General features: G+C 60.5%; 41 protein-coding genes (1 of these 41 only partly in view). 15 read left to right on the top strand and 26 right to left on the bottom strand.

Features of this window, described 5'->3' with window-relative positions; genetic code table 11:
* The 4 genes from ACM62R_RS09010 to ACM62R_RS08995 form a co-directional block, all read right to left on the bottom strand.
* Positions 1–1,909 (bottom strand): type VI secretion system Vgr family protein (locus tag ACM62R_RS09010; RefSeq protein ID WP_415183724.1); only part of this gene is annotated, 1,909 nt, incomplete at its 3' end.
* A gap of 92 nt (positions 1,910–2,001) precedes the next feature.
* Positions 2,002–4,443, bottom strand: a complete 2,442-nt coding sequence (locus tag ACM62R_RS09005) for an ImcF-related family protein (RefSeq protein WP_415183723.1) — start codon at positions 4,441–4,443, stop codon at positions 2,002–2,004.
* Position 4,444: 1 nt separating this feature from the next.
* On the bottom strand, positions 4,445–5,317 hold the full coding sequence (locus ACM62R_RS09000) for a M15 family metallopeptidase (RefSeq protein ID WP_415183722.1): 873 nt from the start codon (positions 5,315–5,317) through the stop codon (positions 4,445–4,447).
* A gap of 4 nt (positions 5,318–5,321) precedes the next feature.
* On the bottom strand, positions 5,322–6,074 hold the full coding sequence (locus tag ACM62R_RS08995; protein ID WP_415183721.1) for a PP2C family protein-serine/threonine phosphatase: 753 nt from the start codon (positions 6,072–6,074) through the stop codon (positions 5,322–5,324).
* Between the two features lie 157 nt (positions 6,075–6,231).
* Between ACM62R_RS08995 and ACM62R_RS08990 the strand changes: the two genes are divergently transcribed.
* From ACM62R_RS08990 to ACM62R_RS08970, 5 genes are all read left to right on the top strand, one after another.
* Positions 6,232–6,870 carry an OmpA family protein gene (locus ACM62R_RS08990; protein WP_415183720.1) on the top strand — a complete coding sequence of 213 codons (639 nt, stop codon included), beginning with the start codon at positions 6,232–6,234 and terminating at the stop codon, positions 6,868–6,870.
* A gap of 265 nt (positions 6,871–7,135) precedes the next feature.
* Positions 7,136–7,669: an iron transporter gene (locus ACM62R_RS08985; protein WP_415183719.1), complete on the top strand. Its 534-nt coding sequence runs from the start codon at positions 7,136–7,138 to the stop codon at positions 7,667–7,669.
* Positions 7,670–7,724: 55 nt separating this feature from the next.
* On the top strand, positions 7,725–8,072 hold the full coding sequence (locus ACM62R_RS08980) for a cupredoxin domain-containing protein (protein ID WP_415183718.1): 348 nt from the start codon (positions 7,725–7,727) through the stop codon (positions 8,070–8,072).
* Between the two features lie 13 nt (positions 8,073–8,085).
* Complete coding sequence (locus tag ACM62R_RS08975) at positions 8,086–8,913, top strand: FTR1 family iron permease (protein WP_415183717.1); 828 nt, start codon at positions 8,086–8,088, stop codon at positions 8,911–8,913.
* Positions 8,910–10,307, top strand: coding sequence for a 4Fe-4S binding protein (locus ACM62R_RS08970; protein ID WP_415183716.1), 1,398 nt, complete (start codon positions 8,910–8,912; stop codon positions 10,305–10,307). Before ACM62R_RS08975 ends, ACM62R_RS08970 begins: the two co-directional genes overlap by 4 nt.
* 1,195 nt (positions 10,308–11,502) lie before the next feature.
* Here the strand turns inward: ACM62R_RS08970 and ACM62R_RS08965 are convergent.
* The 11 genes from ACM62R_RS08965 to ACM62R_RS08915 all read right to left on the bottom strand — a co-directional run bounded on the left by ACM62R_RS08965 (position 11,503) and on the right by ACM62R_RS08915 (position 25,215).
* Positions 11,503–12,600: a flagellar basal body P-ring protein FlgI gene (locus ACM62R_RS08965; protein ID WP_415183715.1), complete on the bottom strand. Its 1,098-nt coding sequence runs from the start codon at positions 12,598–12,600 to the stop codon at positions 11,503–11,505.
* A complete protein-coding gene (locus tag ACM62R_RS08960) occupies positions 12,597–13,613 on the bottom strand; it encodes a flagellin (protein ID WP_415183714.1) in 1,017 nt (338 codons plus the stop codon). Before ACM62R_RS08960 ends, ACM62R_RS08965 begins: the two co-directional genes overlap by 4 nt.
* A 1-nt stretch (position 13,614) precedes the next feature.
* Positions 13,615–15,069, bottom strand: coding sequence for a flagellar hook-associated protein FlgK (gene flgK, locus ACM62R_RS08955; RefSeq protein ID WP_415183713.1), 1,455 nt, complete (start codon positions 15,067–15,069; stop codon positions 13,615–13,617).
* Positions 15,070–15,106: 37 nt separating this feature from the next.
* On the bottom strand, positions 15,107–16,414 hold the full coding sequence (locus ACM62R_RS08950) for a flagellar hook protein FlgE (protein ID WP_415183712.1): 1,308 nt from the start codon (positions 16,412–16,414) through the stop codon (positions 15,107–15,109).
* Positions 16,415–16,774: 360 nt separating this feature from the next.
* Positions 16,775–19,087 carry a Tex family protein gene (locus ACM62R_RS08945; RefSeq protein ID WP_415183711.1) on the bottom strand — a complete coding sequence of 771 codons (2,313 nt, stop codon included), beginning with the start codon at positions 19,085–19,087 and terminating at the stop codon, positions 16,775–16,777.
* 63 nt (positions 19,088–19,150) lie between these two features.
* Positions 19,151–20,149 (bottom strand): ABC transporter ATP-binding protein, encoded by a 999-nt coding sequence (locus ACM62R_RS08940; protein ID WP_415183710.1) that lies wholly within the window; start codon positions 20,147–20,149, stop codon positions 19,151–19,153.
* A 9-nt stretch (positions 20,150–20,158) separates the two neighbouring features.
* A complete protein-coding gene (locus ACM62R_RS08935; RefSeq protein WP_415183709.1) occupies positions 20,159–21,181 on the bottom strand; it encodes a Gfo/Idh/MocA family protein in 1,023 nt (340 codons plus the stop codon).
* Positions 21,178–22,017, bottom strand: a complete 840-nt coding sequence (locus tag ACM62R_RS08930) for a carbohydrate ABC transporter permease (RefSeq protein ID WP_415183708.1) — start codon at positions 22,015–22,017, stop codon at positions 21,178–21,180. The genes ACM62R_RS08935 and ACM62R_RS08930 overlap by 4 nt, the downstream gene beginning before the upstream one ends.
* Before the next feature lie 9 nt (positions 22,018–22,026).
* On the bottom strand, positions 22,027–22,944 hold the full coding sequence (locus ACM62R_RS08925; RefSeq protein ID WP_415183707.1) for a carbohydrate ABC transporter permease: 918 nt from the start codon (positions 22,942–22,944) through the stop codon (positions 22,027–22,029).
* An 85-nt stretch (positions 22,945–23,029) separates the two neighbouring features.
* Entirely contained in the window at positions 23,030–24,283 is a 1,254-nt protein-coding gene (locus ACM62R_RS08920; RefSeq protein ID WP_415183706.1) for an ABC transporter substrate-binding protein, read from the bottom strand.
* A 38-nt stretch (positions 24,284–24,321) separates the two neighbouring features.
* Positions 24,322–25,215 (bottom strand): N-acetylmuramic acid 6-phosphate etherase, encoded by an 894-nt coding sequence (locus ACM62R_RS08915; protein WP_415183705.1) that lies wholly within the window; start codon positions 25,213–25,215, stop codon positions 24,322–24,324.
* 159 nt (positions 25,216–25,374) lie between these two features.
* Between ACM62R_RS08915 and ACM62R_RS08910 the strand changes: the two genes are divergently transcribed.
* The 4 genes from ACM62R_RS08910 to ACM62R_RS08895 all read left to right on the top strand — a co-directional run bounded on the left by ACM62R_RS08910 (position 25,375) and on the right by ACM62R_RS08895 (position 29,876).
* Positions 25,375–26,214, top strand: coding sequence for a BadF/BadG/BcrA/BcrD ATPase family protein (locus tag ACM62R_RS08910; protein ID WP_415183704.1), 840 nt, complete (start codon positions 25,375–25,377; stop codon positions 26,212–26,214).
* On the top strand, positions 26,214–26,984 hold the full coding sequence (locus tag ACM62R_RS08905; protein ID WP_415183703.1) for a GntR family transcriptional regulator: 771 nt from the start codon (positions 26,214–26,216) through the stop codon (positions 26,982–26,984). The genes ACM62R_RS08910 and ACM62R_RS08905 overlap by 1 nt, the downstream gene beginning before the upstream one ends.
* A gap of 31 nt (positions 26,985–27,015) precedes the next feature.
* Entirely contained in the window at positions 27,016–28,185 is a 1,170-nt protein-coding gene (gene nagA / locus ACM62R_RS08900) for an N-acetylglucosamine-6-phosphate deacetylase (RefSeq protein ID WP_415183702.1), read from the top strand.
* A 218-nt stretch (positions 28,186–28,403) separates the two neighbouring features.
* Positions 28,404–29,876, top strand: coding sequence for an inorganic phosphate transporter (locus ACM62R_RS08895; RefSeq protein ID WP_415183701.1), 1,473 nt, complete (start codon positions 28,404–28,406; stop codon positions 29,874–29,876).
* A 6-nt stretch (positions 29,877–29,882) separates the two neighbouring features.
* On the opposite strand, the gene pncB is transcribed toward ACM62R_RS08895, so the two are convergent.
* Both pncB and pncA read right to left on the bottom strand, forming a co-directional pair.
* Positions 29,883–31,175: a nicotinate phosphoribosyltransferase gene (gene pncB, locus ACM62R_RS08890; RefSeq protein WP_415183700.1), complete on the bottom strand. Its 1,293-nt coding sequence runs from the start codon at positions 31,173–31,175 to the stop codon at positions 29,883–29,885.
* Positions 31,176–31,784, bottom strand: coding sequence for a bifunctional nicotinamidase/pyrazinamidase (gene pncA, locus ACM62R_RS08885; RefSeq protein ID WP_415183699.1), 609 nt, complete (start codon positions 31,782–31,784; stop codon positions 31,176–31,178). It abuts the gene before it with no gap.
* A 114-nt stretch (positions 31,785–31,898) separates the two neighbouring features.
* Here pncA and ACM62R_RS08880 point away from each other — a divergent pair, with 114 nt between their 5' ends.
* Entirely contained in the window at positions 31,899–32,825 is a 927-nt protein-coding gene (locus ACM62R_RS08880) for a rhodanese-related sulfurtransferase (RefSeq protein WP_415183698.1), read from the top strand.
* Here ACM62R_RS08880 and ACM62R_RS08875 read toward each other — a convergent pair.
* Positions 32,801–32,965, bottom strand: coding sequence for a hypothetical protein (locus ACM62R_RS08875; protein ID WP_415183697.1), 165 nt, complete (start codon positions 32,963–32,965; stop codon positions 32,801–32,803). The two genes, ACM62R_RS08880 and ACM62R_RS08875, sit on opposite strands and share 25 nt — an antisense overlap.
* Before the next feature lie 153 nt (positions 32,966–33,118).
* Here ACM62R_RS08875 and mbfA point away from each other — a divergent pair, with 153 nt between their 5' ends.
* From mbfA to ACM62R_RS08850, 5 genes are all read left to right on the top strand, one after another.
* Complete coding sequence (gene mbfA / locus ACM62R_RS08870; protein ID WP_415183696.1) at positions 33,119–34,096, top strand: iron exporter MbfA; 978 nt, start codon at positions 33,119–33,121, stop codon at positions 34,094–34,096.
* A 138-nt stretch (positions 34,097–34,234) separates the two neighbouring features.
* The gene (gene fghA / locus ACM62R_RS08865) at positions 34,235–35,065 is read left to right on the top strand and encodes an S-formylglutathione hydrolase (RefSeq protein WP_415183695.1); all 831 of its coding nucleotides are present in this window, start codon (positions 34,235–34,237) and stop codon (positions 35,063–35,065) included.
* Positions 35,065–35,523, top strand: a complete 459-nt coding sequence (locus ACM62R_RS08860; RefSeq protein WP_415183694.1) for a YaiI/YqxD family protein — start codon at positions 35,065–35,067, stop codon at positions 35,521–35,523. Before fghA ends, ACM62R_RS08860 begins: the two co-directional genes overlap by 1 nt.
* Positions 35,520–36,137 (top strand): HAD family hydrolase, encoded by a 618-nt coding sequence (locus ACM62R_RS08855; RefSeq protein WP_415183693.1) that lies wholly within the window; start codon positions 35,520–35,522, stop codon positions 36,135–36,137. The genes ACM62R_RS08860 and ACM62R_RS08855 overlap by 4 nt, the downstream gene beginning before the upstream one ends.
* Complete coding sequence (locus ACM62R_RS08850; RefSeq protein ID WP_415183692.1) at positions 36,134–37,048, top strand: ornithine cyclodeaminase family protein; 915 nt, start codon at positions 36,134–36,136, stop codon at positions 37,046–37,048. Before ACM62R_RS08855 ends, ACM62R_RS08850 begins: the two co-directional genes overlap by 4 nt.
* A 27-nt stretch (positions 37,049–37,075) precedes the next feature.
* On the opposite strand, the gene dxs is transcribed toward ACM62R_RS08850, so the two are convergent.
* The 8 genes from dxs to ACM62R_RS08810 form a co-directional block, all read right to left on the bottom strand.
* Positions 37,076–38,986 (bottom strand): 1-deoxy-D-xylulose-5-phosphate synthase, encoded by a 1,911-nt coding sequence (dxs, locus tag ACM62R_RS08845; RefSeq protein WP_415183691.1) that lies wholly within the window; start codon positions 38,984–38,986, stop codon positions 37,076–37,078.
* A 15-nt stretch (positions 38,987–39,001) separates the two neighbouring features.
* Positions 39,002–39,868, bottom strand: a complete 867-nt coding sequence (locus ACM62R_RS08840) for a polyprenyl synthetase family protein (protein ID WP_415183690.1) — start codon at positions 39,866–39,868, stop codon at positions 39,002–39,004.
* Positions 39,869–40,105, bottom strand: coding sequence for an exodeoxyribonuclease VII small subunit (locus ACM62R_RS08835; RefSeq protein ID WP_415183689.1), 237 nt, complete (start codon positions 40,103–40,105; stop codon positions 39,869–39,871).
* The gene (locus tag ACM62R_RS08830) at positions 40,102–41,031 is read right to left on the bottom strand and encodes a histone deacetylase family protein (RefSeq protein ID WP_415183688.1); all 930 of its coding nucleotides are present in this window, start codon (positions 41,029–41,031) and stop codon (positions 40,102–40,104) included. The genes ACM62R_RS08835 and ACM62R_RS08830 overlap by 4 nt, the downstream gene beginning before the upstream one ends.
* 352 nt (positions 41,032–41,383) lie before the next feature.
* The gene (locus tag ACM62R_RS08825; RefSeq protein WP_415183687.1) at positions 41,384–42,004 is read right to left on the bottom strand and encodes a queuosine precursor transporter; all 621 of its coding nucleotides are present in this window, start codon (positions 42,002–42,004) and stop codon (positions 41,384–41,386) included.
* An 85-nt stretch (positions 42,005–42,089) separates the two neighbouring features.
* Positions 42,090–42,986: an esterase-like activity of phytase family protein gene (locus ACM62R_RS08820; protein WP_415183686.1), complete on the bottom strand. Its 897-nt coding sequence runs from the start codon at positions 42,984–42,986 to the stop codon at positions 42,090–42,092.
* Positions 42,959–43,846, bottom strand: coding sequence for a penicillin-insensitive murein endopeptidase (gene mepA, locus ACM62R_RS08815; protein WP_415183685.1), 888 nt, complete (start codon positions 43,844–43,846; stop codon positions 42,959–42,961). Before mepA ends, ACM62R_RS08820 begins: the two co-directional genes overlap by 28 nt.
* A protein-coding gene (locus ACM62R_RS08810; RefSeq protein WP_415183684.1) for an MFS transporter crosses the window boundary here: on the bottom strand, positions 43,843–44,641 show its 3' portion. Its footprint extends 536 nt past the window's final position; only the last 799 of its 1,335 coding nucleotides appear in the window; its start codon lies off the right edge, out of view; it ends in the stop codon at positions 43,843–43,845. The genes mepA and ACM62R_RS08810 overlap by 4 nt, the downstream gene beginning before the upstream one ends.

Below are 44,641 nucleotides of genomic sequence, written 5' to 3'. Positions count from 1 at the left end.
GGATCAGGCCGATCTCGTTTGTCTGGGCTGCGCGAACGATGCGGTTTTCGGCGGCATTGACGGTATCAAAGCGAGCGGCAGCGACCGTAATTGTCTGATTGGCGCCAACCGATTGCGTGTGGTTTAGCCCGATATCTTCGGTTGAGTTTGCGCGAATGAGGATTGTTTCATCCGCGCCCACCGTCAGCTTGCGGTTGGCCCCGACGGTTTCGGTGTCATTTTGACCGATGGAGACGGTACGGTTAACGCCAACCCATGTCGTCTTGTTGTTGCCAACCGTTTCATCGCGGTCGACGCCAATATCCTGCTTTGCGTTATTGACCACGTTTTCGGCAAAATCGTTACCGATGTGCCGGGTTTCATTGTTCTTGATCAGCTCATTATGGTCTTTTTCGGCCTGAAAATAGACCTCTTCGGCGCCTTTGAGATCTTCAAACCGTAGTTCATTCCAGCCCCCCCCACCCAGCGAGCTTTCAGATTTCCAGCCCGATTGCGTGGCATTGGCGGGCAGGTCATAGGGGGGCATCTGTTCGGCATTGTAAACGCGGCCGGTGATGATGGGGCGGTCGGGGTCGCCTTCCAGAAAATCAACGATGACCTCATGCCCGATACGCGGAATCTGAATAAAGCCAAACCCCGCCCCCGCCCAGGCCGCGCTGACGCGAATCCAACAGGTCGTGTCACCCTGCCCCTCATCGGCGCGGTCCCAGAAGAAATGCACCTTAACGCGGGCGTATTCGTCGGTATAAATTTCTTCGCCGGCCGGCCCAACCACGCGGGCGGTCTGCGGCCCCTTCATCACCGGTTTGGGGGTGCTTCGAGCGGGGCGAAATTTGCCCAGGTTTGGCACCAACCGGTAATTTGCCAGGAATCCGTCATCGCGCGTTTGATCGGCAGAGGCGTTATATTGCCCGTCCCAGATGTCATAATCAACGGACAGGATCAGATAGCCCTGGTTTTCGGTGTCGCGCGGGTAATCGAAAAGGTCGAACACGTTGCCGGATCGTGGCATGCTGGCGGTAGAGCGTGCGTAGATAACATTTCTGAACGCCTGATCCTCGGTGCGCCTAAGTTCGGCCATGGTGTTGCCGGCGGACATGTCCATATAGTGGCCCGGATAGCTGTAGCGCGCTTGTGCGTCGCTGTCGTGGCCCATGGTTTTTCTGGATTTGGCAATCAGGTCGGCCGAGGGCGATTGAAAATTGTAATCGGTCAGCGTGTGTTCGCCTGATACGATAGTATCGGTTCGGCTAAGCCGGGTGATCACGCCGGGGCCGCCTGTGTTGGCGATGTCATGCGGCTCAAACCGGATACTTTCCATATCTGGCGCCGCTTTCAGTTTGCCGGAATCGTCGCTGATGATCAGGGTGTGCTTGTTGTCCTCATACTCAAAATAATAAAAGGCACCGTCGTGTTCCATCAGCCGCTGAATGAAATCCAGATCGGTTTCGCCGTATTGCACACAGTAGTCGCGCAGTTTGGTTGCAGGGCCGCTCAGATCAAAGCGAAAATCATAGATATTGTGTTCGGACAACACCGATGAGATGATTTCTTTCACCGACTGATCCTGGAAAATCCGGTTGTCGGTGGTTTTTGACAGCAGCCACAACTTGGGCCGCAGGATCAGCCGATAGATGAACATATCGGCATCGTCATCGCCCTCAAAGCGGAACTGATCGACCATGCCGTGAAAATAGCGGGGTGTCTCTTGCGCCTCATGGTCGGTTGTGACCGCGACGCTTACCATCTGGCCCAACAGATCGGTGCCCGCGATATTGGGGTCAAAGCTGCGCGCCTGCACGTTGAATTCAAAACATTTACTGACATGATCCGCCCCGGTAAGCCGCGAGAACAGCAAGGCATCCTCGTCAAGCGGAGTCGTCAAATGAGCGATGCGTCCTAAAGCCATTGTCTTCTCCTCGGGTCGGGGCGTGGGGTGTGAAATGCGTGGATAATACCCTATACAATACAGCGAAAATCGGTCGAGCGGGTGGAATTCCGCTAAAGGCCCGGCGGACAGGTCAGCCCTTTCATCGCGGGGCGCACAGAAACCGGGTTAAGCGCGCGGGTAAAATCCATTTCCAAAAACACACGGCCAGATTCGGTGCGCAGATCCAGCAGCAGCCGCTGCCCGCCGTCACGCTGACGCAAGCGTAAGCCGTCCATCAGCCGCATCAGCCCCCATGGCCCGCCATATGTTATGCGCGCCCCCTTTTCCGTGTCGCGAAAGCTGACATCGACGCCGATGGCCGGTTGTGGCCCGGGCCATGCAAATTGCGCGGGCGCGCCGGTTGCGCGCACCGGTTTTGCCACCCCGCCAATGGCAAACATGGTTTGCCCCCGCTCGGCCAAAGCCGCCAGTGTCAGATCGGCACCAAACTGTCCGTCAGCGCCAAAAAGGCCCTCGCCAACCTGCATCGCACGTTCCAGAAATACCGCGCTTTCGGGGGTGACACCGGCAAAGCGCGCCTCTGGTTTCCAGTGCCATGGGCTTTCGCCGGTTTCCAGATAGGGGGCAGCGGTCTGGCGCACGAAGGTGCCAATGGCGCCTTGCGGGCCCAGAAGGGCGGCCAGATCGGCGGGGGCGGCGTCGGGGCCATCGTTGAACGGATAATGCGCCAGCGTGTCGCGGCAAAGTGGAAACACCTGGCTTTGCCAGCCCCGTGTCAACGGGTTGGAGCTTTGCCCCTGTTCGGCCAATGCCGATTGCACCAACACATCCTCTGCGATCTGCACCACGATGCGTGGCGCATTTTTCAGCGCGTTGATAAAGCGGGCCGTATCCTGAACGCTCATCAGGCGCGCAGCGCCGCGGTTTGTGCCGATGTCCGTGGCCCCAAGTGCCACGTTGAGCTGTGAAAACAAGCGTGCGATTTCAGCCATGCGCCCTTGCTCGACATACTGGATCATGGCACCGAATTCGCGCGCGATGGTGATTTGCTGCGCGTGGCTGCGGCTACGGTCGCTACCGCCAACCTGGACCCAAACCTGCCGCAAAAGGCGTGTCAGCGGGTTTTCTGGCTGTGCCAATGCACCCGACACGACAATCGCAGTGTCGCGCTGCCCAAAGGGGCGTACGCGCAGGTCGGCCAGCCACGCTTTCCATGTGGTCAGCGTTTCCAGATGCAGCCGGTCCATCAACAGATCAGGGGAATTGTTTTTGGCGGGCAAGGTATGCCCAGTGATCGGCAGGGCAAGATCACGGGCGCGTTGCACGGCGCCGCCGACCGCGAAATCACGCGCCTCAATCCAGCCTGCAGCGGTGAACAACCCCGCAATTCCCTCGGTCATCGGGCGCCCGGAGCGGCGTAAAAGCACCGTATCCAGCCCCGCTATCGCCGTGGTTGGTATCCATTCGGGCAGCGCGCGCATCCGTGCGGCGCGCAACAGCTCAAGCCATGCGCGGTCGGGCTCGGCCACTTCGGCGGCAAAATCGCGTGCCTGATCCATCACCGCGCTGTCACGCACTGTGATGCCAGGAAAGGGACCGTCAAGCTGGGCGACATGCGGTGCCATCCCCACCAGCCCCGCTTGTGCGCCGTTATCCTCCAGCCAGCCGGTCAGATAGGCGGCGCCCCAGGTATCCGTGCCGGTCAGCACCGACCAGGCGCGCAACGCATCATAAAGGACCAGCCCATCGCCCTCGGTCGCCAATACCTCTTCGATACCCGCAGCGATGGCCGGGGGAGCATAAGTGTTGACCGCGCGGTGATAGGCCGTGTTTGCGTGGGTTTCCGCGTCACCAAAGGGCAGGCGCAGGGCGCGGCGCAGCGGGGCGCGACCCGCCGCCTTTGCGACCCGCGCAGCGGCCGCTTGCAGGGCGGTCAGCCGCGTGACCAACGCGGCCCCGCTTGGCGCATTTTCCAGCCCAATGCCGCGCACCTCGGCGTCGAATGCCGTGATGAGGTGTTCGTGGAACCGATGTTCAAGCCAACCGGCATACCCCGCAAGGCCCAGGACCAGCACCAAAAGATAGGCGGCGATACGCAAACCCCAATGGCCGTTGTCGATGCGGCGATGGGTGTCGCGTTGCGCCTCGGCACGGGCAAGGATATCGCTGAGGAATTGCGCCAGATCAGCATAGGCGCCCCCCTGGCGCGCAGCCGTTTCGCGAAAATCGCGAATCCGCGCGATGGGCATATCGTGGCCCTCAAAAAGCTGTCGTTGCGCCAGTACGGTCCAGCGTGTCAAAGACAGGTTTGCCACCGTGCGTGCCCGCATATCCAGCAACATCGCCAACGCATAGCGCGCCGGTTTTATCGCGTTGGGCGGCGCGCCTGCGCGTGTGGCCTCCTGTTCAAATGCGGCCAGCGCGGCCTCGGCGGTGTCTACTGCGGCGGCGGCGCCCGCGCGGGTCTGCCGCTCCAGATCTTCGACCAGATCCAGCACCGGGCGCGCGGCGGATTTGAACACCGAAGGGGGGGGCTGGTCGGGGCGCGCCACGCTACAACTTTCCTTCAGCCTGCCATTTGAGAAGCGTTTCCACGCCAACCTCGAAATGCATCGAATCCTCGCGGCTGTAGGTGGCGCCCCAATACCAGCCCTCTTCGTTGAACAGTTCCGCCAGCAGCAGCAACCCGAACTGCGTGCCACCATCGCCAAAGCCGTCAAGCCGGCCCTGCAGCTTCAAATCAATTGCGGTGCCCCACGAATGGTTTGACCAGGCCGAGTCTGACCCCCGGATAAGCCGCACACATAGCGCGCCCGCCGTGCCAAGCGCGCCGTAGATTTCCGGTTCGCTTTCGCCTAGTTTTGCGATGATCCGTTCAAGGCTGTCGAGGGCTGGTCTGATCATTGTCACCGTGATCGGGCCAATCTGGCGAGTCTCAAGCAGGGATTTCAGGTGTGGCTGGGTTACGCCGCTGCAATCGACGGTCTTGGTGTCGCGCGGCACGCCCAACAGTTCTAGCATGACACGGTTGCCGGGTTGGGTGATGCCCTTGTTGAAACGTGTCTTGGCCAGCTTCATCACCTCGGTCATTTCCTCGGTGCTACCGTGGCGTTCGTCCTGTTCCAGTTCTGGCGTGGGCAAGGTGACGTTCAGCCCGGCATCGCCCTGCGGCATCGGTGCGGCTGATGCTGTCAGTGCGACCTCTTCCGCCAGGTGTTTGATCTTCGCCTCGGCATCGCGCAGGCCTGTGTGCAATGTCTCCACCTCGGTGCGCAGGCGCGCGGTTTCGGCCTCGGCGCGCTCCAGCCGCAATTCGGCGCTGGCGTCGGCAGTTTGCAGCAATGCGCCTACCACCGCCACCGCGATGCCCGCCACCACAAGGCCGATGGCCACGATGATAGGTCCGATCAGCGCCCCTTCCCGCATCGCGTTACCTTTCGGATGCAAAGGCAACGACGACCGACACATTATCGGGCGCGCCCGCTTCCAATGCCGCGCGCACCAGCAGATTGCAGGTGCCCTCAGGGGTGGGCGATGCGCCCAGCAGGCCCGCAATTTCCTGATCGCCAAGACAGGTGGTCAACCCGTCACTGCACAGCAAAATCCGATCCCCTGCAATAAGCGGGGTGATGGTCGTGTCAATATCAAGCGTGTGTTCAACCCCTACGGCGCGGGTGACCACGTGGCGTTCGGGATGATTTTCACGCTCTGCATCGCCCAAAAGCCCCTGATCGACCATGTCTTGCACAACCGTATGGTCACGCGTCAGCAGGCGCAGCGCCGGGCCACGCAGCAGGTAAGCGCGGCAATCGCCAACCCAGGCAATCGTTGCCGTCGCATTCTGGACGAGGACCGCCACCACGGTGGATCCCATCTGGTTGCCGTGCTGGGTGCGCGCCAGAATCTCGGCGTTGGCGGCGTATAGCTGCGTGCGCAACGCCTGCGGCGCCAAGGTGTCATCCGCGATATGGCTCAGTTTGTCGATCACGATGTCAGAGGCCACGTCGCCGTGACCGTAGCCGCCCATTCCGTCCGCCACAGCCCAAAGCATGCCCGACGGGTCGGTAAGAATGGAATCCTCGTTTCGATCACGCACCAGCCCCCTATGGGTCAACCCGGCCCCATGGAACCGGGGCGCGGTGCCGGGCATCATCATCGGAACGCGGGTTATGGGCGTGGACAACGAAACAACCGCCTTTCAGCCGGATTTTCCTACACGGGCGCGCCCGGTGGTGGCAAAAAACTATACCCGAACACGTTGAACGGGCTGCCTTCAGGCTGTTTTGATGATACTCTAGGTCATGTTCGTCGCAAAATCTTTTTTGGCCGAGGTATCTGTCATGCGTTTCCTCTTGCCCGCCGCTCTTGCCGTTTTTGGTCTCTTTGCCGCCCCCGCCATCGCGCAAGAGGATCTTTCGGTGAATGAGCTGACCAAACTGTTCGAGCGCCAGAAAGCCGCGTTCAGCGAGGCAAATTCAAACAGCCTGGGTCAGGCGCGGGGGCTAAAGCTGATCACCGTTGAAAATGCCACTGTTTCTGGCGCTGAACCCGGCGCGACGGTAACGACCAAGGCCGATGCAGGCCCAATCGACCCCAATAAGCCGCTGGTCGCGACGCCGGTGGTTTTTGGGCAGCTTGACCCGGAATTGCAGGTAAACCTGCGCATCACATTCGGTTTTGATTCCGCCGCCCTTTCGGACTCGGAAAAGCCCAAATTAGACAAGATGTGCCAGGTGTTGCAGCAAAGCGATATCAATCTGGTGCGCATCGTTGGCCACACCGATACCGCAGGATCCGATGAATACAATCAGCATCTGTCAACCTTGCGCGCACAGGAAGTAGCGCGGCATCTGATCGATTCATGCGGCATTGCGCCGTCGCGGCTTCAGACTATCGGCATGGGAGAGCGCTTTCCGGCCAACCCCGAGAATGGCCGCGCCGATGAAAACCGGCGGGTAGAATTTCAGGCGCTGAGCTAAGGCCGACCCCCGCCAGGTCAGCCCAAGGGCGCGGTAGCAGGGTTGCGCCCGCCGCCCGGTTGTTGCGTGACCATTTTTGTCAAGCAAAATTGACAAGCCAACCCTCGATATATATCAGCAGATTTGAACGCCTTTGGGGGGTGCGGCCCAGGGTACTGGGTCACCCCGCCCAAAGGCAACAAAGTCCAGAGTTCCTTCATTCCGTATTTACCTACTAAAAAAGTATGGTATTTCCCATCGGGCAAGTCTTGAAAGGAAATCAATAATGATTCGAACGCTCTTTGGTGCGACCATCCTCTCTGCCGCCTGTTTTGCGGTGTCGGCCAGTGCGGCAGAATACCCGATCGGCGAGCCGCAAGAAGGCGGCGGGCTGGAGGTTGCCGCAGTCTATCTTCAACCGATCGTCATGGAACCAGCGGGCATGATGACGCCCGCGGCAGAGGCTGACATCCACCTGGAGGCTGATATCCACGCGCTTTCGGGCAACCCCAATGGTCTGGCCGAAGGGGAATGGGCGCCCTATCTGCAGATTGGCTTCAAGCTGGTGAAAAAGGGCAGCGACTGGACTGCCGAGGGGCATATGATGCCGATGGTTGCCAACGACGGGCCGCATTATGGCGACAACGTCAAGCTGGACGGCGCCGGCGAATACCAGCTGGAACTTATGGTCGCGCCGCCTGACGGCATGGCCTTTGGGCGCCACACCGACCCTGAAACCGGGGTAGCGGCCTGGTTTGAACCCTTCACCAAGAACTATGATTTTACCTATGCCGGAACCGGCAAAAAAGGCACCTATTGATAGCTGCGAACGGGGCGGCGGCCGTTTCGACCGCGCCCCAAGCTAAGGAAACTGCATGAAACTGCTGGCTAATATCGTGATTCTGGCGCTGAGCCTGTGTCTGGGCACGGCCCGTGCCACGCAGGCAGATGAGTTGCCGGTCATCGACGTGACGTTGAACGACGGCGTTATCACGCCGCAGCATTTTGAGGTGGAGGCCGGCAAACCGTTCAAGCTGGCGATCAAGAACATCGGAAGCACGGCGGCCGAGTTTGAAAGCCTGCGTCTATACAAGGAAAAGGTACTCGCACCGGGGGCGGAATCGTTTCTGGTCTTTCGCAAACTATCGCCGGGCACCTACCCGTTTTACGACGAATTTCACATGAATCTGACAAGTGCCAACGGCACTATCACCGCCAAGTAACCCGAGGCCCGCCATGTTGCTGCAGATACTTTTCATCGTATGGCGCGAAAGCGTCGAGGCCCTGCTGGTTATCGGTATTCTGGCCGCATGGATGGCGGCAAACGATACGGCCCGATCGGGGCGCAAGTATCTGTGGGGCGGGGTTTTGGCCGGTATTGCAGCGGCCTTTGCGCTGGCCGCCGCGCTGATGGTCTTTGCCAATGAACTGTCGGGCGAGGCGCAGGACTGGTTTCAAACGGCGCTGATGCTGGTCGCCGGAGTGCTGATCGTGCAGATGGTATTCTGGATGCATGCCCATGGCCGCACCCTGAAACACGAACTTCAAAACGGTCTGGCAGACGCCGCGCGGCGGCGGCACTGGTGGGGGGTGTTCGCCCTTGCGCTGATCGCGGTTGCGCGTGAAGGCAGCGAAACGGTGGTGTTTCTTTACGGCATTCTGTCGGCAGGGGCTGATGCGGCGGGGGGGCTGATGGCGGTTACAGGCGCTATCGTTGCCGGTTTCGCGCTGGCACTGGCCACCTATGGTGCGCTGCAACTGGGGCGGCGCTGGCTGTCGTGGCGGCTGTTTTTCCGGGTGACCGAGGTGTTGCTGTTGCTGTTGGCCTGTCAGATGTTTACCAGCGGCGCGGAAAAGCTGATCGGGTTGGGCGTGTTGCCCTTTACCGATCCGCTTTGGGATACAAGCTGGCTGCTGAATGATATGAGCCGCTGGGGCGGGCTGGTTGCCGGCCTTACCGGCTATCGCGCGCTGCCGGGGGTGGTGACGTTGGCCGTCTGGCTACTTTATTGGGCAACAGTGTTCGGGGTCGGGTCATGGCAGGCACGGGAACGCGTTGCATGACGGCGATCGACTATACGCATCAGCCACCACAGGCGCGCCTGGCCCGCTTTGGCACCTGGCTGCGTGACCATCGCGGCGCTGTCATGGCGGTGCAATGGGGTGTTGTCTTCGTCTATGCGGTGCTGTTGATCGTGCCCACGGTGCTGCCGTTGCCGCCTGTCGGCGCACATATCTGGAACAACCTGACGCTACTGGCACAGTTTCTGTTCTGGGGGGTGTGGTGGCCGGGGGTGCTGATCTCGATGATGGTGTTTGGGCGCATGTGGTGCGGCATATTCTGCCCCGAGGGGGCGCTGTCGGAATTTGCGGCCAGCCATGGGCGTGGCAGGGCAACGCCGCGCTGGATTCGTTGGAAAGGGTGGCCGTTCACCGCCTTTGTGCTGACTACGGTTTATGGCCAGTTGATCAGCGTCTACCAATACCCGCTGCCGGTCCTGCTGATCCTTGGCGGTTCGACCGCAGGGGCCATGGCTATTGGCTGGCTGTATGGCCGCAACAAGCGGGTCTGGTGCCGCTATCTTTGCCCGGTGAACGGCGTGTTCGGGCTGCTGGCAAAGCTGGCGCCGATGCATTACGCGGTTGATCAGAAGCAGTGGAACGCAGCCTACCACAGCGCAGACTCGATGCGGCCCTTTACCTGTGCCCCACTGGTTGCAGTCCGCACGATGAAGGGGGCCAGCGCGTGCCACATGTGTGGCCGTTGCGCGGGCTTTCGGGATGCGGTGGAACTGAAGACCCGCCGCCCCGACCATGAAATTGTAAATGTGGCGGCGCAGGAAGCAACCCATTGGGACAGTCTTTTGATCATTACCGGCCTGATGGGCGTCGCCATCGGCGCCTTTCAGTGGTCATCAAGCCCATGGTTCATCACCCTCAAACAGGCGCTGGCAACATGGCTGATCCGTCACGGCACGATCTGGCCGTTAGAGCATAGCCTTCCCTGGTTTTTGCTGACCAACTACCCCGGCCGCAACGACGTTTTGTCGATTCTGGATGGCGCGGTGCTGTTGACCTACATCGCCACCACAGCCGCCGTAATAACGGCAGCGGTTGGGCTGCCGCTTGTTCTTGCGGTGCGGATTGCGGGCAAATGGGAATGGCAGCGTTTTCACCACCTCAGCCATGGGCTGATTCCGCTGGCCGCGATTGGCGTGATCCTTGGGCTTTCATCAATGACGGTGACACAGCTAAGGGCGGACGGCTTTGCGCTTGGCTGGATTGGGCCAACGCGGTTTTGGGCGCTTACGGGGGCGGTTATTGCCTCGGCATGGCTGATGGCGCGCATCGTGGGGCGCTATTGCAATGGGTTGCGGCAGGTCGCCGCCACGACGGTGGCCTTTGCAGCGCTCGCCGCCCCGATTTGCGCCTGGTGGCTGCTGTTTTGGCATTGGTGAGCCCGGCAGGACGGTAATCTGCGCGATAATGCGCTCGTCCTACCGGTGATGTTCAACATCGTACCCCCTTTCGGCGGTTCGGATTTTTCTGACTTCCGAACGCCCCGCCCATTTTGGTTAGCGAGGTTGGGGGTGGTGCCAGATCACTTGCCGCCGGTGACAGAGTGGCTCGGTTTGTGCGAATAGCTTTCGAGTATTTCGCAAGCGGAGTGTCGTGCAGATTATGCGACCACCGATACCGGCGTCAGGGTCTTCTACCCGCCTGTTTGGTTCGGCCAATGCTTTATAGTCGGTAGCCTGCCACCCGCAGGATACCCGCAAAGCCCGTCAGAAAGCCCCTCGTAGGGTTGCCGTGCCGCGCCACCTTCTCAAAGCAGATCGGTCCAGATTTACGCCACCCTGGTGATAGGTCTGGTATGGGCGTTAAAGCGGCGGGTGGTCGGCATATTTGGTGACAGCGACATGCTTTGCCGGCCCGGGCAGTGCCCAGCAATGGCCCGAGAGGGGGCGAGTGTGCTCTTGGTTGGTGGGCCGCCTTCGATCTGCCACTTTGTCGTTTTGGCCCTTGTGTTACCTACATCGCAACACCGACAAGCATGGCGCAGGCGCGCAGTGGCGTTGACCGGGAAGCGGACGCAAATGATATCTAGGTGTTCACAGCAGTCTTTGCTGATTTTTATCATATCGGCATCCGCCGTGGAACGGGCTTTAGATCTTCAAAACCCCGCAGCAGCGGCAGAAGAGAACCTTGATCTGATCATCACGTTTGGATCTGTAAACTACCATCACCCGCTTTGCGCGCAACGCTTCGCCGGCCAGAAAGGCGCCGGGCAGTCACTCCATAGCTGGCAGTGACGTTGCAGACCCGTGCCGTGACCTCATCCGGCCAGCACAGACCTGTTGGGCCAGCAAGTGCCCTGATCCGCGACACCTCCCTTTCCCCGTGAAACCCTATCCGGCGCCCGTTTTGGCACGCTACCGGCAACCTCCTGAAAGCTCAATTGTAGGGCGGCATGCATCAAAAGCCACAAAACCGAAGCCTGCATGTAGACGTGCCGCTTATGCATCATGCCGCCATTGCACGGAAGATCTGCCCATCCCGACTGTTCAGATTTCCGAAACCATCCCTGTGATGGGGGCTATTACCGGATTGTTTCATCTAAAACCTCGCACACCTGACGCCGGGGTTGGACAATTAGTGCACCAGAAATTCGGCGTGAAGTGCGCCGGATGAGTTGATGCTTTTTAGAATGTCGATCATGTCACGCGGGCTGACACCCAGCGCGTTGAGACCAGAAACCACATCAGATAGCGAGGAGGTTGCTGCAAGCTCGGCCATTTGGGTCCCTGCATCCTCGGTGATCGATGCGTCAGTCCGCGGGACGATAACCGTCTCACCCTGCGCAAAAGGGTTTGGTTGCACTGCTATGGGCGCCTCTTGTATCCGTAGGGTAAGGTTGCCTTGGCTTACCGCAACGCGCGAAATCTTTACATCTTCGCCCATAACGATGGTCCCGGAGCGTTGATCCACCACGACACGGGCTCGTAGTTCCGGTTGAACGAGCAGGTTTTCGATACGGCCTAAAACATGTGCAGGTGAACGCATATTGGCTGCAACGATGTTCACTGCAACAGTTCCGGCATCTTGCATTAACGCAACACGCTTTCCGAATTCATGATTTATCACGCGTTCAATTCGCTCAGCCGTCGTAAAATCAGGGCTGCGAAGTGCCAAACGAACCGAGTCGAGCGTAGCAAAATCAAAGGCAATCTCGCGTTCGATCCGCGCACCGGATGGAATGACGCCCGCTGTCGGAACGCCTTGCACTACAGAGGCGCCGCGCCCTTCGGCGGACACTCCTCCAGCAATAATCGTGCCCTGTGCAACAGCGTAAATATCGCCGTCTGCTGCGTTCAAGGGTGTCATCACCAGCGTTCCGCCGAGCAGACTTTTTGCGTCGCCAATTGCGGAAACCGTAATGTCGATCTGACTACCGGCGCGGCCAAAGGGTGGCAACGTAGCCGTTACCAGAACCGCTGCCACGTTCTTTGGGCGAAACTGCTCGCCGTTAACGTTAACGCCGAGGCGTTCGAGGATGTTTGCCATGATTTCCTCGGTAAAAGGGGCATTGCGCAAACCATCCCCAGTGCCATTCAGGCCCACGACCAGGCCGTATCCTACCAGATCATTGCCACGAACACCGTCAAACTCTACCAAATCCTTGATCCGAATTGGCGCGGCCATTACTGAAATGGGAAGCAGGCACAGGATCAGTGCAAAAATCAGTTTCATGAGAGATAATCCGTGAGAGAAAGGCGCGAAAGCCGCGCGGTAAGGGTATATAGCGTCTCAAGCTGGGTCTGGACGGCCTCAAGAGCCGTGGCGGTGTCGTAAGGGTCTGCGGCAATCATGCCACTTCTGGCCAGCGTCAACGCTGATGCTTCGGCGGTGTTTCGTGTGGAAACCTGACCAATCTGCGCCTGGGTTGCGCCTATGGCAGCTTGGGTTGCAACCAGCTTATTCCCTGCGGCAAAGACATGCTCGCCTGCGGCGCGGGTCAGATGCGCCCGTTCAGTGTCATTTCCGGCGAGGGCACCATCAGAGACCAATGCGGCAATGGCCAAGCCTCTTATTGCGTCCCGGATGTTTGGATCGGTGGCGTTGATCGGCAACTGCGCCGTTTCACTTTCGCTTATCCGAAATGCAGAAAGGGCCGTCGTCCCCCCGGTATAGGCCTGATCCACAAAACCACCCGAGCCCGTTGGCGCGTCGAACCACATGTCGATCGCCTCCAAAGCGTCTGATGCAGTTGATGCACCTGAGATTGTAGTATGAAGCTTTGCCAAAATGTCTTCGGGCGCCGCCAGTGGGCGCATGTCCGTCGCCGTACCCGAAAATGCATAGCGCCCGGCAGTGTTGGTATTCAGCGCCATGATCATTGACTCGAACTTTTGCTTTGCGTCCGCGGTCGAGGTCGCCACCATTGTGGGGCTGGTGCTAGTGGCAGACGACAACAGCATTGGTCCGGTATCAGCCATAAGCGATTGCATGGTCCCCAACACGCCTTGCATGCTGTCGGCTAATTGTGATGCCTCTGCCGTCGTGAAAGCATAAGAATTAAGGACGGTTAGGGATCTTTCGATCCCGGCCAGTGCCGTAAAATCACCGCGCACTGCAACACCGAGGTCTTTTTGGACGCCGGTGGTTAACTCTTCGGTCAAGCGCGACAGATGGGTCTTTAGCTGCAAATTATGGCGTTGCATCTGGAATGTTTGCGCCATGTCTCCGATGGATTTATAGTTCATACTAAAGCGCCAAGATTTGCTGGATCAATTCGTCTACCGTCTTGATCACACGCGCATTTGCGGCATAGGCCTGCTCAACCTGCAACAGCACCTGCATTTCGTGATCAATGTCTACGCCATCGGCCAACTGCAATTCAGTCAATGCTTCAAACCGTGCTGTCGCATAGCTTTGCCTTTCTTCTGCTGATAATCGCGCGCCTGATGCCTGTGACAAAAGATCACCAGCCAATCCTGAAGAAGACCGGGCAGCGCCTAAGAAACTACCCGATGCGGGTGGGTGTGGCGCAGTCAGGGCTTCGGCCATTGCTGTCAGCAAAGAAGCATCCCCGACACTGCCAGCTGGTCCGGGGCCAAGCCCATCGCGCAGCCGCCGAAGGGCGCCATCTTTTTCGGGGTCGGCATCAGAGTTAATACTAATACGCTCGGCTAAGCCAGTCTCGATCATTGGATCGAAGGCGGCCCCCGCGTCGGTGAAAAGCCCTAAAGCCGTTCCGGAAAGGGTTGGGTCAACATCGGAATCTTGAAACCGGGAAATCAGGTCGCGGGCGAAAGCGTCAAGCTGGGTCTGCATCTTCGGGGCAAGTTCATCACGAATCGCAAAAAGTGCGCCAAGCCTACCGCCGCCCAAAACTCCATGGTCCGACGCAGATACCGGAATATCATTGATCGTTAACCCGGAAAGAGCCCCCGAAGCCAACGTCATATCCGGAGTGATAACGCCAACAGGTGAAAACCCGATGGTGACTGCATTTCCCTCAAGCAAAATCGCGCCGCCGGTTGTAAAAAGTGATATCTGATCATGATCACGCGCCACTTCTCGAATGGGGACGATCAAAGCCACCTTATCGACCTGTTCCTGGCGCTGATCCATCAAGGATGTTGCATCGCGTCCCGAAGCGCGCTGCGCTAGTATATCGGAATTCAACTGGTCAATCCGCGAGAGTGCGTCGTTAAGTGAGGTGACCGTATCGGCAATCCCATTATCTGCTTGCATTCGCGTCTGTCCCAGATCCTTGGATAGGGTATTCAGTTGACCTGTCACCCCTTTTGCGGCGTTCAGTACTGCGGCAAGGCGTGCCTCGCTATCTGGCCGGCTTGCGGCCTCGATCATGGATGATTCCAGTTTCACAATTCGTGAGGATAGTGATCCGTCTGCCCCCGGCGCGCCAAGCGATGCCTCAAATTTTGTATAAAAATCTGTTTTAACCGAGCTGTTTTCAGTTTCTGACATCGCAAGCCGACGATCTGACAGAACCGCCTGATCAACTACCCGGTTAACACCATTGATGCGAACGCCTGCACCGTCTCCACCTAGCGATAACGATGACAACGAAAGCTCGCGTCGGGCATAGCCAGCAGTTAGTGCATTTGCAGTGTTCGCTGACACGACCTCAGCCGCCCGGGAAGCGGCTGAGAGACCGGATAACGCGTTCGATAGTGAGCTTGAAATACTCATGTCTCAACTTCCGCTCATGGGCCTACGGGTTTCGGGGTCAGCGCTTGATGTTGGTGGTTTCTTGCAACATTTCATCAACGGTCTGGATGACCTTCGCGTTTGAGGAATAGGCGCGCTGGGTTTGAATCAGATTGGTCAGCTCCGCCGCAACATCAGTGGTTGACCCTTCGCGCGCATAACCAACCACTGCCCCCGTAGGCCCATCACCCGCATCCCACAAAAAGAACGATCCCGAATCCGGAGACACCTGAAAGGTTTGATTGTTCAATGTGGTCAACCCGTTGGGGTTGGGCACGTCAACAAGCGGTATCTGGTATAGTGTACGGATAAATCCGGTGTCGTAAGTGGCGCGGATGTAGCCGTTCTCATCCACCTCTACGGCAGTCAGGTTTCCAACAGGTGAGCCATCCTTGGTAATTGACGTAGTTGCAAAGCTGTCCGATAGCTGGGTCAGGCCGTTGGTATCGCCAATTTTTCCAATCGCCATTTCCAAAGCGCCGCCATCAACCGTTAGTGCCAACGTTCCTGTGCCGCTGTCATAGGCCCCGCCAGAATTGACATGGACGTTGGCAAGCGTGCCGCCATTACCGCGAGAGGCGTCAAAGGTTAGCGTATAATCGCCGATCGGCGCATTGCCCTGTGCCGAGTCCTTGATCACCATACGCCACTGATTGGACTGTCCTGTTGCCGGGACGACTGGCTCAAAGGTAACAGAGAGCGTTTCTGACGTGCCCAGATTGCCAAAATACTCAATGGAAGCTGGTTGAATGCTGCCTGCTGAACCGGCCTTGGTTTCTACTGCAGGTAGGTTGACCCCCAACCTCATTTTGGTTGTAGGGTCGCCCGCCGTCTGATTGGAATTGATTACGACCGGTTTCAGCCCCGCCTGAGTATCGCGCGGCAAAACGGAAATACTACCATCAGCATTCGCTGGCCAACCTAGCAGAACCAAGCCTGATCCCGTTTTCAGCGTGCCAGTACTATCCGTATGAAAGCTGCCCGTTGTGGTCATCATCAGCGGTTGTTCGCCGGTTATATTGCCCAGGGATACCTGGGTTGTGACGGGCAGCATCCCGCGCCCTGACACAGCAATATCCAACGCGTTCGACGTCGAAACCAGTGATCCACGCTCATCTATCAGGCGCGAGGTTGCGGCGCGAACGCCCCCGGCAGAATAGACGCCTGCGCTGCGCGCCTGATTGATAACCATACTGTCAAAATCCGCCGACGCACGTTTATAGCCGTAAGTGGCCGAGTTGGCGATGTTGTCAGAGATGGTCGCAAGTCGGGTTGCATTGGCTGCAAGGCCCGCCACGCCCGCATTCAGCGAAGAAGAAATGGACATTAGAGGTGCGCCTTTCTGATGCTGCGTCCTGTGATCTGCGGTCACATTGCGCACTGCAGCCTTAACATCGCCCTAACGCCTAAAATTATAAGAACTTTGCATCTATTGGCCGGCCACACTGGGTGCAGGCATTTCAGCCTGGCGATACCCGCCCACACCAGGCGCATATGCGACCGCCCATAAACATCTGCAACCGTGACCCTTTATAGCACAATGCCGTAAGTCGTCAGCGCAGATGGTGCCGCAGCACCTGAATTTCTAAATTTTCAGAAGGGTCTGAAATATCCGGTATGGGCGCGTTTTGACACGCGCCACACGCCGTTTTCTGTTGATCCCCAAAGTCAGGTTTTCGCATCACGTTTATGGCCGCTTCATCGCGTCGCGCAGGGCTGCGCCGAAGCTTCCGGTTTCCGCAGGCTTTGGCCCCGCGCTGGCGTGGCGGGGGGCAGGCTTTCCGCTGGGTTTCGGGGTGGATTGCGGACGTGGTTCGCCGCCATCCTTGCGCATCGTCAGGCCAATGCGTTTGCGGGCGGGGTCAACCTCGGTCACGCGGACCTTGACCACATCGCCTGCTTTGACCACCTCATGCGGGTCTTTGACAAAGCGGTCGGCCAGTTGGCTGACATGGACCAACCCGTCCTGATGCACGCCGATATCCACAAACGCGCCAAAGGCGGCGACGTTGGTGACCGTGCCTTCCAGCAACATTCCGGGGCGCAGGTCGGAAATCTCATTCACCCCCTCCGCGAAGGTTGCGGTGCGAAACTCTGGGCGGGGGTCACGACCGGGTTTTTCCAGCTCGGCCAGAATATCGCGCACGGTGGGCAGACCAAAGCTGGCATCGACAAAATCACCCGGTTCCAACGCGCGCAGGCGCGACGGATCGGCAGAAAGGCTGCGCAGATCACGGCCACAGGCGGCAATGATACGGCGCGCAAGGCCGTAAGCCTCGGGGTGGACGGACGATCCGTCAAGCGGCTCTGTTCCGCCCTGAATGCGCAAGAAACCGGCGCATTGCTCATAGGCTTTGGGGCCAAGGCGGGCAACCTTCAGCAGCTCTTTCCGGGTCGCAAAGGCGCCGTTCATATCGCGGTGCGCAACGATGGTTTCGGCCAGCCCCGGCCCGATTCCGGCCACGCGCGCCAACAGGGGCGCCGAGGCTGTGTTGAGTTCAACCCCCACGGCGTTCACCGCATCCTCGACCACTGCATCCAGCGCGCGGCCAAGGCGGTACTGGTCGACGTCATGCTGATACTGGCCAACGCCGATGGACTTGGGCTCGATCTTGACCAATTCGGCCAGCGGGTCTTGCAGCCGCCGTGCGATCGACACCGCACCACGAAGGCTGACGTCAAGATCGGGAAACTCTTGCGCCGCCAAGGCCGAGGCCGAATAGACCGAGGCCCCGGCCTCTGATACGATTACCTTCATCGGGCGCGGGCCGCTGCCGGGCAGCAGCGTCAACAGGTCCGCCACCATCTTTTCGGTTTCGCGGCTGGCCGTGCCATTACCGATCGCGATCAACTCGACCCCATATTTGCGGATCAGGGCGGCGATAGTGGCTTGCGCGCCGCGCAGGTCGTTCTTGGGTTGGAACGGATAGACGGTGGCAGTGTCCAACACCTTGCCCGTGGCATCGACGACGGCGCATTTCACCCCGGTGCGGATGCCCGGATCAAGGCCCAGTGTGGCGCGGCTGCCGGCGGGGGCCGCCAAAAGCAGGTCTTTGAGGTTGCGGCCAAAGACGCGGATTGCCTCTTCTTCGGCGCGGGCACGCAGATCGGCCAGCAGGTCGATGGTCAGCGTGGTGCGCAGCTTGACCCGCCAGGTCCAGCCCGCCACATCGGCCAACCACAGATCGCCAGGCGCGCGGCCGGTAGCGGCCAGCACCGCGCGGACCATTCCTTCGGCGGGGCTTTGGCCTGGCGCGGCACCGGCGTCCACCTCCAGATCAAGGTTCAGGTGGCCCTCATTGCGGCCCCGAAACATCGCCAGTGCGCGGTGACCTGCGGTGGTGGCCCAAGGCTCTGAATGGCTGAAATAGTCGGAAAACTTTGCGCCAGCGGTTTCCTGCCCCTCGATCACGCGGGAAACGACGCGGGCAAGACTGCGCATATGGCCGCGCAGACGGGCCAGCAGATCAGCGTTTTCGGTCACGCCCTCGGCGATGATGTCGCGCGCACCATCAAGGGCGGCTTTCACGTCTGGGACGGCGTCGGTGATATAGGCGGCAGCAAGATCGGCTGGGGTCAGCGTATGGTCCGCGAGGATCGACTCGGCCAAAGGTGCCAGCCCGTTTTCACGGGCAATCGTGGCGCGGGTGCGGCGCTTGGGTTTGTAGGGCAGGTAGATATCCTCAAGCTCGGCCTTGGTTGTGGTGCCCGCAATCCGCGCCTCAAGGTCGTCAGTCAGCTTGCCCTGTTCGCGGATCGAGCCAAGGATCGTATCGCGCCGCGCCGCCAGTTCGCGCAGATAGGCCAGCCGGTCGGCCAGCGTGCGGAGCTGCGTGTCGTCCAACCCGCCGGTCGCCTCTTTGCGGTAGCGCGCCACGAAGGGCACCGTGGCGCCCCCGTCCAGCAGTGCCACGGCGGCGGTCACCTGATCGGGGCGGGCGCTGATTTCAGTGGCGATCAACGCCGAGATCTGGCGGGCGGAAGCAACAGAGACGGTCATGCGCGGCCTTTCCTATGTCTGGGCCGCAAGCCATACCCCGGTAGCGCCCCGCGCTCAAGCCGGTCAGCGCAGCCGTTTGCCCGCAGCGTCAAAATGAAAGCTGCGGGTTGGGTCGGGGGTAAGGTGGACAGCCTCATCAACGGTAAAATCTTGCTCGCCAAACAGGCGCACCGTCAACAGGCCATGCGGCTCTGCGCGGATATAGACCAGCGTTTCGCTGCCCAGCTTTTCAATATGGCTGACGGTGCCCGCTATCGGGCCTTCGCTGCGCGAAATTCCCAGATGTTCGGGGCGGATGCCAAGGGTGGCGCCGCGTGTGCCAAGGGCGGTGGCGTCCAGAAAATTCATTGTCGGGCTGCCGATGAACCCGGCAACAAAGGCATTGTCGGGGTCGTTGTAAACATCCATCGGGGCACCGACCTGCTCTACCCGACCCGCATTCAGCACGACAATCTTGTGGGCCAGTGTCATCGCCTCGATCTGGTCATGGGTGACGTAGATCATCGTTGCGCCCAGATCGCGGTGCAGGCGGGCAATTTCGATCCGGGTCTGGCCACGCAGGGCGGCGTCAAGGTTTGACAAGGGCTCGTCAAACAAGAACAGCTTGGGCGTGCGTACGATGGCCCGGCCAATCGCGACCCGCTGGCGCTGCCCGCCCGACAGCTCTGCCGGGCGCCGTGTAAGCAGCGGCTGCAACCCCAGCATATCGGCCGCCTGCCCAACCGATGCTGCAATTTCCGCCTTGGACGCGCCTGCCTGTTTCAGCGCCAGCCCCATGTTGCCGGCCACAGTCAGGTGCGGGTAAAGCGCGTAGGACTGAAACACCATCGCAATTTCGCGCTTGGCCGGGGCCACGTCATTGACCCGCCGACCAGCAATCTTGACCTCGCCCGAGGTGACATCTTCCAGCCCGGCAATCATCCGCAACAGGGTCGATTTCCCGCACCCCGAAGGGCCGACGAAGACGCAAAACTCGCCTTCGGAAACCTCAAGGTCCACACCCTTGATGACCTCGACAGGGCCGAAGGATTTGGTGACATTGGAAAGGGTCAGGGCACCCATCAGCGCCTCCTAAAGTTTGACCGGCAGGCCCGTGCGCACGCTTTCATCTGCCGCAAGGCAAATGGCGAGCGACTGGACAGCATCGGCAAGGTGTCGGGTCAGGTCGAGGTCATTGATGATAGCGTTGGCGACAAAGGCGGCCTGAAGGTCGCATAGCGCCTGATGGCCCGGTTCATCGGTCATGTTCAGGTCTTCGTCGGGCTGGCCGTTGCGGTGGATACGCAGCGATGAGGTTTTGGTATGTGTGTCTATATCGTCGGATTTGGCACTTTCCGGCATGCGGATCGACACCGCGCCATTGGGGCTGACCACGTCTTTCACGAAAAATGCGGTGTCAGACATCATCGGCCCCCAGCCTGCTTCGTACCAGCCAAGGCTGCCATCCTCGAACAGCACCTGAAAATGACCGTAGTTATACATATCGGGCGCGATTTCATCCGATAGCCGCAGCCCCATGCCGCGCACTTCGCGGGCGCGGGCATCGGTGATCTGGCACATCACATCAACATAGTGAACGCCGCAATCGACAATCGGCGGGGTCGTCTTCATCAGCGCCTTGTGCACCGCCCATGTCGGCCCCGAGGATTGCTGGTTCAGGTTCAGCCGAAATACATAAGGCCCACCCAGCGCCCGCGCCTCGGCAATAAGCCGCTGCCAACTGGGGTGGTGGCGCAGAATATATCCCACCACACATTTGCGCCCGGTTTTTTGGGCCATATCGGCCACACGCGCCGCATCTGCCACGGTGGTGGCCAGCGGTTTTTCCACGAATACATGCGCGCCCGCCTGCATCGCGGCCACGGCAAAATCAGCGTGGCTGTCGGAATAGGTGGCGATAGAGACCAGATCGGGCTGCAACCTCGCCAGCGCCTCGGCATAGTCAATGCTGACCGGGTAGCTGCGTAATTCGGCGGGTAGATCGACCGGGCTGCGGTTGATCAGTCCCACAATCTCAAACGCCGGGTCTGCGTGATAGGCCAGCGCATGGCTGCGCCCCATATTTCCCAGACCCGCCACCAAAACCCTGATCATTTAACCGCCCCCGCCGTAATTCCCCGGATCAACTGGCGCGAAAACGCCAGATAGAGAACCAACACCGGCAAAATCGCCAGCGACAGCGCCGCCAGAACCGCGTTCCAGTTTGTCACGAACTGCCCGATAAAGACTTGGCTGCCCAGCGTCACCGTCTTGGTGCTTTCGGCGGGCGCAAGGATCAGCGGAAACCACAGATCGTTCCAGATCGGGATCATCGTGAACACTGCCACCGTCGCCATCGCGGGCCGTACCAATGGCAATACCAGCGTGAAAAAGATCCGGTATTCGCTTAACCCGTCAATTCGGCCGGCGTTCTTGAGGTCATCCGAAACCCCGCGCATGAATTCAGACAGGATGAATACCGCCAAGGGCAGCCCCTGCGCGGTATAGACCAAAATCAGCGCGGTCAATGTGTTGACCAACCCACCCGCAACCATCATCTGCAAAATCGCCACCGTGCCCAGCCGGATCGGAATCATGATCCCCAGTGCCAGATAAAGCCCCATCAGCAGATTGCCGCGAAACCGGTATTCGCTAAGCGCAAAGGCCGCCATCGCGCCAAACAGCAGCACGAAAAACAGGCTAGCCACCGTGACGGTCAGCGAGTTCTGAAAATAAAGCAGAAAGTCGCCCTGCTCCAACACGGTGCGGTATCCGACCGTGTCAAAGGTGCTGGCCGAGGGCAGCGACAAGGGCTGCGAAAAGATCGCCTTGCGCGACTTGAAACTGTTGATCACCACCACGAACACCGGAAACAGCGCGATCAGCGTATAGGTTATCAGCACCGCATGGGCGGCAATGGTGCGGCGGGTTGAGGCGCGGGCCTGTGCCATGATCCCCCCTTAGAACTGATAGCGGCGCAGCCGCGTCTGAATGGCGAACAGATAGACTGATACCCCGGCCAGAATGATCAAAAACATCGCCGTCGCAATGCTGGCCCCCATATGCGGGTCGCCCAGTTGCAACTGAAACCCAAAGAAGGTGCGGTAAAGGAATGTCCCCAGAATGTCGGTCGCGTAGTTCGGCCCGGCAAGTGCACCCTGGCTGACATAGATTAGGTCGAACGCATTGAAATTCCCCACAAACGTCAGGATCGAGATGATCCCGATCGCGGGTAGTATAAGCGGCAGCTTGATCTTCCAGAACTGGCTCGCGCCGGTGACGCCGTCCACCTCGGCCGCCTCCAGAATTTCATCGGGAATGCTTAACAGCGCGGCGTAGATCAGCATCATCGGAATACCCACGAACTGCCAGACAGAAATCAGCGCCAGCGTCGTCAGCGCATAGGCTTCCTTGCCCAGCCAGGGCGCAAATAGCGCCTTCAGCCCCACCGCATCCAGCATCCCCGGCGCAATCCCCCAAATTGGCGACAGGATCAGCTTCCACACAAACCCGACGATCACGAAGCTGAGGATCGTCGGAATGAAAATCGCCGTCCGGTAAAAAGCCGCCATTCGCAGGCGGGGCGATGACAAAAGCGCCGCCAGCGCCACCCCGATCGGGTTTTGCACCAGCATATGCACCACAAAGAACCACGTGTTATTGCCAAGCGCGTTCCAAAAACTCTCTGACCAGCGCGGATCTCCGAACAGGGTGCGGAAATTGTCTAACCCTACAAAGGCCCTCACCCCGTCCACCATATTGAACAGCGACAGGTTCAGCGTTGCGAACAACGGCACGATCATGATCGCGGTATAGACCGCCACCGCAGGGGCAAGAAACACCCCGATATGCCAGCGGATCGGTTTCCGTTCTGCCATGATCGCCCCTTTCACTCTGGTAAAGATATCCTCGGGGGGTGCGGGGGGCAGACAGCCCCCCCGCACCCAAAGCCTCAGCCCGCGCTTACTTTTGCGGATCGTACCACGAGGCCAGCCCCTCTTGCAGGCGTTTTCCGGCATCCTCGGGGGTTTCAGACCCGCGGATCACGTTGGCGCTGGCGTTCCAGGTCTCGTTTTCCAGGTTCGGCGTGCCACGCGACAGGATCTGATAGGTCGACCGGATCGTCGATTTACAGGTGTCGCGCCAGCTGACGAATTCCTGCGCCAGCGGGTCTTCCAGCGTCACAGGCGCATTCTGCAATGAAAAGAACCCCGGCAGCGCGTTGGAATAAAGGCTCGCAAATTCAGGCGTGCCGACCCAGTTCAAAAAGGTCTTCGCGGCCTCGGCATTGGGCGACGCGGCGTTCAGCCCGATGGCAATATCGGCATGGTCCGAAATGTAGCACTCATCGCCTTCGGCCTGAACCGGCGGGTTGAAGGCTCCCATGTCGAAATCAGCCTGCGCCCGGAACCCCGAAATTTCCCACGAACCGGCGGGGTAGATCGCGGCGCGGCCCAGTGTGAACAGGTTTTGGCTGTCGGGGTAGGTCTGTGCCTCGAACCCGTCACCCAGATAATCCTTCCACTTAGCCAACTGCCGATAGGGCGCAACCCAACCCTCATCGGTCAATTTCTGGTCGCCCTTGATCAGCGCCAGACGGCCTTCCTCGCCTTTCCAGTAGTTCGGGCCGATGTTGTTATAGCCCATCGTTGCGGCTTCCCACTGGTCATTGGTGCCCATCGCCATCGGGATATAGGTGCCGTCTTCCTTGATCTTGTCCAAGACGGCAAAGAATTCGGCTTCGGTCTTGGGTGGCTCAATCCCCAGCTCGGTGAAGGCGTCCTTGTTGTAGATGAACCCATGGATGACCGAGGCCATCGGCACGCAGAACGTATGCGCCCCATCATCGGTCGACCACGCAGATTTGGCCACATCACTGAAATTAGCCATCGCCGGAAGGTCGGTCAGATCGGCCAGTTTGCCCTTTTTGTATAGCTCAAGCGAGGCATCGAACGGGCGGCAGGTAATCAGATCGCCCGCAGACCCCGCATCCAGTTTTGAGTTCAGCACCGCGTTGTATTCGGGCGGGGCCGAGGGGTTGAACTTGACTTTGATACCGGGGTTCGCGGCCTCGAACGCGGGAATGATCTTGTCTTGCCAGATCGTCAGGTCGTCATTGCGCCAGCTTTCGATGTTTAGCGTCACGTCCTGTGCGTAGGCGGCGCCGCCCAGCAGCGTGCTGGCCAAAAATGCCATACGAAGGGTCTTGGTGGTCATTGTCTTCTCCCGTTGTGGGGGGCGTTTGCCCCTGATTTCTATGTTTTCAGCGCGGCGAGCGCTGGGCCCAGTTGCCCCCCGCTCGCCGTCAACAGACCCTGCGCCTGTTCCATACTGGCCCCGGCGGCGATTAACACCGCCGGTTTTACCGCGCCGCCCGCAGCGTCCAGCGCCGCCACGGCCTCTGCCTTGGTGCGGTCTGCAAGATCCGCCACGATCCCGGTGGCGCGTTCCATCAGCTTGGCATTCTCAGCCTGAAGGTTGACCATCCTGCCCGCATGAATATGCCCTAGCAGCATCGCCGCCCGGGTCGAGATCACGTTCAGGGCGACCTTTTGCGCCGTTGCTGCCGCCATACGCGTCGATCCTGCCAGCATCTCGGGGCCTGTGTCCAAAAGCACGGGCAGATCGCACTCGGTCAGAAGGGGGGCGTCTGCGTTATTGGCCAGCCCGGCCACCTTGGCCCCTACAGCGCGGGCGGCCCGCGCCACCGCCATCGTGTAGGGTGTGGACCCCGACGCCGAAACGCAGATCACCAGATCGCCCACCTTTGGCGCTACCTTTGCCAGATCGGCCCGCGCGGATGCCGGGTCATCTTCGACCTGACCCTTCATGTGAACCAGCGCGTCAGTGCCGCCCGCAAACAATATCGGGGTGCGGTCGGGCGGCAGACCAAAGGTGCCCGCAAGTTCCAGGCAATCGGCCAGCGCCATCAGCCCGGCGCTACCTGCGCCTGCGTAGATCAGCCGATGCCCTTGGCGCAGCGCGTCTGCGGCCATGGTTGCGACATCCTCAAGCGCGGGCAAGGCGGGGCGAATAGCGGCAAGAGAGGCGGCTTGCGCTTCAAAAAGCTGCGTGACAGCGGCCGTGCCCGTCAGGGCGTCCAGCCCAGCGGCCAACGGATGCGATTCCTCGGTGCGCCGTGTGGTCATTCGAATCTTCCCCCTCCGTAAAATTATAATGCCAAACTAATACCAATAGTAAAGCATTTTGTCGGGAAGGCCCTATCGCTGGGTTAAATTAGTTGATCCACGAAGCGCTTCCCCTTTTGGTATTGTTTTGGTATCGTTTCCGTAGCGGGAGGGTCCAACATGTTCTTTTTGGGTGTGGATGGCGGGGGCACCGGGTGCCGTGCGGCGCTGGCCGATGGCGCGGGTCGGATTATCGGGCGCGGCGAAGGTGGCCCGGCCAATATTGCCACCAACCCCGAAGCAGCCCGCAGCAACATCCTTGATGCCGCGCGCCAGGCCCTTGGCGATCACGCGCCCGAAGCCGAGGTTTGCGCCGTTCTGGGCCTTGCCGGGGCGAACCTTCCCGAACGCGCCAATTGGCTGGCCGCGCGTTTGCCCTTTGGCCGTGTAAGCGTGGTCTCAGACGCGCGGATTGCCGTCAAAGGTGCGTTGGGTGACGATGACGGGATTGTTGCGGCGGTGGGAACCGGGTCGGTATTTGCCAGCCAACGCGCGGGGCAGATGCGGATCATCGGCGGGTGGGGGTTCTTGCTGGGCGATGAAGGTTCGGGCGCATGGATCGGGCGGGCACTATTGATACGGGCGTTGCGCGCGCTTGACGGTTTTGTGCCTATGACCCCCTGCCTGCGGGCGGTGTTGGACGAACGCGGCGGTGCCCCGGCCGTGGTCGATTTCGCCAAAACGGCGCAACCCGCAGATTTTGCAGCCTACGCACCGCGTATTCTGGCCGAGGCCGCGGCGGGCGATACGGCAGCGCAGGCCGTCATATCGGCTGCCGCAGATGAGGTGACGGCAGCCGTTGTGTTGTTGCAGCAAGAGGGCGATACCGTTCCCGTGGTGTTTCTGGGCGGGCTGGGCCCAACATTCGCGGTGCGAACGCGGGCGCTTTGGCCGGTTCTGCCTGCCAAGGGAACGGCGCTGGACGGGGCGCTATGGCTTGCCCGGCAGGGGGGCGGCTGATGCATCAGATATTTTCGCCTGACGGGTTTGCAGACGCCGGCGCGGGCCCGCTTTACCGCCAGCTTCAACGCCGGATCGCCGCAGCGATTGCTGAACGTCGCCTGCTACCCGGTGACAGCCTGCCGCCCGAACGTGACATGGCGGCGATGACCGGGTTGTCGCGGGTGACGGTGCGCAAGGCGGTGCAGGCATTGGTCGAGGCGGGGCATCTGGTGCAACGGCGCGGGTCTGGCACCTTCGTCGCCCCTAAAGTCGAACGGTTGGAACAGGCGCTGTCGTTGCTGACCTCTTTCACCGAGGATATGGCGCGGCGCGGGAAACAGGTGGAATCGGTCTGGCTGAACCGGGCGCTTCATTCCCCCACGCCGGAAGAGGTTATGGCGCTGGGCCTTTCAGCCAAAGACCGCGTCGCCCGGTTGGAGCGTGTTCGCCGTGCCGATGGTGTGCCGCTGGCGATAGAACGCGCGGCGCTGTCATCTGCGGTTTTGCCAGATCCGATGCAGGTGGATCGGTCCTTGTATGCGGTCTTGGCCGAACGTGGCCTACGCCCTGTGCGCGCGGTACAGCGTATTTCGGCCGCCAATCTGGGTGCGCAGGATGCCGCACTTTTGGAGGTGCCGGTCGGGGCTGCCGGTCTTAGGATCGAGCGGATTTCCTATCTGCCTTCGGGTCGGGTCGTGGAATTCACCCGCTCGGTTTACCGGGGCGATGCGTATGACTTTGCCGCAGAGTTGCAAATTGCGCCGGAAGGCGCAGAAGGGTCTGTATGACCCCGATAAACCCGTAATCGACGGAGTCAATATGAACGTTCAAATCTTTTCCGGAGCCATGGTGTTTGATGGCGGACAGATGCTGGCCGATCACTCGGTCGTGGTTAAAAACGGCTCTATTACAGCCATTCTGGCCGATTCAGACGTGCCCAATGGCGAAACGGTCGTGTTGCAGGGCGGGGTGTTGGCGCCCGGTCTGATCGACCTTCAGGTCAACGGCGGCGGCGGCGTGATGCTTGACGGTTCGGCCGATGTCGCGTGCATCGCACATATCTGCGCCACCCATGGCGGGCTGGGCGCAACGGGCATCTTGCCAACGCTGATCACCGACACGCCGCAGGCCACTGCGGCCGCTATTTCCGCCGGGATCGCGGCGGCGCAGGCGGGTGTGCCGGGCTTTTTGGGTCTGCATCTGGAGGGGCCGCACCTGGACCCCCGCCGCAAGGGCGCGCATGACCCTGCCCTGATCCGGCCGATGGACGAAGGTGACCTTAAGGCGCTTTGTGTGGCGGCAGCGGCGCTGCCCGCGCTGATGGTGACATTGGCCCCCGCATCGGTCACGACCGCGCAAATTGCCACCTTGGCGGCGGCGGGGGCGGTGGTCAGCCTTGGTCATGCCGACTGCACCCTGTCCGAGGCGGATGCCGCGATGGATGCGGGCGCGCGCTGCGTTACCCATCTTTTCAACGCGATGAGCCAGTTGGGCAGCCGCGAGCCCGGTCTTGTCGGGGCGGCGCTAAGGTCGCGCCCTTATGCCGGGTTGATTGCCGACGGGCTGCATGTTCATCCACATACGATCGGGCTGGCGCTGGCGGCCAAGGGTCTGGGCAAAGTGTTTCTGGTCTCGGATGCGATGGCGGTTGCGGGTACGGATGTGACGGATTTTACCTTGGGCGGGCGTCGCATTCTGCGCCAACAGGGCCGCCTGACGTTGGAGGATGGCACCCTGGCCGGGGCCGACCTGACCCTGCCCGAGGCAGTGCGCACGATGATCCGCATCATCGGCCTGCGGCCTGAACAGGCGTTGGCCATGGCAACCAGCGTGCCGGCGGGCCTGTTGGGGCTAGCGGATGAAATCGGCCTTATCGCGCCCGGCGTTGTCGCCAATTTGGTGCATTTCGATACGGATTGGCAATTGGCGGGCGTCTGGCGGGCAGGAAAGCCGCTGGTGCAGGCAAAACCCGCTGGCCCCGGCTCTTGAAGGGTTCATGGCCCAGCCAGACCAAGGCGATGGGTGGGTCACGTCTGGGTATCGCCGGGACAAGGCGCGATTCATCCCCTTTTTAGGGCCGCATATAGGGAAACGCCGCCCCTCGATTGCCTTGCGCGATCAGGGATGAACGATTCCGCTGTTGTTTCCTTGGGCCAGAACGGCTAACCCGCGCAGCGAATGAAACACATATCCGACAGGCGCGAAATATGGCCAAACGGCCCGTGAACCAGTGGAAAACACTCGACAAGGATCTTGGCCGCATTGGCCGCCTTGAAGATGCGACGCAATTTGTGGCCCGGCCCTTGGTGGCGCCGGGCATCGCGCTGGCATTCATCGTGCTGGTAGCGGTAGGCGCAATGCTGTTCATGGGGCGCGAGTCGGTTTCCATCGTGGTTGTCGCCGCCGCGGCAATCGGTGCCTATATGGCGCTGAACATTGGCGCCAACGATGTTGCCAACAACATGGGCCCCGCGGTCGGTGCCGAGGCGCTGACCATGGGCGGTGCGCTGATCATCGCGGCAATCTGCGAGACTTCTGGCGCGTTACTGGCGGGTGGCGATGTCGTCAGGACGATATCTTCTGATATCGTGGCCCCCGGCACAATGGCCGATAGTACCCATTTCATCTGGGCGATGATGGCAGCCCTGTTGGCGGCAGCACTTTGGCTAAATCTGGCAACCATGTTGGGCGCGCCGGTTTCCACCACCCACTCCATTGTTGGCGGTGTTGTGGGGGCGGGGGTTGTTGCGGCTGGGTTTAGCGCGGTGAATTGGCCCAAACTGGGGGAAATCGCCGCGAGCTGGGTCATCTCTCCGGTGATGGGCGGGGTGATTGCGGCGTTGTTTCTGGCCTTTATCAAGGCCAGGATCATGTATCAGGATGACAAACTGGCAGCGGCACGTAAATGGGTTCCGGTGCTGGTTGGCATCATGGCCGGGGTTTTTGCCACCTATCTGGCGACCAAGGGCCTGAAAAAGATCTTCCCGATGACGCTTGGCACCGCCGCGCTGATCGGGCTGGCAATCGGCATCTTGTCATGGGCGCTTTCGGTGCCGCTGATCCGCCATCAGTCCGAAGGTCTGGAAAACCGCAAGAAATCACTGAAAAAGCTGTTTGCCTTGCCATTGGTTCTTTCAGCGGGGCTTTTGTCGTTTGCGCATGGTGCCAATGACGTCGCCAATGCGGTGGGTCCACTGGCGGCCATCGTGCATGCTGTTGCCGCGGGCGATATCGGGTCCAGCGTCACCATTCCGATCTGGGTGATGGTTGTGGGTGCGCTGGGTATTTCCATGGGTCTGGTCCTGTTCGGGCCAAAACTGATCCGCTTGGTCGGGTCCGAGATTACCAAGCTGAACCCGATGCGCGCCTATTGCGTCGCGCTGTCCGCAGCGGTCACAGTCATTCTGGCATCCTGGCAGGGGCTTCCGGTCAGTTCGACCCATATTGCGGTGGGCGCTATTTTCGGCGTGGGCTTTTACCGCGAATGGCATTCAGAGCGGCGCGCACGCGCGCTGGGGCTAAGCAAGGGCAAACCCGTACCCGCCGAAGAACGCTCGCGCCGCAAACTGGTGCGCCGGTCGCATTTTCTGACCGTGGCGGCAGCTTGGGTGGTTACGGTCCCTGCCTCGGCGATGCTGTCGGCAGTGATCTATCTGTTGCTGAACACGCTTACCGACTGATGTGGTTCAAACTACCACGTCCAGTGCGGCCTGTTCGCCAACGTCAAACACCTTTTTGTAGCGCGCAATCTCGGCCTTGGGGCCGGTAGCTTTGGCGGGGTTGTCTGACAGTTTTACCGTTGGTCGCCCGTTTGCGGACACGGCCTTGCACACAAGGCTGAAGGGTGCCAGCCCGTCCCCTTCCACGAGGCCACGGAAATCATTGGTCAGCAGCGTGCCCCAACCGAACGATACCTTGACCCGCCCGGCAAAGCGCGCCTGAAGCGCCAATATCATTTCCACATCCAGCCCGTCCGAAAAGATCACCAGCTTTTCACGCGGGTCTTCGCCGCGCGACTGCCACCAGCGGATCGCGGTTTCGGCCCCTTCTGCAGGGTCACCACTGTCGATACGGATGCCGGTCCAACCTGCCAGCCAATCAGGGGCGTGTTTCAAAAAGCCCTCGGTGCCATAGGTGTCGGGCAGGATGATGCGCAAATTGCCCGAGTGTTCTTCGTGCCAGTCGGCCAGCACGCGGTAGGGCGCCTGGCGCAGATCTTCGTCCGATTCCGCAAGCGCGGCATAGACCATCGGCAATTCATGCGCGTTGGTGCCGATTGCCTCGATTTCGCGGCGTTGGGCGATCAGACAGTTCGAGGTGCCGGTGAACGCCTCTCCCAAGCCCTCCATCATCGCCTGAACACACCAATCCTGCCACAGAAACGAATGCCGCCTGCGCGTGCCAAAATCCGCAATACGCAGGTCTTTGGGGCCCCTTAGCTGCTTGATCTTTTCCCAGACGCGGGTCATTGCGCGGGCGTAAAGCACCTGCAACTCAAACCGCCCCATGTCTTTCAGCACCGCGCGCGAGCGCAGTTCCATCAGCACCGCCAGTGCCGGAATTTCCCACATCATCACTTCGGGCCAGCGGCCTTCAAAGGTCAGATCAAACTGGCCGTCGCGCTTTTCAAGATAGTAGGGCGGCAGGCGCATATTCTCGAACCACTGCATGAAGTCAGGGCGGAACATCTGGCGTTTGCCGTAAAATGTATTGCCGCGCAGCCATGTGCTTTCGCCGCGCGTCAACGACAGGGCGCGCACATGGTCAAGCTGTTCGCGTAACTCGCCCTCATCAACCAGATCGGCAAGGCGGATGGATTTGGTCCGGTTGATCAGGCTGAAGGTAACCGTTGTGTCGGGTTTGTTACGAAACACCGACTGGCACATCAGCAGTTTGTAAAAATCCGTGTCGATCAAGGACCGCACGATAGGGTCGATTTTCCATTTGTGGTTATAGACCCGCGTTGCGATATCAACCATTCACGCCTCCAGTGTCACGCCGGCGGTGCGCATGGCATCGCGCGCAGCGGCAAGCGAGCCATCAAGATCAATCGCGCGGCACGCCCCCTCCAGCACCCGCGCGGCAAAGCCGAGTCTGGTGGCGTCCATGGCCGACCAGGCCACGCAGTAATCCTGCGCAAGGCCAACAAAGGTCAGATCGGTAATGCCCCGGTCGCGCAGATAGCCGGCAAGCCCGGTGGGGGTGGTATGGTCGTTTTCAAAGAATGCGGAATAGCTGTCGATCTGCGGGCGAAAGCCTTTGCGGATGATCATATCGGCAGGGTCGGTGCGCAAATCGGGGTGAAAGGCTGCGCCATTCGTGCCCTGAACGCAATGGCGCGGCCAAAGCGTTTGCCGGCCATAGGGCATGTCTATCTGGGTAAAGGGCGCAGCACCTGGGTGCTGGTCTGCGAAAGAGGAATGGTTTTGCGGGTGCCAGTCCTGCGTCAGCACGACCACAGGAAAATCTGGCATCAGCGTGTTGATTGGCGCGATGATGTCATCACCGCCTTTGACCGCTAGCGCCCCACCAGGGCAAAAATCGTTCTGCAGATCAATCACGATCAGGGCATTATGCGTGGCAGACATGACTTTCCTCATTTTTCCCTAAGTCAATGGGTAAGTGCCGCGTCCGGTGGCGTCAATGGCCGGGCCTCGATTGGTGGTCTTGCGGCGCGCCCACCGTCGGCGTAAAAACCCCGCATGTTCACCGTTGCCGCCCTATATCACTTTACCCGCTTTCCCGACCCTGCTGCGCTGCAAGGCCCGCTTTTGGCGTTGGCTACAGCCAACGGGGTGCGCGGATCGCTGTTGCTGGCAGGTGAGGGGGTGAATGGCACCATCGCCGGACCCCGCGCCGGAATTGACGCCGTGCTGGCACATCTGCGCGCCTTGCCGGGATGTGGTGCGTTGACGTGGAAGGAAAGCACCGCCACAGAGATGCCCTTTGCGCGGATGAAAGTGCGGCTGAAACGGGAAATCGTGACCATGGGGCAGCCCGATGTCGACCCGCGCGCCAGCGTTGGCCACTACATCCGCCCGGCAGACTGGAACGAGTTGATCAGTGCGCCGGATGTGGTGGTGATTGATACGCGTAACGATTACGAAGTTGCGATTGGCACGTTTGAAGGGGCGATTGACCCCGGAACCCGCAGCTTTCGCGACTTTCCCGAATGGTGGCAACAAAACGCCCACCGTTTTCACAACAAACGTGTGGCCATGTTTTGCACTGGTGGAATTCGGTGCGAAAAATCAACCAATTACCTGTTGGGGCAAGGGGTTGAAAACGTCTATCACCTGCAAGGCGGCATCTTGCAGTATCTTGAGGATGTTCCCGAAGATCAAAGCCTTTGGCAGGGCGATTGCTTTGTGTTTGACCGTCGTGTCAGCCTGAAACATGGGCTGAAACAGGGTGACTATGATAGTTGTCATGCGTGTCGCCGCCCGATTTCAGCGGCCGACAAGGCCAGCCCGCTTTATGAGCCAGACGTCTGCTGCCCGCACTGCGCCACGGAATATTCTCAAGACGACCGTGAACGGTTTCGCGAACGCGCCCGGCAGATGCGCCTGGCCGCCAAACGGGGCAAGGCGCATCTGGGGCAGCTTCAGTCGTTGCACGATGCGGGCTGAAGCAGCGTCGCGCAATCCCGCGTCACTTGGGCGCCTTGTGTCGGAAAGTCCAGGCGCGGAAGATCCATGGAAAAGCCGCCCGCCAGTGTCGGTAGCGCGGTCAGCGTAGCAAGGATAAGGCCAAGAGCAATGCGTTTCATCTTGAATCTCCAAACTGAACTACTTGGTTCAGAAACGTATATGAACCGAGTCGTTCAGTTTGGCAAGTAGAACTGAACCGATTGGTTCAGTTTTTTGACGTGTTCACCGGCGACATGCTTACTACCCAGGATCGCTTTCATAAAGGTTCACCAATGATACCCGGTTTCGCCCCCCGCCGACGTTTTTCAGATCTCTCGGAACAGGAAATACTTGCGCTGGCAATCTCCTCTGAAGAGGACGATGCGCAGATCTACCGACAATATGCGCAACATTTACGCGCCGACTATCCCGCCTCTGCGAAGGTTTTCGATGGGATGGCCGTCGAAGAAGACGAACATCGCCGCCGCCTGATCGAAACACATACCAACCGTTTTGGTGATGTGATTCCACTGATCCGGCATGAACATGTCGCAGGGTTTTATGCGCGCAAGCCGGTCTGGCTGATGAAAAACCTGTCACTTGAACGTATCCGCGCCGAAGCTGAAGCGATGGAGCGGGACGCGCACAATTTCTATACGACCGCCGCGCAACACAGCACCGATGCGGCCACCCGCAAGCTGCTGGGTGATCTTGCCGCCGCCGAGGCTGGCCATGCTGAAACCGCGGCCCATCTGTCAGCAACCCACCTTGAACCTGATGCCAAGGCCGAAGAAGACCGCGCCGCCCACCGACAGTTCATTCTTACCTGGGTGCAACCGGGTTTGGCGGGGCTTATGGATGGCTCCGTCTCGACGCTGGCGCCGATCTTTGCCACCGCATTCGCAACGCATGACACCTGGACCACGTTTTTGGTGGGCGCGGCGGCGTCAGTTGGTGCCGGCATCTCCATGGGCTTTACCGAGGCGGCACATGACGATGGGGTGCTTTCGGGACGTGGCAGCCCGTGGAAACGCGGGCTGGCATCGGGGGTGATGACAACATTGGGCGGAATGGGGCACGCGCTGCCATACCTGATCCCCGATTTCTGGACCGCAACTACCCTTGCCATGATCATCGTCTTTATCGAACTGTGGGCGATTGCTTGGATCCAAAACAAATTCATGGAAACGCCCTTTGCCCGCGCCGCCATGCAGGTGGTATTGGGTGGGGCGCTGGTTTTTGCAGCGGGCGCCCTTATCGGGAGGGGGTAGCTGGGCCAGCGTCTTTCCTACCGCGCAGGTGCGTGCTAGCCAAGTGCAGCACTGACCTCATCAGGCGGCTAGGGTATAACGCATCGCAACGGCGATTCTGACGGCGCCGCCGGTTACGGCCCAAGAAGGAGCAAGACTATGCAGACAATCAGCGAAAATCGGTGCTTTGGCGGGGTTCAGGGCGTCTATAGCCACGCCTCATCGGCCACCGGCACCGATATGACCTTTGGCCTGTTTCTGCCCGAAGAGGCCGAATTAGGGTCTGTTCCGCTGTTGTGGTATCTGTCGGGCCTGACCTGCACCCATGAAAACGCGATGACAAAAGCCGGCGCGCAGAAATGGGCCGCTGACCATGGAATTGCCCTGTGCTTTCCCGATACCTCGCCGCGCGGCGAAGGGGTGGCCAATGATGACGCTTATGATCTGGGCCAGGGTGCGGGCTTTTACGTCAACGCAACCGAAAGCCCGTGGGCCCCGCATTTTCGCATGTGGGACTATATCGCGGACGAGCTTCCCCGGGTTCTGACCGCGAATTTCGCCATTGATGAGGACCGCCAGTCAATCACCGGGCATTCGATGGGCGGGCATGGCGCGCTGACACTGGCGATGCGTCTGACGGGGCGTTACCGCTCGGTTTCCGCATTCGCCCCTATTGCCAACCCAGCCGCGTCAGACTGGGGGCGCAAACAGTTCACCGCCTATCTGGGCGCGGATGAGGCGCATTGGCTGGACCATGACGCCACCCATCTGATGACCGAGACGGGCTTTGACGGCGATGTGTTGATCGACCAGGGCACCAGCGATCAGTTCCTGCCGCTGCTGAAACCCGAATCCCTTGCGGCCGCCATGGCCACCCGCCGCCAACCCGGCAGCTTTCGCCTGCAAAAGGGATATGACCACAGCTACTTCTTCATCGCCTCCTTCTTTGAGGAGCATACCGCCTTTCACGCCGAGGCGCTGTATCGCTGATGGCGATTTACCTTGATGCCGATGCCTGCCCCGTCAAGGACGAGGCGGAGCGCGTCGCAACCCGTCTGTGTCAACGGCTGCTGATCGTTTCGAACGGGGGGTTGCGCCCCTCGGCCAATCCGCTGGTCGAAATGGTCTATGTCGCCGCTGGCCCGGACGAGGCGGATAAGTGGATCGCGGATCACGCCGGGCGCGGCGACGTGGTGGTTACGGGTGACATCCCGCTTGCGGCGAAATGTGTCGCCGCCGGGGCGCGTGTGCTGAAGCATGACGGAGAGCCGCTGACCACCGCCAACATCGGCAATGTGCTGGCGACCCGCGATCTGATGGCCGATCTGCGCAGCGCTGACCCGTTTCGTCAAGGTGGCGGCAAGGGGTTTACAAAGGCAGACCGCTCTCGTTTTCTTGACGCGTTGGACCGCACGGCGCGGGCCGCAATGCGCGAGGCTGGGCAATGATCAAAGCCGTGGTGTTTGATATCGGAAACGTACTGATCGAATGGCGCCCGGAACGGGTCTATGACCCGATTTTGGCCCCGGCGGCGCGCGATCACCTGTTTGACACCATCGGCCTTGCCGCGATGAATGAGGCGATTGACGCTGGCGCACCCTTTGCCGCCACCGTCGCCGCCTTTGCTGCGCGCCACCCCGATCATGCCGCCCATATCCGGCTGTGGCACGACCGCTGGACGGATATGTTCGCGCCGGCCATCCCGCATTCGATCCGCCTTTTGCGGGCGCTGCGCCAACGCGGGACGCCGGTTTTTGCCCTGTCAAACTTTGGCGATCAGACCTTTGATCTGGCAGAGCGCATGTATCCGGCGTTGACTGAGTTTGACCGGCGATACATCTCGGGGCGGATGGGGGTCATCAAACCCGACGCCCGGATTTATGAGCAGGTCGAGGCAGATTGCGGTCTACCGCCCTCCGCACTGCTGTTCACGGACGATCGCGCCGAGAATATAGAGGCTGCCGCAGCGCGTGGCTGGCAGACCCATCTTTTTGACGCGCCCGAAACCCTTGCCGCCCGGCTGATTGCCGAGCGCCTTCTGACCCCAGAGGAAGCCGAATGAGCGTTGAGATTATCGGACCCGAGGCCGAGGCCCATCTGGATTGGCTTTGGCTGACAGATGCGCTTGAGGCAGGCCACCGTCTGCCCCGGGCCGAGGTGGCCGACAGCTTTCTCTACCGTGGCAAAGACACGCTTTTGACCCGCTCTGCCTGGATTGACGGGTTGGGGCTGGCGGTCAAGGCGGCCTCGGTTTTTCCCGAAAACCCGGCGGCAGGCGTGCCGATGATCAACGGCGCGGTGACACTTTACGACGACGCCCACGGTTGCCTTGAAGCGATCATAGATTTTCACCTTGTGACCAAATGGAAAACCGCCGGCGATAGCCTGCTTGCCGCGCGCAAACTTGCCCGCCCCGACGCACGCAATATCCTTATCGTCGGCGCTGGCCATGTCGCGCGTTCAATGATAGCCGCCTATTCCGCCGCCTTCCCCGGCGCACGTTTTGCGGTATGGAACCGCTCGCCCGAAGCTGCGCGCGCCTTGGCCAACGCCACCGGTGCCACCGCGACCGAAGACCTTGAGGCCGCCGTGCGCGGCGCGGAGATCATCGCGACAACCACCATGGCCTCGGTACCGATCATCAAGGGGGCGTGGCTGCAACCGGGCACCCATCTGGACCTGATCGGTGCCTACCGCCCCGACATGCGCGAGGCCGATGATGATGCCTTGCGCCGCGCCCGGATTTTCGTTGATGCCCGCGCCACGACCATTCACCATATCGGCGAAATCAAGGACCCCATTTCCCGTGGTGTGATTGGCGAGGCCGACATTCTGGCTGATTACTACGACATACCCGCCGGAAAATTCGCCCGCACCAGCCCCGATGAAATTACGATCTGCAAGAACGGTGGCGGTGCGCATCTGGATCTGATGACCGCGCAGTATATTCTGGCCGCCTGGCGCGGGCGTTAACTGAAAACGGGTTGCATTAGCCTAAGGTCAGGCCCGTTTCGCCACCGCGACGCCCAGCACCTCCAGCACTTTCGCCTCGATCTGCGGCGCGTTCATCCCGGCGGTGGCATACATATCTTCGGGGCTGGACTGGTCGACAAAAACGTCCGGCAGCACCATTGAACGGAATTTGAAGCCCCGGTCAAAGACGCCTTCTTCGGCCAGAAGTTGCGCAACATGGCTGCCAAAACCGCCAACCGCGCCCTCTTCCACGCAGATCAGCGCCTCGTGTTCGCGCACCAGTCGCAGGATCAGGTCACGGTCCAGCGGCTTGGCAAAGCGCGCATCGGCAACCGTTGGTGCAAGTCCGCGTGCGGCCAGCGCCTCGCGGGCCTTCAGCACCTCGGCCAGTCGCGTGCCAAAGGACAAGATCGCCACGCGCCCACCCTCGGCGATGATCCGGCCTTTGCCAATCTCCAGCGGTTCACCCCGCTCGGGCATGTCAACGCCCATTCCTTCGCCGCGTGGGTAGCGAAAGGCCGACGGGCGGTCATCCAACGCCGCCGCCGTGGCGACCATATGCACAAGTTCGGCCTCGTCAGCGGCGGCCATCACCACAAAACCGGGCAGATTGGCCAGAAATGCAACGTCATAAGCCCCGGCATGGGTTGCGCCATCGGCGCCGACCAACCCTGCGCGGTCAATCGCAAAGCGCACCGGAAGGCGCTGGATTGCCACGTCATGCACCACCTGATCGTAGCCGCGCTGCAAGAAGGTGGAATATAGCGCGCAAAAGGGTTTCATCCCGCCAGCCGCCAGCCCCGCTGAAAAGGTCACCGCGTGCTGTTCTGCGATGCCCACATCAAAACACCGGCGCGGATAACGTTCGGCAAAAAGGTTCAACCCGGTGCCATCGGGCATCGCCGCCGTTATCGCCACGATCTTGTCGTCACGCGCCGCCTGATCCAACAGCGCCTTGGCAAAAACCGAGGTATAGCTGGGCGCGTTCGACGGTGCCTTCACCTGTGCGCCGGTTAGCACATCGAACTTTGCGGTGGCGTGGCCCTTGTCTGGGGCGCGCTCGGCCGGGGCGTAGCCTTTGCCTTTTTTCGTGACCACATGGATCAGTGTCGGCCCTGTCGCCCTTGCCCTGAGTGTGCGCAACAACGGTAAAAGCTGGTCCAGATCATGCCCATCCACCGGGCCAACGTAGGTAAATCCCAATTCCTCAAACAGTGTGCCGCCCATCGCCATGCCCTTGAGCATGTCCTTGGCGCGCCGGGCCCCTTCCTGTAACGGTTCGGGCAGCAGGCTGACCGCGCCCTTGGCTGCCGCTTTCAGGTCTTGGAACGGCATCCCCGTGTATAACCGTGTCAGATAAGATGACAGCGCGCCAACCGGTTGCGCGATGCTCATTTCATTGTCATTCAGCACGACGAATAGACGTTTGCCCAGATGGCCCGCGTTGTTCAGCGCCTCGAACGCCATGCCCGCGCTCATCGCGCCATCGCCAATTACCGCAATCGCGTCGCCCGCATCCCCCCCGAGTTCGCGCGCCATCGTAAAACCAAGCGCCGCCGAGATTGAGGTGGACGAATGGCCCGCGCCGAACGGGTCATAGGCACTTTCTGACCGTTTGGTAAAACCTGAAACCCCGCCCTTTGTCCGCAGGGTACGGATCCGGTCGCGCCGCCCGGTCAGGATTTTATGCGGGTAGCACTGGTGCCCCACATCCCAGATGATCTTGTCGCGGGGCGCGTCAAACACCGCATGCAGCGCCACGGTCAGCTCAACCACCCCCAGGCCAGCCCCCAGATGGCCACCGGTGACCGACACCGCTGATATTGTCTCGGCGCGCAGCTCATCGGCCAGCCGGTGCAGATCGCGGTCCGACAGCGCCTTCATGTCTGACGGCAGATGGACGCGGTCCAGCATGGGGGTCTTGGGTTGGTCGGTCATCAGCCCTCCAACGGCTTACATCTGGCGCGCAATAACGAAACGCGCAGCTTCCCGCAAGGTTTGCGCCCGTTCGCCGTAAGGGGCAAGGGCGGCTTCTGCCTCGCAAATCAGTGCAGCGGCACGGGTGCGCGCGCCCTCCAGCCCCAGTAATGACACGAAGGTGGCCTTACCGGCGCCGGCGTCCTTGCCCAACCGCTTGCCGGTCTGCGTTTCATCACCGGTCACATCCAGAATGTCATCGGCAATCTGAAATGCAAGACCAAGTGCAGCAGCATAGGCCGCCAGTGGCGCGCGGTCTTGACCTGCCAATATCGCCCCCGCCTCGGCCGCAAATGAAATCAGCGCCCCGGTTTTACCGGCCTGAAGCGCGGTAATCTGTTCCAGCGTCAGCGGCGCAGCGGCGGTTTCGGCGGCAATATCAAGCGCCTGACCGTAGACCATCCCTTCCGCCCCCGCCGCCCGTGCCAGTGCCGCCACCAGCGCCATACGCCGCTCGGGCGGGCCAAGAACCGGGTCGCAGCACAGCGCAAACGCCAGTGTTTGCAGCGCGTCCCCCGCCAGAACGGCGGTGGCCTGATCCCATTTCACATGCAGGGTCGGCAGGCCGCGGCGCAAATCGTCATTATCCATACAGGGCAGATCGTCATGGACCAGAGAATAGGCGTGCAGCGCCTCGACTGCCGCCGCTGCGGGCAAAGCCTGCGCATCGCTTAGCCCGAACAGCGCCGCACTTTCCAACAGCAGAAAGGCGCGCAACCGCTTGCCGCCCTGCACCGCATAACCCATCGCGTTGCGCAGAGGCCCGTCAGGATGCCCCCGTAACGCGCCATCCAGCGCAATCTGAACCGTGCGCTGAACCTCAGCCAAACGGTCGGGAAACATTCAAAGCCCTTCAACCGGTGTGCTGCCAACCGGCTGCCCACCCTCGCCCAAGGTGATCTTTTCAACCCGCTCTTCGGCGGCTTTCAGCCGTGCCTCGCAATGGGCTTTCAGCGCGGCACCGCGTTCATAAAGCGTAATCGACTGATCCAGCGAGACCTGACCCGACTCAAGGTCTTTCACGACCTTTTCCAAGGCCGCCATGGCCTCTTCGAAACTCATCGCAGAAATATCGCTCATTCGCCCCGTTCCATCAACACCGCCACATGAGCCGCCACGCTGGCCGCCAAAGCGTCTAAATCATATCCGCCTTCCAGCGTCGAGACCACTGGCGCGCCGCAATCGTCGGCCAGATCGCAAATCGCATGGGTCAACCAGCTAAAATCCGCCTCGCGCCAGTTCAGCGCCGCCAACGGGTCCGCCCGATGCGCATCAAACCCCGCCGATATCAGCACCAATTGCGGCTGAAATGCCACTGCGCGCGCGAGGATGTCTTCCCAGGCACGGCGCATTTCCGCCCCACCCGACCCCGGCGGCAGCGGCACATTCATCACCTGCCCGTGCGCACCTACCTCGGTCGCATAGCCGGTGCCGGGGAAAAGCGGCATCTGATGGCTGGAGCCAAAGAAACACCGCGCTTCATCCCACAGCAACTGCTGCGAGCCATTCCCGTGATGCACGTCGAAATCCAGCACGGCGACCCGCGCCAACCCATGATGATCCAGCGCCCGCCGCGCCGCAATTGCCGCGGTGCCGAACAGACAAAACCCCATCGCAGTGACACTTTCAGCATGATGCCCCGGCGGACGCATGGCGACAAAGGCGTTGGCGGCTTGCCCCGCCAGCACCGCATCAACCGCCGCGTTGAGCCCGCCAATGGCGCGCAGGGCCGCCTCATATGACCCCGGCGACAAAAAGGTGTCGCCGTCCAGCTGCGCCCAACCTTGCAACGGGCGCGCCGCCTTGACCCTGTCCAGATAAACGGCCGGGTGACAGCGCAGCACCTCGGCCTCGTCGGCGATAGGGCAGATGCGCCGCTCCAGCCCATCAAAAATCGCGGTGCGCAGCGCGGCATAGATCGCTTCCAGCCGTGCCAGCTGTTCGGGATGACCCGGCGGTGTGACATGCGCCAGACCCGCCTCATGCGTGAAAAATAACGTTCCCATGACACCAAGGTTACGGGGCCAACCGGCGCTCGCCAAGCCCCAACCGCTTTTTCATGCGTCAGGCTTTTGTTTGGCCCAAATACTCATGCCGGCGGCAGCAACAGTTACCGCCCTAAAATCAAAGGGCCACCCTTGCGAGTGGCCCCCGAGATCTACGGAGATGGTCCGGTTAGGGTCTGGTCGATCCGCCGGCCCAGTCAAGGCTCTTTGCCCTCGGGTCTGCCCTCAGGCCACGGCCCCCCTGACTGTCCCAACACCTCTCTCCACTATCACTCTAGACACTGGACCACCTCCTTTCAATGCGTTGCCGTTATCCACAGGCTGCCACATATTTTGTGTTTGTCAAAACCTTTTACGCAATCGGTGGCAATAGTTTTCTCACGATTACGCGAAACGGCAGCAGTGCAACGATTGATAGCGCCAGTTTGACCAGCCAGTCTGCAGTGCCCAGCGATACCCAAAGCGGCACTGTCGGGCCAAACCCCAGCAATGGTAGCGCCTCATTGGCCCAGGACACGTCATTGGTGGGTTCCAGCATGATCAGCGCCGTCGAAAAGGCCACCGAAAAGAAGATCGCCGTGTCAAGCGATGCGCCAATCAGGGTCGACACCAAGGGCGCGCGCCACCACGCGCCAATCCGCAGCCGGTCAAAGACCGCAATGTCCATCATCTGCGCCGCAAGGAACGCCAGACCTGAGGCCAGCGCAATGCGCACCGTCACCAACGGGCCAAACTCGCCCACAATCTGCGTGCCAATCAGCGAACAGACCACCCCGACCAAAAATCCCGCCAGAACCACGCGCCGCGCCGCACCCGGCCCATAGACGCGGTTCATCACATCGGTCACCAGAAACGCGAAAGGATAGGTAAATGCCCCCCATGTCAGCCATTGGCCAAACAGGAACTGCACCAGTATATTCGAGGCCACCACGATGGCGGCCATGGCAATGATGCCGGGAAGATAACGTGTCATCGAAACATCCGTTTTTACAAGGTAGCGGAGACTTGGCCAGTGCCTACCACAGGCAGCGGCGCATTACGCCCAACGCGGCGTTGGGTCAATCCCTGACGCGGTATTCAACAAACTCGGTGCTTTGGAAAAAGCGGAAATTATCATCCGAGACTATGGTAATCCGAATATCGCCACCCGCATCGCGCCAGACCGCAATACCTTCAAGGTTGTCGTGGTGGCCGGCGTGGGTTTCAATCAGCACTTCGCCACCCGTTGCGCTGGCTGGGCCAATATCGAACCGTCGCACGCGGGTCAAAAAACCCAACAACCCCCAAAAGTCACGCTCCAGCAAATAAAGCCGCCCGTCGGGGCCGAAATCGGCCCCCACTGGCAGCCAGTTTCCATCGCGCGGTATCGCGAAAGGTTGATCCCATCGGCCATTTTGAAACCGAAACACGGGGAACGGCACCGAAAGTGACCCCGACTGTTCGGGCAGCGTATAAAGCGCACCATCCTGCCCGATCGCCAGCGCCTCCAGCCCCGAATTTGACTGCATCGCCCTGAACTCGGCCGGTATGGGCAGGCGTTCGGCAGGGGCGTCGGGGCTGGCGTAACGTACAACGCGCGTGACCCCTTCGAACGACACATAGATGGTGCCGTCAGGGGCAATCGCCAGCCCTTCGGAATCTGCCAAAGTGTGCCGCAGAACCTTGCCGTTTCTTTCGCGCAGCCAATGCGGCCCTTCGGCGGTGATGCTGGTGATCAGGCCGCTTTCATCGCGGGTGAAACTGCCGGTCCACAGCGTTGCTCGGTCTGAAACCGTGGTAAAGGTGCCGCCGTTCGCGCTGATATCCAGCCCCGAAAATCCGCCAAATGCCGGATCCGCCACCCGCCATTTCACCGATCCGATATATTCGGCATGCGGCACCCCATCGGCACCAGCCAGTGATGCGGCCAGACAGACCGTTGCCGCGATCAGCGCGAGGCGAGAACGTTTTTGCATTGCGAGGGCAGATCAGACAGCAGATAGGTTTTGGCGTTACGCGGCACAGGGCCCTTGCGTTTGGCTCTTTTGGGCGGGTTGCGCAGCTCTTCCAGATAGGTGGTGACCCACCAGTTCAGCGTCTCATCGCAGCCACTGCCGTTTTTGGAAAGCTCTGCCACCGTCGGCGTTTGCGGGATGCAACCCGACGACCCGGCCGGGCATTTCAACCGGACGTGAAAATGTGTGTTGTGCCCGTAGAGCGGGCGGATTTTCTGCAGCCATGCCTTATCGGCACGGGTTGCCGCATTGCACATCGCAATCTTTACCGCTGCGGCCACGAATATCCGGTCAACCCGGCGGTCCGAGGCGGCGGCTTTCAGCAGCGCATGGTGCTGGCGCGTCCAGTTCCGCGTGACGCGGGTCTGGTCATTGGTGCGCACCGAAACCGACGAGATGTTTTCGCGTTGCTTGCGGCTGAGGTTCAGCCGGTCGGGTGGCAGCATCCAGATATCGGCGTCCAACCCGATCTGATGGCTGGCGTGGCCGCCGGTCATCGGGCCGCCGCGTGGCTGGCTCATATCGCCGATGTAAAGCCCCTTCCAGCCAATCTGCCGCGCCACGCCTGACAGGTCTTGCAAGAACTGCACCAGTTCGGGCTGGCCCCAGTTGCGGTTGCGCGACAATCGCATCGCCTGCCAGGTTGGCCCGGTTTCGGGCAATGCGACCAGCCCCGCGCCGCAGCCCTTCGCGTAAGATCCGATCGCGGCCGGGGCCTGCCGCGACGGTGTGGCATGGGCACCGAACAGTTGGCGCGCAAGGGGTTCGGCGGCAGCGGGGGCCGCACACAGGATCAGGGCGGCAAACAGGGCGCGGATCATGCTTTGTGATCTCCTTCCGGGTTGACCCAGACTAACAACACCAGCCCCAATAGGAAAAGCACGATAAGCGGGGTAATGCCGATCTGCTGACTGTCGCTCAGCTGCGTCATCAGGCCAATCGTCAGCGGTGCGATGAATGAGGTTGCCTTTCCGGTCAGCGCGTAAAGACCGAAACTCTCGGTGATCTTCTCGGGGTTGGACTGGCGCACCATCATCGTGCGGCTGGCCGATTGCAACGCGCCACCCGCCGCCCCGATCAGCCCGCCCATCGCGTAAAATGCGACATCAGGCAGGCTGCTGTTTGACCCGACTGCCATGCCAAACACGCTCTCGCGCGAAATATAGACGACGCCGATAGCCACCAGCGTCAACACGACCACGTTGAAGGTAATCACCCGCTTTGGCCCGAACCGGTCGTCGGCCTTGCCGCCCAGCCAGGCGAAAGTCGCCCCGGTGATCGTGCCCAGGATGCCAAAGATTCCCACATCGACGATCGACCAGCCCAGCACGCCCGCGGCATAGATTCCGCCAAAGAAATAAATGCCGTTCAGCGCATCGCGGTAGAACATGGATGAAAGCAGATAGGCGAACAGGCTGCGTTGTTGTGGCAGGCTGCGCAGCGTTGACTTCAGCTCCGGCCAGGCGCCGCGCGCGGCTGTCAGCATCGGAACCGGATTGGGGTGGCGCACTTCGCGCACCCACAGAAAAAAAGGGATCATGAACACGCCATACCATAGCGCGGTAATCGGCCCCACGGACCGGGTGCCTTCGCGAAGCGCCGGATCAAGCCCCAGG

It is taken from the genome of Phaeovulum sp., from assembly GCF_047638075.1.
Taxonomy (GTDB): Bacteria; Pseudomonadota; Alphaproteobacteria; order Rhodobacterales; family Rhodobacteraceae; genus UBA6197.
Note: the sequence above shows the minus strand (reverse complement) of the source record. Positions and strands in the feature narration are given on the sequence as shown.

What these genes read in the sequence shown, in the direction of transcription:
- ACM62R_RS08945 (WP_415183711.1), bottom strand. Translation starts at nt 19,087, where the DNA reads ATGACCGTCTCTGTTGCTTCCGCCCGCCAGATCTCGGCGTTGATCGCC.
- pncA (WP_415183699.1), bottom strand. Translation starts at nt 31,784, where the DNA reads ATGTCTGCCACGCATAATGCCCTGATCGTGATTGATCTGCAGAACGAT.
- ACM62R_RS08940 (WP_415183710.1), bottom strand. Translation starts at nt 20,149, where the DNA reads ATGGGTGCCCTGACCCTTTCCAATGTCACCAAATCCTTCGGCCCTGTC.
- mbfA (WP_415183696.1), top strand. Translation starts at nt 33,119, where the DNA reads ATGATACCCGGTTTCGCCCCCCGCCGACGTTTTTCAGATCTCTCGGAA.
- ACM62R_RS08820 (WP_415183686.1), bottom strand. Translation starts at nt 42,986, where the DNA reads ATGCAAAAACGTTCTCGCCTCGCGCTGATCGCGGCAACGGTCTGTCTG.
- ACM62R_RS08915 (WP_415183705.1), bottom strand. Translation starts at nt 25,215, where the DNA reads ATGACCACACGGCGCACCGAGGAATCGCATCCGTTGGCCGCTGGGCTG.
- ACM62R_RS08930 (WP_415183708.1), bottom strand. Translation starts at nt 22,017, where the DNA reads ATGGCACAGGCCCGCGCCTCAACCCGCCGCACCATTGCCGCCCATGCG.
- ACM62R_RS08935 (WP_415183709.1), bottom strand. Translation starts at nt 21,181, where the DNA reads ATGATCAGGGTTTTGGTGGCGGGTCTGGGAAATATGGGGCGCAGCCAT.
- ACM62R_RS08925 (WP_415183707.1), bottom strand. Translation starts at nt 22,944, where the DNA reads ATGGCAGAACGGAAACCGATCCGCTGGCATATCGGGGTGTTTCTTGCC.
- mepA (WP_415183685.1), bottom strand. Translation starts at nt 43,846, where the DNA reads ATGATCCGCGCCCTGTTTGCCGCCCTGATCCTGTGTGCGGCCCCCGCT.
- ACM62R_RS08830 (WP_415183688.1), bottom strand. Translation starts at nt 41,031, where the DNA reads ATGGGAACGTTATTTTTCACGCATGAGGCGGGTCTGGCGCATGTCACA.
- ACM62R_RS08980 (WP_415183718.1), top strand. Translation starts at nt 7,725, where the DNA reads ATGAAACTGCTGGCTAATATCGTGATTCTGGCGCTGAGCCTGTGTCTG.
- nagA (WP_415183702.1), top strand. Translation starts at nt 27,016, where the DNA reads ATGAACGTTCAAATCTTTTCCGGAGCCATGGTGTTTGATGGCGGACAG.
- pncB (WP_415183700.1), bottom strand. Translation starts at nt 31,175, where the DNA reads ATGGTTGATATCGCAACGCGGGTCTATAACCACAAATGGAAAATCGAC.
- ACM62R_RS08895 (WP_415183701.1), top strand. Translation starts at nt 28,404, where the DNA reads ATGGCCAAACGGCCCGTGAACCAGTGGAAAACACTCGACAAGGATCTT.
- ACM62R_RS08970 (WP_415183716.1), top strand. Translation starts at nt 8,910, where the DNA reads ATGACGGCGATCGACTATACGCATCAGCCACCACAGGCGCGCCTGGCC.
- ACM62R_RS08875 (WP_415183697.1), bottom strand. Translation starts at nt 32,965, where the DNA reads ATGAAACGCATTGCTCTTGGCCTTATCCTTGCTACGCTGACCGCGCTA.
- ACM62R_RS08920 (WP_415183706.1), bottom strand. Translation starts at nt 24,283, where the DNA reads ATGACCACCAAGACCCTTCGTATGGCATTTTTGGCCAGCACGCTGCTG.
- ACM62R_RS08975 (WP_415183717.1), top strand. Translation starts at nt 8,086, where the DNA reads ATGTTGCTGCAGATACTTTTCATCGTATGGCGCGAAAGCGTCGAGGCC.
- ACM62R_RS08835 (WP_415183689.1), bottom strand. Translation starts at nt 40,105, where the DNA reads ATGAGCGATATTTCTGCGATGAGTTTCGAAGAGGCCATGGCGGCCTTG.
- ACM62R_RS08905 (WP_415183703.1), top strand. Translation starts at nt 26,214, where the DNA reads ATGCATCAGATATTTTCGCCTGACGGGTTTGCAGACGCCGGCGCGGGC.
- ACM62R_RS08950 (WP_415183712.1), bottom strand. Translation starts at nt 16,414, where the DNA reads ATGTCCATTTCTTCTTCGCTGAATGCGGGCGTGGCGGGCCTTGCAGCC.
- fghA (WP_415183695.1), top strand. Translation starts at nt 34,235, where the DNA reads ATGCAGACAATCAGCGAAAATCGGTGCTTTGGCGGGGTTCAGGGCGTC.
- ACM62R_RS08825 (WP_415183687.1), bottom strand. Translation starts at nt 42,004, where the DNA reads ATGACACGTTATCTTCCCGGCATCATTGCCATGGCCGCCATCGTGGTG.
- ACM62R_RS08855 (WP_415183693.1), top strand. Translation starts at nt 35,520, where the DNA reads ATGATCAAAGCCGTGGTGTTTGATATCGGAAACGTACTGATCGAATGG.
- ACM62R_RS08910 (WP_415183704.1), top strand. Translation starts at nt 25,375, where the DNA reads ATGTTCTTTTTGGGTGTGGATGGCGGGGGCACCGGGTGCCGTGCGGCG.
- ACM62R_RS08850 (WP_415183692.1), top strand. Translation starts at nt 36,134, where the DNA reads ATGAGCGTTGAGATTATCGGACCCGAGGCCGAGGCCCATCTGGATTGG.
- ACM62R_RS08840 (WP_415183690.1), bottom strand. Translation starts at nt 39,868, where the DNA reads ATGTTTCCCGACCGTTTGGCTGAGGTTCAGCGCACGGTTCAGATTGCG.
- dxs (WP_415183691.1), bottom strand. Translation starts at nt 38,986, where the DNA reads ATGACCGACCAACCCAAGACCCCCATGCTGGACCGCGTCCATCTGCCG.
- ACM62R_RS08985 (WP_415183719.1), top strand. Translation starts at nt 7,136, where the DNA reads ATGATTCGAACGCTCTTTGGTGCGACCATCCTCTCTGCCGCCTGTTTT.
- ACM62R_RS08990 (WP_415183720.1), top strand. Translation starts at nt 6,232, where the DNA reads ATGCGTTTCCTCTTGCCCGCCGCTCTTGCCGTTTTTGGTCTCTTTGCC.
- ACM62R_RS08860 (WP_415183694.1), top strand. Translation starts at nt 35,065, where the DNA reads ATGGCGATTTACCTTGATGCCGATGCCTGCCCCGTCAAGGACGAGGCG.
- flgK (WP_415183713.1), bottom strand. Translation starts at nt 15,069, where the DNA reads ATGAGTATTTCAAGCTCACTATCGAACGCGTTATCCGGTCTCTCAGCC.
- ACM62R_RS09000 (WP_415183722.1), bottom strand. Translation starts at nt 5,317, where the DNA reads ATGCGGGAAGGGGCGCTGATCGGACCTATCATCGTGGCCATCGGCCTT.
- ACM62R_RS08965 (WP_415183715.1), bottom strand. Translation starts at nt 12,600, where the DNA reads ATGAAACTGATTTTTGCACTGATCCTGTGCCTGCTTCCCATTTCAGTA.
- ACM62R_RS08880 (WP_415183698.1), top strand. Translation starts at nt 31,899, where the DNA reads ATGTTCACCGTTGCCGCCCTATATCACTTTACCCGCTTTCCCGACCCT.
- ACM62R_RS08960 (WP_415183714.1), bottom strand. Translation starts at nt 13,613, where the DNA reads ATGAACTATAAATCCATCGGAGACATGGCGCAAACATTCCAGATGCAA.